The sequence below is a fragment of the Paenibacillus oryzae genome, assembly GCF_001675045.1.
Taxonomy (GTDB): Bacteria; Bacillota; Bacilli; order Paenibacillales; family Paenibacillaceae; genus Pristimantibacillus; species Pristimantibacillus oryzae.
The window spans coordinates 1-57,671 of record NZ_LYPA01000052.1; the positions used below are offsets into that span (position 1 = coordinate 1).

The 57,671-nt window shown below is 51.0% G+C and carries 51 protein-coding genes (1 of these 51 running past the window's edge); 40 read left to right on the top strand and 11 right to left on the bottom strand.

The genetic code is table 11. The features are described from left to right. Nucleotides 1-519: 519 nt before the first annotated feature. From A7K91_RS11095 to A7K91_RS11110, 4 genes are all read left to right on the top strand, one after another. Nucleotides 520-2,085 (top strand): extracellular solute-binding protein, encoded by a 1,566-nt coding sequence (locus A7K91_RS11095; RefSeq protein ID WP_068682621.1) that lies wholly within the window; start codon nt 520-522, stop codon nt 2,083-2,085. Nucleotides 2,086-2,187: 102 nt separating this feature from the next. Continuing rightward, nucleotides 2,188-3,138, top strand: coding sequence for an ABC transporter permease (locus A7K91_RS11100; RefSeq protein ID WP_068682623.1), 951 nt, complete (start codon nt 2,188-2,190; stop codon nt 3,136-3,138). 25 nt (nt 3,139-3,163) lie between these two features. Beyond that, nucleotides 3,164-4,039, top strand: coding sequence for a carbohydrate ABC transporter permease (locus tag A7K91_RS11105; protein ID WP_068682625.1), 876 nt, complete (start codon nt 3,164-3,166; stop codon nt 4,037-4,039). Between the two features lie 38 nt (nt 4,040-4,077). Then, nucleotides 4,078-5,172: a glycoside hydrolase family 88/105 protein gene (locus A7K91_RS11110; protein ID WP_068682627.1), complete on the top strand. Its 1,095-nt coding sequence runs from the start codon at nt 4,078-4,080 to the stop codon at nt 5,170-5,172. Between the two features lie 119 nt (nt 5,173-5,291). Here A7K91_RS11110 and A7K91_RS11115 read toward each other — a convergent pair whose 3' ends face one another. From A7K91_RS11115 to A7K91_RS11125, 3 genes are all read right to left on the bottom strand, one after another. Next, the gene (locus A7K91_RS11115; RefSeq protein WP_068682629.1) at nt 5,292-5,654 is read right to left on the bottom strand and encodes a VOC family protein; all 363 of its coding nucleotides are present in this window, start codon (nt 5,652-5,654) and stop codon (nt 5,292-5,294) included. A gap of 170 nt (nt 5,655-5,824) precedes the next feature. Continuing rightward, nucleotides 5,825-6,163, bottom strand: a complete 339-nt coding sequence (locus A7K91_RS11120) for a tRNA-binding protein (RefSeq protein WP_068682631.1) — start codon at nt 6,161-6,163, stop codon at nt 5,825-5,827. 40 nt (nt 6,164-6,203) lie between these two features. After that, nucleotides 6,204-6,803: an ankyrin repeat domain-containing protein gene (locus A7K91_RS11125; protein WP_425415657.1), complete on the bottom strand. Its 600-nt coding sequence runs from the start codon at nt 6,801-6,803 to the stop codon at nt 6,204-6,206. 186 nt (nt 6,804-6,989) lie between these two features. Here A7K91_RS11125 and A7K91_RS11130 point away from each other — a divergent pair, with 186 nt between their 5' ends. The 8 genes from A7K91_RS11130 to nikE all read left to right on the top strand — a co-directional run bounded on the left by A7K91_RS11130 (nt 6,990) and on the right by nikE (nt 17,082). Further along, nucleotides 6,990-8,036 carry an ABC transporter substrate-binding protein gene (locus A7K91_RS11130; protein WP_068682633.1) on the top strand — a complete coding sequence of 349 codons (1,047 nt, stop codon included), beginning with the start codon at nt 6,990-6,992 and terminating at the stop codon, nt 8,034-8,036. Nucleotides 8,037-8,257: 221 nt separating this feature from the next. Continuing rightward, a complete protein-coding gene (locus A7K91_RS11135; RefSeq protein WP_245697440.1) occupies nt 8,258-9,877 on the top strand; it encodes an AraC family transcriptional regulator in 1,620 nt (539 codons plus the stop codon). Further along, nucleotides 9,864-11,819 (top strand): AraC family transcriptional regulator, encoded by a 1,956-nt coding sequence (locus A7K91_RS11140; protein WP_068682637.1) that lies wholly within the window; start codon nt 9,864-9,866, stop codon nt 11,817-11,819. The genes A7K91_RS11135 and A7K91_RS11140 overlap by 14 nt, the downstream gene beginning before the upstream one ends. A gap of 148 nt (nt 11,820-11,967) precedes the next feature. Further along, nucleotides 11,968-13,614 (top strand): nickel ABC transporter substrate-binding protein, encoded by a 1,647-nt coding sequence (gene nikA / locus A7K91_RS11145; RefSeq protein ID WP_068682639.1) that lies wholly within the window; start codon nt 11,968-11,970, stop codon nt 13,612-13,614. A gap of 22 nt (nt 13,615-13,636) precedes the next feature. After that, the gene (gene nikB / locus A7K91_RS11150) at nt 13,637-14,581 is read left to right on the top strand and encodes a nickel ABC transporter permease subunit NikB (RefSeq protein WP_068682641.1); all 945 of its coding nucleotides are present in this window, start codon (nt 13,637-13,639) and stop codon (nt 14,579-14,581) included. Then, nucleotides 14,578-15,411 carry a nickel ABC transporter permease subunit NikC gene (gene nikC / locus A7K91_RS11155; RefSeq protein WP_068682643.1) on the top strand — a complete coding sequence of 278 codons (834 nt, stop codon included), beginning with the start codon at nt 14,578-14,580 and terminating at the stop codon, nt 15,409-15,411. Before nikB ends, nikC begins: the two co-directional genes overlap by 4 nt. 16 nt (nt 15,412-15,427) lie before the next feature. Next, nucleotides 15,428-16,249 (top strand): nickel import ATP-binding protein NikD, encoded by an 822-nt coding sequence (gene nikD / locus A7K91_RS11160; protein ID WP_068682645.1) that lies wholly within the window; start codon nt 15,428-15,430, stop codon nt 16,247-16,249. A gap of 11 nt (nt 16,250-16,260) precedes the next feature. Then, nucleotides 16,261-17,082: a nickel import ATP-binding protein NikE gene (nikE, locus tag A7K91_RS11165; protein ID WP_068682647.1), complete on the top strand. Its 822-nt coding sequence runs from the start codon at nt 16,261-16,263 to the stop codon at nt 17,080-17,082. 487 nt (nt 17,083-17,569) lie between these two features. On the opposite strand, the gene A7K91_RS11170 is transcribed toward nikE, so the two are convergent. Both A7K91_RS11170 and A7K91_RS11175 read right to left on the bottom strand, forming a co-directional pair. Then, nucleotides 17,570-18,820 carry an MFS transporter gene (locus A7K91_RS11170; RefSeq protein WP_156739482.1) on the bottom strand — a complete coding sequence of 417 codons (1,251 nt, stop codon included), beginning with the start codon at nt 18,818-18,820 and terminating at the stop codon, nt 17,570-17,572. A 384-nt stretch (nt 18,821-19,204) separates the two neighbouring features. Further along, nucleotides 19,205-21,352 (bottom strand): glycoside hydrolase family 52 protein, encoded by a 2,148-nt coding sequence (locus A7K91_RS11175; protein ID WP_068682648.1) that lies wholly within the window; start codon nt 21,350-21,352, stop codon nt 19,205-19,207. Between the two features lie 153 nt (nt 21,353-21,505). Here A7K91_RS11175 and A7K91_RS11180 point away from each other — a divergent pair, with 153 nt between their 5' ends. Continuing rightward, nucleotides 21,506-22,477, top strand: a complete 972-nt coding sequence (locus A7K91_RS11180; protein WP_068682650.1) for an AraC family transcriptional regulator — start codon at nt 21,506-21,508, stop codon at nt 22,475-22,477. Between the two features lie 138 nt (nt 22,478-22,615). On the opposite strand, the gene A7K91_RS11185 is transcribed toward A7K91_RS11180, so the two are convergent. Further along, nucleotides 22,616-23,020, bottom strand: a complete 405-nt coding sequence (locus tag A7K91_RS11185) for a helix-turn-helix domain-containing protein (protein ID WP_068682652.1) — start codon at nt 23,018-23,020, stop codon at nt 22,616-22,618. 153 nt (nt 23,021-23,173) lie between these two features. On the opposite strand from A7K91_RS11185, the gene A7K91_RS11190 reads away from it, so the two are divergent. Continuing rightward, nucleotides 23,174-23,410, top strand: coding sequence for a Rha family transcriptional regulator (locus tag A7K91_RS11190; RefSeq protein WP_068682654.1), 237 nt, complete (start codon nt 23,174-23,176; stop codon nt 23,408-23,410). Continuing rightward, on the top strand, nt 23,407-23,589 hold the full coding sequence (gene sda / locus A7K91_RS11195; RefSeq protein WP_068682656.1) for a sporulation histidine kinase inhibitor Sda: 183 nt from the start codon (nt 23,407-23,409) through the stop codon (nt 23,587-23,589). Before A7K91_RS11190 ends, sda begins: the two co-directional genes overlap by 4 nt. 259 nt (nt 23,590-23,848) lie before the next feature. Here sda and A7K91_RS26415 read toward each other — a convergent pair whose 3' ends face one another. After that, nucleotides 23,849-23,986: a hypothetical protein gene (locus A7K91_RS26415; protein ID WP_156739484.1), complete on the bottom strand. Its 138-nt coding sequence runs from the start codon at nt 23,984-23,986 to the stop codon at nt 23,849-23,851. Nucleotides 23,987-24,131: 145 nt separating this feature from the next. Between A7K91_RS26415 and A7K91_RS11200 the strand changes: the two genes are divergently transcribed. Continuing rightward, on the top strand, nt 24,132-24,992 hold the full coding sequence (locus tag A7K91_RS11200; protein ID WP_068682658.1) for an SDR family NAD(P)-dependent oxidoreductase: 861 nt from the start codon (nt 24,132-24,134) through the stop codon (nt 24,990-24,992). After that, the gene (locus A7K91_RS11205) at nt 24,979-26,553 is read left to right on the top strand and encodes an AMP-binding protein (protein WP_082967386.1); all 1,575 of its coding nucleotides are present in this window, start codon (nt 24,979-24,981) and stop codon (nt 26,551-26,553) included. Before A7K91_RS11200 ends, A7K91_RS11205 begins: the two co-directional genes overlap by 14 nt. Nucleotides 26,554-26,938: 385 nt before the next feature. Here the strand turns inward: A7K91_RS11205 and A7K91_RS11210 are convergent, their stop codons facing one another. Together A7K91_RS11210 and A7K91_RS11215 are read right to left on the bottom strand one after the other, a co-directional pair. Further along, nucleotides 26,939-28,231, bottom strand: a complete 1,293-nt coding sequence (locus A7K91_RS11210; protein WP_068682660.1) for an MFS transporter — start codon at nt 28,229-28,231, stop codon at nt 26,939-26,941. 68 nt (nt 28,232-28,299) lie between these two features. Further along, complete coding sequence (locus A7K91_RS11215; protein WP_068682662.1) at nt 28,300-29,454, bottom strand: winged helix-turn-helix domain-containing protein; 1,155 nt, start codon at nt 29,452-29,454, stop codon at nt 28,300-28,302. Between the two features lie 174 nt (nt 29,455-29,628). Here A7K91_RS11215 and A7K91_RS11220 point away from each other — a divergent pair, with 174 nt between their 5' ends. The 9 genes from A7K91_RS11220 to yajC all read left to right on the top strand — a co-directional run bounded on the left by A7K91_RS11220 (nt 29,629) and on the right by yajC (nt 38,858). Then, the gene (locus A7K91_RS11220; protein ID WP_068682664.1) at nt 29,629-30,315 is read left to right on the top strand and encodes a DsbA family protein; all 687 of its coding nucleotides are present in this window, start codon (nt 29,629-29,631) and stop codon (nt 30,313-30,315) included. A gap of 70 nt (nt 30,316-30,385) precedes the next feature. Then, the gene (locus A7K91_RS11225) at nt 30,386-31,225 is read left to right on the top strand and encodes a BofC C-terminal domain-containing protein (RefSeq protein WP_082967387.1); all 840 of its coding nucleotides are present in this window, start codon (nt 30,386-30,388) and stop codon (nt 31,223-31,225) included. Nucleotides 31,226-31,709: 484 nt separating this feature from the next. Then, a complete protein-coding gene (gene ruvC, locus A7K91_RS11230) occupies nt 31,710-32,213 on the top strand; it encodes a crossover junction endodeoxyribonuclease RuvC (RefSeq protein WP_068682666.1) in 504 nt (167 codons plus the stop codon). Then, nucleotides 32,210-32,842 carry a Holliday junction branch migration protein RuvA gene (ruvA, locus tag A7K91_RS11235; protein WP_068682668.1) on the top strand — a complete coding sequence of 211 codons (633 nt, stop codon included), beginning with the start codon at nt 32,210-32,212 and terminating at the stop codon, nt 32,840-32,842. Before ruvC ends, ruvA begins: the two co-directional genes overlap by 4 nt. Before the next feature lie 24 nt (nt 32,843-32,866). Further along, a complete protein-coding gene (gene ruvB, locus A7K91_RS11240) occupies nt 32,867-33,871 on the top strand; it encodes a Holliday junction branch migration DNA helicase RuvB (RefSeq protein WP_068682669.1) in 1,005 nt (334 codons plus the stop codon). A gap of 33 nt (nt 33,872-33,904) precedes the next feature. Continuing rightward, a complete protein-coding gene (locus tag A7K91_RS11245; RefSeq protein WP_245697424.1) occupies nt 33,905-36,022 on the top strand; it encodes a SpoIID/LytB domain-containing protein in 2,118 nt (705 codons plus the stop codon). A gap of 16 nt (nt 36,023-36,038) precedes the next feature. Next, complete coding sequence (gene queA / locus A7K91_RS11250; RefSeq protein ID WP_068682673.1) at nt 36,039-37,085, top strand: tRNA preQ1(34) S-adenosylmethionine ribosyltransferase-isomerase QueA; 1,047 nt, start codon at nt 36,039-36,041, stop codon at nt 37,083-37,085. A 304-nt stretch (nt 37,086-37,389) separates the two neighbouring features. Beyond that, nucleotides 37,390-38,523, top strand: a complete 1,134-nt coding sequence (tgt, locus tag A7K91_RS11255) for a tRNA guanosine(34) transglycosylase Tgt (protein WP_068682675.1) — start codon at nt 37,390-37,392, stop codon at nt 38,521-38,523. A 14-nt stretch (nt 38,524-38,537) separates the two neighbouring features. Then, a complete protein-coding gene (gene yajC, locus A7K91_RS11260) occupies nt 38,538-38,858 on the top strand; it encodes a preprotein translocase subunit YajC (protein WP_068682677.1) in 321 nt (106 codons plus the stop codon). 142 nt (nt 38,859-39,000) lie between these two features. Here yajC and A7K91_RS11265 read toward each other — a convergent pair whose 3' ends face one another. Then, nucleotides 39,001-39,393, bottom strand: coding sequence for a TIGR04086 family membrane protein (locus A7K91_RS11265; RefSeq protein WP_068682679.1), 393 nt, complete (start codon nt 39,391-39,393; stop codon nt 39,001-39,003). Between the two features lie 321 nt (nt 39,394-39,714). Here A7K91_RS11265 and A7K91_RS11270 point away from each other — a divergent pair, with 321 nt between their 5' ends. Further along, nucleotides 39,715-40,413, top strand: coding sequence for a DUF421 domain-containing protein (locus A7K91_RS11270; protein ID WP_082967394.1), 699 nt, complete (start codon nt 39,715-39,717; stop codon nt 40,411-40,413). Between the two features lie 78 nt (nt 40,414-40,491). Here A7K91_RS11270 and spoVB read toward each other — a convergent pair whose 3' ends face one another. After that, entirely contained in the window at nt 40,492-42,075 is a 1,584-nt protein-coding gene (gene spoVB / locus A7K91_RS11275) for a stage V sporulation protein B (RefSeq protein WP_068682684.1), read from the bottom strand. 169 nt (nt 42,076-42,244) lie between these two features. Here spoVB and A7K91_RS11280 point away from each other — a divergent pair, with 169 nt between their 5' ends. The 13 genes from A7K91_RS11280 to A7K91_RS11330 all read left to right on the top strand — a co-directional run. After that, on the top strand, nt 42,245-42,487 hold the full coding sequence (locus A7K91_RS11280) for a post-transcriptional regulator (RefSeq protein ID WP_068682686.1): 243 nt from the start codon (nt 42,245-42,247) through the stop codon (nt 42,485-42,487). A gap of 81 nt (nt 42,488-42,568) precedes the next feature. Continuing rightward, a complete protein-coding gene (secD, locus tag A7K91_RS26010) occupies nt 42,569-43,810 on the top strand; it encodes a protein translocase subunit SecD (RefSeq protein WP_082967388.1) in 1,242 nt (413 codons plus the stop codon). Beyond that, nucleotides 43,800-44,714 (top strand): protein translocase subunit SecF, encoded by a 915-nt coding sequence (gene secF / locus A7K91_RS26015; RefSeq protein WP_082967389.1) that lies wholly within the window; start codon nt 43,800-43,802, stop codon nt 44,712-44,714. The genes secD and secF overlap by 11 nt, the downstream gene beginning before the upstream one ends. 21 nt (nt 44,715-44,735) lie before the next feature. Next, nucleotides 44,736-45,155, top strand: coding sequence for a cation transporter dimerization domain-containing protein (locus A7K91_RS11290; protein ID WP_068682688.1), 420 nt, complete (start codon nt 44,736-44,738; stop codon nt 45,153-45,155). Between the two features lie 35 nt (nt 45,156-45,190). Further along, nucleotides 45,191-47,206 (top strand): single-stranded-DNA-specific exonuclease RecJ, encoded by a 2,016-nt coding sequence (gene recJ, locus A7K91_RS11295; RefSeq protein WP_082967395.1) that lies wholly within the window; start codon nt 45,191-45,193, stop codon nt 47,204-47,206. A gap of 845 nt (nt 47,207-48,051) precedes the next feature. Further along, nucleotides 48,052-48,582: an adenine phosphoribosyltransferase gene (locus A7K91_RS11300; protein ID WP_068682692.1), complete on the top strand. Its 531-nt coding sequence runs from the start codon at nt 48,052-48,054 to the stop codon at nt 48,580-48,582. 177 nt (nt 48,583-48,759) lie between these two features. Next, nucleotides 48,760-50,943 (top strand): RelA/SpoT family protein, encoded by a 2,184-nt coding sequence (locus tag A7K91_RS11305; protein WP_068682694.1) that lies wholly within the window; start codon nt 48,760-48,762, stop codon nt 50,941-50,943. Between the two features lie 13 nt (nt 50,944-50,956). After that, on the top strand, nt 50,957-51,400 hold the full coding sequence (gene dtd, locus A7K91_RS11310; protein WP_068682696.1) for a D-aminoacyl-tRNA deacylase: 444 nt from the start codon (nt 50,957-50,959) through the stop codon (nt 51,398-51,400). A 178-nt stretch (nt 51,401-51,578) separates the two neighbouring features. After that, the gene (locus A7K91_RS26420; protein WP_156739488.1) at nt 51,579-51,740 is read left to right on the top strand and encodes a hypothetical protein; all 162 of its coding nucleotides are present in this window, start codon (nt 51,579-51,581) and stop codon (nt 51,738-51,740) included. Between the two features lie 1,296 nt (nt 51,741-53,036). Further along, nucleotides 53,037-54,293 (top strand): histidine--tRNA ligase, encoded by a 1,257-nt coding sequence (hisS, locus tag A7K91_RS11315; protein WP_068682698.1) that lies wholly within the window; start codon nt 53,037-53,039, stop codon nt 54,291-54,293. Between the two features lie 28 nt (nt 54,294-54,321). Then, nucleotides 54,322-56,130: an aspartate--tRNA ligase gene (aspS, locus tag A7K91_RS11320; RefSeq protein ID WP_068682700.1), complete on the top strand. Its 1,809-nt coding sequence runs from the start codon at nt 54,322-54,324 to the stop codon at nt 56,128-56,130. A 21-nt stretch (nt 56,131-56,151) separates the two neighbouring features. Beyond that, nucleotides 56,152-56,913: a tRNA threonylcarbamoyladenosine dehydratase gene (locus A7K91_RS11325; RefSeq protein WP_068682702.1), complete on the top strand. Its 762-nt coding sequence runs from the start codon at nt 56,152-56,154 to the stop codon at nt 56,911-56,913. 163 nt (nt 56,914-57,076) lie between these two features. Next, nucleotides 57,077-57,671, top strand: the beginning of a protein-coding gene (locus A7K91_RS11330) for a replication-associated recombination protein A (RefSeq protein WP_068682704.1). 719 nt of this gene lie beyond the right edge of the window; only the first 595 of its 1,314 coding nucleotides appear in the window; it begins with the start codon at nt 57,077-57,079; its stop codon lies beyond the right edge, outside the window.

A 57,671-nucleotide genomic window follows, 5' to 3' on the forward strand; every position in this document is an offset into this window, starting at 1 on the left:
ATAACGGAGAGAACCTTCGTTGGGTAGCTATGTTTTCAACATCCAGTTTTTTGGAAGCATTGTGGGTCAAGCATAGACACTAAGGTCCGTTACATACAGTAACCCCCCCTCGAACCCTCTCATTGCTACCGCTACCCATCTATTTACTCTGTCGTGTCGTATGAGCAAATCCCGCCTACTTGATCCGTCCTATCATATAAAGCTATTCATTCTGGAGCTATTATTTCTATCCGCTTAATCCGCCGTATCGTATGAGCTGCTCCCATCTGCTTAATCGGCGTCTGCGTAATCGTCGGATGCCAAGAGATGCTATTCACGCCAATATAATCCGACCTGCCCATCGGGCCTTTTTCTGTCCCGATGGTGTCCCCATTCAACACAATAATCATTAGCTCAGATGCTGCGTCAAAAGGGGATTTAAACGCGGCAATGTCCAAAATGATTGTTTCGGTACCCCGATAAACGGTGTTAGCCTGATGGAGCAGCAACCACAACGTTTAAATGGAGGGGTCACGGTTAATGAAGACAAAATCCTTTTACATGATGGTCAGCATTGTGCTTGCATTTACTCTTGTGCTGACGGCTTGCTCAAGCGGTAATTCAGGCAAAGGCAGCAATGGCGGGAACAATGGAGGCGAAAGCTCGGCAAACCCGTCAGCGGCGGCCGAACAGGGAGAAAATCAACCGGAGAAACCGACAGAAATTACGATCATGCTTCCGCTCAATATCGCGGAGACGCCGCCCGACACAATTAAAAACGAAGTGGAAAAGCTTACGAACACCAAGCTGACGTATCAGTTTTTTCCTGCTGACACCTATGAGGAGAAGCTGAATACGTCTTTTGCAACAGGGTCTCTGCCACAGGTTACGTATTTGAAAAACCAGGCGACCTTCGTTCAGATGAAGGAAGCGATCCGGGAAGGGCAGTTCTGGGAAATCGGACCTTACCTCAGTGAATTCCCCAACCTGAGCAAGCTGAAGGAAGAGATTTTGAACAATACCAAGGTGGACGGCAAGCTTTATTCGCTATATATCGGCAGGCCGCTGGCCCGTCAGGGGATGATTTACCGCAAGGACTGGGCCGACAAGCTTGAGCTGCAGGCTCCGGCTAATGTCGACGAGCTTTACAACATGCTGGAAAAGTTTACAACCGGCGATCCTGACGGCAACAGTCAGCAGGACACGATTGGGCTTGCGGATCGCAATGATCTGGTGTATGGAGCGTTCAAGACAGTAGCAGCCTGGTTTGGCACGCCAAACAGCTGGGGTGAACTGGACGGCCAGCTGCAGCCGGAGTTTGTATTTCCTCAATATATGGACACGATGGATTTTATGAAAAAAGTACGGGAAAACAAATGGATGAACGTCGATTTTGCGGCAACCAGTAAAACGGATCAGGTTAGTCTGTTTACAAGCGGCAAAGCGGGCGTCTATATCGGCTCCATGCAGGACGTCAACTCGCTGGTGAAGGATCTGGTCAAAAACGTGCCGGATGCCGTTGTAGATGTGCATAGCATGGTAGCGGGGCCGGACGGCAAATTCGCTGCATGGGCGATTCCGGGTTATAACAACGTGGCGCTTTTCCCGAAATCCGCAATAAAGGACGAAGCCGAGCTTAAAAGCATTTTGGCCTTTTTCGATAAAATGATGACGCCCGAGGTGGCCAATATGATGTATTGGGGACAGGATGGCGTGCATTACACGGTGCAGGATAACAAAGCCAAAGCAACGGAAAATCAGGAGCTTACGGAGCGCGAGGTCAAAGGCTTCAAGGACAGCGTCATCGGAGAGCCCGAAACAAACGGAATGTATGAAGGCTACCATGATTTGCCGGCGCGCATTCACGCCGAGCAGCTCATTGTGGAAAATGAAAAAATCGCTGTTCACGACCCGACCTCGGCGCTTGATTCCGCAACGTTCACCCAGAAGGGGACGGAGCTTCAGGAGCTGATCAAGGATGCTACTTACAAATATATATACGGCTCCATTGACAAAGCCGGCTTTGAGAAAGCGGTAAGCGATTGGAAAAAACGCGGCGGCGACGCCATCATCGAGGAATTTAACGCGGCTTATAGCAAGCAGTAATAGCAACCTCATGTATAAACAGTTGCTGTCATTAGGCTCCGTCCATTCCGGCCGGACGGACGGGGCCAGGCAGCCAGCCTTCCGCAGAAAGGAAGATTCAGCATGGATGATATCGTCATTCGGAGCCCAAAAGCTCCCCGGCCTCGAAGCAGCGAGCTTAAGAAAAGACTGTGGCGCAACAAATATTTGTATCTCATGATAGTGCCCGGCATTTTTTATTTTATTATTTTCAAATATATTCCGATGGGGGGCCTGGTCATTGCCCTTCAGGATTACCGGCCGTTCAAGGGCATTACCGGCAGCGATTGGGTTGGGCTGAAGCATTTCGAGCGATTGTTCACTGAGCCGGATTTTTTAAACATCCTCGTCAATACACTGCTGCTGTTCGGGATGAATCTGGTGTTTTATTTTCCGATTCCCATTATATTGGCTTTGATGCTGAACGAGGTTCGGATTTCTTTTTTCAAACGGACGTTTCAGACCTTGGTTTATTTGCCGCATTTTATGTCATGGGTCATTATCGTATCCATCAGCTTTGTTATGCTGACCTCGGACGGTGGAATTATTAACGAGCTTCTTGTTTATTTCGGCTTTGAAAAAATCAACTTTTTGCTTAGCACGGAATGGTTCAGGCCCACTTATATCCTTCAAGTCATCTGGAGGGAAGCGGGATGGGGAACGATTATTTATCTGGCGGCTATCGCTTCCGTTGATCCGCAGCTGTATGAGGCGGCGCGCATGGACGGCGCCGGACGATTGCGCCAGGTTTGGCATATTACGCTTCCGGCGATTCGCAGCGTCATTGTTATTCTGCTGATTCTGAAAATCGGCGACGTGCTGGAGCTTGGTTTCGAGCATGTATATTTGCTGCTTAACTCGATGAACCGCGAGGTCGCGGAAATTATTGATACGTACGTCTATACCGCCGGTCTCCGGCAAGGGCAGTTCAGCTATAGCACGGCGATTGGTTTCTTCAAATCGTTTGTAGGTCTGGTCCTGGTTATGCTGGCGAACAAGCTGGCGAAAAAAATGGGAGAAGAGGGCGTTTATTAAGCCCCGGCCGTTCGGGAGGTCAATCATGGTAGAGGATAAGTCATTTGGCGGTCGCATGTTTTCCATCGTTAACTTTTCGCTGTTAACCATTATTGCGTTGATTACGATCCTGCCTTTTCTGCATGTTGTTGCAGGCTCCTTTACAACAAGCGCGGAGATGGCGGTCAAAAAATTTATACTCATTCCCACGATATGGAGCTTTGACGCATACAAGTTTATTTTTTCCACCGATACGATATTCCGGGCAATGGGCGTGTCGGCCGGGACAACCCTTATAGGAACGTTGTTCAGCATGCTGATGTCGTGCCTGATGGGCTATGGCTTGTCGCGCCGCGATCTGGACGGGCGCAGGGTCATTATGTTTATGGTTGTATTTACCATGCTGTTCAGCGGCGGAATGATTCCGACGTTTCTGGTTGTGAAGGAGCTTGGCTTAATTGACTCCTATGCAGCCTTGATTATTCCATCGGCCATCAGCGCCTTCAACCTAATCATCCTCAAAAATTTCTTTCAAAATATACCCGAAGGGCTGGAGGAATCTGCTAAAATTGACGGGTGCAACGACTTCGGCATTTTGTTCCGCATCGTGCTGCCATTATCCATGCCCGCCATTGCAACTATATCGCTGTTTTATGCGGTGACGTATTGGAATACCTATTTAAGCGCGATTATTTATTTGAACGATAACGCCAAATGGCCTATTCAAGTGCTGCTGCGGCAAATTGTTGTATTGGCGAGCGGACTGGATTACAGCTCCGATCTGGATACGGCGGTGCCTCCTCCGGACCAGACGATCAAAATGGCGGTTATTGTTGTGGCGACGATGCCGATTTTGGTGGTTTACCCGTTTTTGCAAAAGCATTTTGCCAAAGGGGCTTTAATTGGCTCCATCAAGGGCTGACGAGTCGGAAAAAAGATACTGGACGAGGAGTGTAGGGGATGACGGAGAAGGCTAATTATTCACCGATGGATTGGGCTGCCGCGGCTTGTGATTCGCTTATGGCGAGTTACTTGCCCGAGGAGCTGCCGCCCGCTGGCCGTTGGCATTATCATCAGGGCGTCTTCCTGTGCGGAATGGAGGAGCTATGGCTTGTTAATCGCGACGAGCGGTACGAGGCTTACATTAAAAGGTATGTGGACAAGCTGATTGACGAAAATGGCAATTTTGCGTTTGCCCGCGATGAGCTGGACGCCATTCAGCCGGGGCTGCTGCTGTTCCGGCTTGACGAACGTTACGGAGAGCGGAAATACCGGGTTGCGCTGGAAAAGCTGCGGTCCCTGTTCCAAACGCTGAACCGGACGAGCGAAGGCGGCTTTTGGCACAAGGATAAATATGCTTACAATATGTGGCTTGACGGTTTGTATATGGGCGGGGTTTTTGCTCTGAAATATGCTAATGCGTATGGCGATGACGGCTTGCGCGCAACAGCGCTGCATCAGGAAAGGCTTATGCGTCATGCGATGAAGGATAACGAAACGGGCTTGCTTTATCATGCCTGGGACGAAAGCCGGCGAATGCCTTGGGCAGACGCGGCGACAGGCCGTTCGCCGGAATTTTGGGGGCGCTCAATCGGGTGGTACGGGCTGGCTGTTGCCCAGTTTCTTGATGAGCTGGAGGATGGCGCAGAAGGAAAGCAAGAGCTGCAGGCAGAGCTGGCTTCTCTGGCTAAAGCGCTTGTTCAATATCAGGACGAGGCTACCGGGCTGTGGTACCAGGTCGTTGACAAGGGACATCTGGAGGATAACTGGCTGGAAACCTCATGCACGGCGCTGTTTGTTTATACATTGGCGAAGGCCTGCCGTCTGGGACTGGCGGGCGAGGAAGAGCTTGCAGCCGCGCGGCGCGGCTACGAAGGCTTGATCAACGTCCTGCTGGTGGACGAAAGCGGACGTGTCGAGCTGCCTGATATTTGCATCGGCACCCCTGCGGGCGACTATGAAAACTATGTCACCCGCCCAACCAGCAGCAACGACCTTCATGGCGTCGGCGCTTTTGTGCTGGCTTGTATGGAGCTGGAGAAGGCGGGGGAATAAAGAACTGATCGGATGGACACTCCAAAAAGGCTTCTGTCACTTTAGAAGCCTTTTTGGTAGTTACTATTGGTTAGAAATAATAGCATTATGCAGGTGCTGCAAGGCTGTTAGAGCAGTTATTAACTGGCTTGATCAATGATTAAAATTAAATTTCCCTCGGAATCAGTGACATGAAAACCCCAATAATCCGCTCCGTACCGGGCGACCTCATCCACCGTGGCGCCACGCGCCTTCAGTGATTCATGGGCTTGTTTGATGTCAGGAGAGTATAGACTAAATACCGCCCCATCATTGATTGGTTTATGATTCTCGCCCCAATTCATTAGTAAAAGCTTCAAGCCATTTTCCATTTCCAAATCAGCTAAGCCTAAAATGTTGGAGTACCAATGCCGGGCGCGAAAGAGTTTCAGCGGTGTAGGCCGGCGTGTGAAAAGTTCTTCCGATCGCAGTTGTTCCCAGATTTCCCTGAATGATAGTTTCAAATGGTGAAATCCGGGAACACATGCGACCGCTTAAAACGTTCTGGAAGAACGTTACTTCGTAAGCATATGCTTTTCTCCAGAACCCCTCACACTCTGGCCTGTCGCTACTTTTCTTTTGTTCAACTTATATAGCATGTCATACATCAACGTTCACGCAAATTAAAGTGCCATCAAAGCAAGCGAGTGCCAAGCGGCACCGATTGGTCTGGCACGCACAAGGCAACATCTCCTTGCTCATTGTGAAACCCCGTAACCAGGCATTCAGACATGAATGATCCAATTTGCTTTGGCGGAAAATTGACCACGGCTACTACCAGCTTGCCTAACAAGGAATCGGGTGTATAAAGCCCGGTGATCTGGGCGCTTGATTTCCTCTGCCCAACCTCCGGCCCAAAATCCAGCAGCAGCTTATACGCTGGCTTTCGTGCTTCGGGAAAAGGCTCGGCCTGGATAATGCGGCCAACACGCAATTCGACCTTCATGAAGTCATCCCACGCAATTGTTGTCATAGACTTCACTCCTTTTTTATACTCATTTTACTTCAACCGTTTATGAGTGGCTGGCAGCTTCCAGCAGTTTAATTATTTCCTTATAGCCCCGTGCCTTGGCATGCACCAATGGAGTTATGCCGTCACCATCGCCGATAGCAGGATCGGCTCCATAGTCCAGCAGCAGCTTGACGATCGTCTGATGCCGCTCTCCGCCGTCGCCGAGAATGACGGCCTCCAGCAATGCCGTCCAGTTTAAATTGTTTATATGATCTATTTTGACATCCGAATGCTCCAGCAGTTCTTTTACAACCTCAACATGACCGCGATCAGCAGCGGGAATAAGTGCAGTTCCGCCAAAACGGTTGGTCAGAGTTGTATCAGCTTCCGCGCCAATCGCCAGCCTCACAATATCCAGGTATCCTGATGCTCCGGCATACAGCAGCACATTGTTTAGCATGTTGTCGCGAATATTTATATCGGCGCCTTGTGCAATTAACGCCTCCACTGTATCGACATGATTGCCGTACGTTGCGGCTACAACCGCTGTTCTGCCTTTTTCGTCCTGTGCCCCAATGTCAGCCCCGGCCTCCAGCATTTTCAATACCTCAGTTGTATCCCCTCGTTCTGCCGCCGCAATCAATTGTTTATTCACTATCATGATCTCCCCCTGTCGCCTGCTAATTACGCTGCGAATCATACTCAACAGCTTAACAAACCTGCACAAAAAAACAAATACCCATCAGAAATCGCAACAATTAATCCAGAATATCCATTGCTAGCTCCTCCTTTTTTTTCGTATACTAGGCTACAAATGAGAACTATTATCAAAATGGAGGGTTACAGAATGCAGGCTGGGTCGATGAGAAAAAGGGTGTCCGCCATCCTGATGGCGAGTTTAATGTTGTTTATAGCCGCGTGTGGAGGCGGCGCGATTGGTGGAGGAAATGGGGAGAATGCCAGAGCAGGGGCTTCTCCCGCGACTGAGACTGCGGCTTCAACGGAAGCTGCTGCATCGCCGTCGCCGGAAAGTCAGTCCTCGAATGGAACACGCGTTGTCAGCACGGTTAAAGGGGACGTAGAAATTCCGGCAGAGCCAAAAAGAATTGTGTCATTGTATTACCATCATATTTTACTTGCCTTTGGCGTTAAGCCGGTTGGCGCAAACCTGACCTGGTGGGGCGGCAGTCCATATCTGGCCGAGCTGGAGGGCGACGGCATTGTTGATGTCGGCGGCCCGCCGTCTATGGAGGCCGTTATTGCACTTGAACCTGATTTGATTATCGTCAACAACAATAACGAAGCGGATTATGACCAACTGTCCGAAATAGCGCCAACCGTTTTGATTCCCTATGACGCCAAAAGAAACGTCTACGAAGACGCTAAGCTGATTGCAGAGCTGCTCGGCAAGCCGGAAGTTGGCGATAAGCTGCTGGCCGAGTTTGAGGAAAAAGCGGCGGCCGCTCGCGCGAAGCTGGCTGGCAAGGTGGATGAAAACGCTAAAGCGGCTATCATCCGAATTGAAGGGCAAGGCGGCCAGTTTGCTGTGTTTGGCGAAAACTATGGCCGTGGCGGCTGGTCGATTTATGAAGGGTTAAAGCTTCAGCAGCCGGATAAAATTAAAGAGGAGCTGGAGAAGGACGGTCTGGGATTAGTGCAGCAGCTATCCATGGAGCTGCTTCCCGAATTCGTAGCCGACGCGGACTACATTTTTGTTTCCAAAGAAAGCGAAGGCATTGATGAAATTCAGGAAAAAGCGTTGTGGCAATCGATTCCTGCGGTCAAGGAAGGACGCGTTATTGAGCTGGACGGCAAAAGCTACTACTACTTCGATCCCATATCAATCAATGGACAAATCGACTCCATTACCGAGCTTCTATTACAGCTGCCATAAGACTAAAAATAAGGCAAAACAGGAATGCGAATGCGATCCGATGCTCTCTACCAAAAGAGGGCATCGTTTTTTTTGTACCCACAAGGCCATTTTTCTGATTATCCGCTTAATAGATTAGCTTAAGATAATAATTGAAACGCTGCTTTACTTTCGTTACAATAAAATCATTGATTCTTATTCTCAACTAGAAATGCTGGAAGGAGGGTATCCCATTGGCCGAGATGTTGAAGCTGTCGCTTGATAAATGGCTGTACAGTCTAAAAGACATTCAATTAGTCACTTGCGAGCCGGGCAGCGGAGAGGTTCAGCAATTTCCAACCCAGCATACGCTGATTGCTATCATGAGCGGAAACGGCGCCGGTCAATTGGAAGGAAAATATTACCGGCTTCGTAAGGGAGGCTGTTTTCTTCTTCCGCCTTCCGGTGTCATAAAAATGAACCCTGACGACAAGGCAGGGTTATCCTATTGCCTTTTGGAGCTGGATGCTGCCATTGTTGGGAGCAACAACGCTGCGGACACATCATTGCCGTTTCCTTTTTACGGAAAGCTGGATATCGAACCCTTCAGTCGCTGGAAAAGAATGCTGGAGGAGCTGCTTGCCTGCGACAGCGCAAGCCATGAGCTTGCAGCCTTTGAGAGACATATTTTGCTGCAGCAGCTTCTGTTTTATTTGTACCAGCGGAACTGGCTAAGCAAGGAAGCCCCGTATGCGGAGCTTAACCGCATATTGGACATGCTGCATAGCGACCCGACACAGGATTACTCCGTCACACAGCTAGCGCTGAAGGCCAATAGCGGACTTAGGCAGTTCACCTCCATGTTTAAGGAGATGACGGGGTTGAATCCGCTGGACTATATCGCCAGATTGCGCATAAACCGGGCCAAGCGGCAGCTTGTTTCCTGGAATGGAACCTTAAACGGCATTGCAAGCAGCGTGGGGTATCAGGATGTGTATTATTTTAGCCGCCGCTTTAAGCAAATTGTTGGTGAATCGCCAAAGCAATATGCCAGCCGGAAACGTGATGGAATGCGTATCGTTGCGCTTTATTACAGCGGGACGGTTATAGCAATGGGCGTCACTCCTGTCGGGGCGAACCTGACCTGGTGGGGAGGCAGCGCTTTTCTGAGGGAGCGCGAAGCACAAACGGTTGATCTTGGCGTTTCGCCAACGCTGGAGCAGATTGCCGGCCTTAAGCCTGATTTGATACTGCTGAACGACCATAACCGCCATCATTATGAGCAATTGCAGAGCATTGCGCCAGCGGTGTTTATTCCATACGACGGGCATCGTCATCTCTATGAAGAAACACGCATGCTGGGCAGAATTGTCGGCAACCCGCAAGCGGCGGAACGGTTTATTGTCCGTTATGAACGGAAAGCGTCAGCCATCCGTCGGAAGCTGAAGGAGGCTGGCGTCCCTACGGAACAGCTAACTGCAGTTATTCTTAGAATCCAGAGCAACGGAAGCCAGTTTGCCGTGTTTGGCGATAATTACGGCAGAGGAGGATGGAGCATTTATCGCGGTCTTCGCTTTAACCCGCCGTTAATGGTGCAAAGGCTCATCGATAACGGCGATCAAATCAGGCAAAATCTGCCCATTAGTGCATTGAATGACTATGCGTGGGAAGCAGATTACATTTTTGTGGTGAATGAAGGCGAAGGCATACGTCAGATTGAGGGAAGGGAAGGATGGAGAAGTCTTCCCGCCGTTGCGGGCAACCGGGTATTCGAGCTGAGTCATGAGCAAATTTCTTATTTTGATCCCATTTCAATTGAAGGACAGCTTGACTTGCTTGGCGAGCTGCTTCAGGAAGCAGGGGTTTGGAATGAGATTAAATAATCAAATTAAAGTATGGAATCATGCCTATATTAAAATAATGGATGTCAGACTGATGACTCTGCAGCGTGGGGAGAAGCTGGCGGATTACCGTTTTCCGTGCAGCGTTTTTCTGTATATGACTAAAGGACAAGCACTGCTGAATTTGGACGAAAAAAGTTATTCGGCAGGCGTTTACCGGCTGTTTCATGGAGGCAAAGGGGCAAGGCTGCGGGTACATGCTATAGAGTCGCTTCAAATGTACATGGTGCTGTACAAAGCTGTATTGACTTCCTCATGTCCTTCGGCAATTGTCGAGCTGGCGGAGGCCGACAATCCGTTTCTGTTCCATTACGAATTTGGGCCCCGTTATCCCGTTAAGCTATATGAACGGCTTGTAAGCATGTATGCCCAATGGAACAGCGCGTCAGAGCTTGGCTCGCTACAGGCTAAAGCCACCTTTCAGCAGTTTATCCACGAGCTGCTCTGGCAGCTTCGACTGCAGGAGGTGGAGCCGGAATCGCCGGACAGAGTAAGTCAAGCCATACGCTACATACATGAGCATTATCGTGAGCCGGTTTCGCTAACCGCGATTTCCTTCTTTCTGGATTGCAGCGAAGGGCATTTGTCCCGTCTGTTCAAAAACAAGCTGGGTCTTAGTCCCATCCAGTATTTGAATAAGCTCAGAATACAAACGGCTCAACAATTGCTGCTTGGCAGCGAGATGACGCTTCAGGAGGTTGCCGAGCAAGTTGGTTTTCCCGACGCCCATTCTTTTAGCCGCAGCTTCAAAAAGCATGCTGCCTGCACGCCTCTCGCTTTTCGCATTAATGGCGCGGGGGCTGACAACGATCAGAAATTGCCCTTGCTCATATCAGAAAATGCCCTTTTAAAGAAACAACCTCTCTTTTATAATGATATTGAAAATCATTTTCATTATATAAAGGGGAGAGAAACGTATATGCAACAGAGAAATAAGCAAGTTGCCATAGTTATGATGTTAGCCTGGAGTCTGATTCTGTCTGCTTGTTCCGCTACTGGAGGGAGCAGCGGAACAAGTGAAGCTCCGTCCTCCGGTCCGTCGTCTACAGCAACGGCGGCAGAGGCTGAAACAAGAACAATATCTACGCCGCGCGGCGATGTCGTGGTTCCGGCCAATCCTAAACGCATAGTAGCCGATCAATATATGGGCCATCTGCTAAAGCTCGGCATTAAGCCGGTCGGGGTTAAACATATTATGTTGGATGAAGGCTGGTTCGATAAAGCGGGGGTCACCGAGGAGACGTTGGCAGGCATTGAGGATTTAGGCGACCTTCCTCTGGACCTTGAGAGGATGACGGAGCTCGAGCCTGACCTGATTCTGGTATCGGTGGACAAGGAGCTGGAGCAATACGAAAAAATCGGCACGACCGTATATGTACCTTATTGGGAAGGAGAGTCTACGGTTGAACCGCTGGAAAAATTCAAACGGATCAGTGATGTGTTTGGTAAGAGGGATATAGCGGAACAATGGATCGCGGAATACGAGAAAAAAGCTGAAGCCGCCAGGGAGAAGATTAAAGGTGCCGTTAAGGAAGGCGAAACCGTATCCGTCATTCAGTTTAGCCAAAATGTCGTTTACGTGCTTGCCGCTAAAGGCGGCAATTACGGTGCGCCAACAATCTATGAAACGTTGCAGCTGCAGCCAACGCAAAGCGCTCTGGATATGAAGGATGGTTTTGAAGCCATTTCGCTGGAGGTGCTGCCTACTTATCTGGGGGACCATATTTTTGTCTATAATGGCGATAAGGAATTGCTCGAAGAATCGATGCAGAGCAATATTTGGAAGCTGGTGCCCGCCGTTCAGAAAAACCAGGTTTATCTGTATGGCAATGCTTACGATGACGAGTTCCTGATGGAGGACCCCTATTCGCTGGAGCAGCAGCTAGACACCTTTACTTCACTGCTGCTGGAAAATCGCAATTAACCAATAACCTTCATTTATTTCAAAACGGCTTTTATCCTGCATGGGGTACAAAGCCGTTTGTTGTTTCGCGCATATTGACAGCATGAATGCTTTTCACTATTATTAATGAGAATCATTATTACTTAACCGAAACGGAGCAAAAGACAAGATGAGGATGACAACCAAGAAGACGCTGCTATCTATCGCTGCCTTGATGATACTTCTATCAACGCTGCTAATGGCTTGCAGCAAGCAGGAAGGCAGCCCGGGCTCAACAAATGAAACGGGTAATCAGTCGGCAGTCGCAGGAGAAAAGGCCATTACGCTATCCTGGCCGCGCGACGTTGGTCCAATGAATCCCCATGCCTATAATCCCTCACAGCTATTTGCCCAATCTATGATCTATGAGCCGCTCGTCGGCTACAAAGCCGGAGGCAAGCTTGAGCCAATGCTGGCTGAATCTTGGAGCATATCGGACGATGGCAAGGAATATACATTCAAGCTGCGTCAGAATGTGAAGTTTTCTGATGGAACGGCTTTTAACGCGGCAATCGTCAAACGCAATTTTGACGCCGTTATGAAAAATGCCAATTTGCATAGCTGGCTTGGCGTTATCAATATGCTGGACAAAACAGAGGCGGTTGACGAATACACGTTCAAAATGACGCTGAAGCAAGCGTATTATCCGGCCATTCAGGATCTTTCGCTTGTTCGTCCTGTTCGCTTCCTTGGCGAAGCGGGTTTCCCGGCGGGCGATGATACCTCCAAAGGCATAGAGAAGCCCGTTGGAACAGGTCCCTGGATATTGGCAGAATATAAAAAGGACGAATATGCGGTATTTACCCGCAACCCTGATTATTGGGGCGAAAGTCCAAAAATCGATAAAATCACCGTCAAAATTATTCCCGATCCGGAAACTCGCGTCCTTGCTTTTGAAAAAGGCGAGCTTGATTTGATTTTTGGCGAAGGCGTCATCAGCATGGATGCTTTTAATCAGCTCAAGGAGTCCGGCAAATATACAACGGCATTGTCCGAGCCGGTGGCAACAAGAAGCTTGCTGCTGAATACAACAAACCCTATTCTTGCTGATTTGCGGGTGCGCCAGGCGTTGCATGCCGGCTTCAACAAGGAGCAGATGGTAGAAGGTATCACGCTGGGGCTGGAGGAGAAGGCGGATACTATTTTGTCCCAAAACTTCCCTTATACGACAAAGGTTGATGTGAAGCCTGTTGAATACAATCCCGAGCATGCGGCTGCTTACCTGGAGGAAGCAGGCTGGGTATTGCCATCCGGCAAAGCTGTCCGCGAGAAGGATGGTCAAGCGCTGGAGCTGGAATTGATTTTTGACAAAACAGATCCGCTTCAAAAAGCGATGGCTGAAACGATGCAAGCGGAATGGAGCGCAATCGGCGTTAAGCTGAATATTACGGGACTTGAGCTCACCACTCAGATTCAGCGCCGCAAGGCCGGCGACTACGATCTTGATTTCTGGAGCAACTATGGAGCGCCGTATGATCCGCATTCCTTCATTAATGTTGTGGCGGAAAAAGGCTGGGGCGTTGCGGAGGCCAATGCAGGCTTGCCGATGAAGGGCGAGCTGGATGGGCAAATCCGTGAGGCGCTGGGCTCGACGGACGAGATGAAGCGCCAGGAGCTGTACAGCTCTATCCTGACCACGCTGCAGGAGCAGTCGGCGATTATGCCTATTTCGTATATTAAAAAGACCGTTGTGCTTCAAAAGAAGGTGACGGAGTTTGCCTTCCCTGGAAATAGGGATGAACATCCGTTTGAAGGCATAGACATCAGCCAGCAATAAGCAGCCGGCAGGGAGGACATACATGATTATCTACATTGGGAAACGATTGCTCGCAATCGTTCCCATTATTCTTTTTACGATTTTGATTACATTTATTCTGATTCATGTATCGCCCGTTGACCCGGCGGAGGCTTATTTAACCGCTGCCCATATCCATCCGACCGAGGAGCTGCTGGCCCAGAAGCGCCATGAATTTGGCCTGGACCAGCCGCTGCTCGTTCAGTATGGGCGCACCGTTGTCAAGATGGCGCAGCTTGATTTTGGCGTATCCTATGTAACGAATGAGCCGGTATGGGATGAGGTCGTGTCCAAAATGCCTGCGACGGCGCAGCTAGCCGTCAGCAGCATTTTTTTTGCGATTATCGTCAGCATACCGCTTGGTTTTTTGTCCGCTGTCTACAAAAATAGTGTGATTGATTACGTTAGCAGAGGACTTTCCTATATCGGCGCGTCGATTCCCCAGTTTTGGCTTGGTTATTTGCTGGTGTTTTTTTTCTCCGTCAAGCTGGATTTGCTCCCCGTTGAAGGCAGGGGCTCATGGCTGCATCTTGTGCTGCCAACGCTTACTCTGTCGCTTGCGCTGATTGCGATTTATACCCGGCTGCTTCGCGCCAGCGTGCTGGAGCAGCTGCAGGAGCCTTACGTCATGTATGCGAGGACGCGCGGTATCAAAGGACGCATCATTATGGTCAAGCATGTGCTGAAAATAGCGATTGCTCCCGTCATAACGGGACTTGGCATGAACGTAGGCAAATTGCTGACCGGCGCCATCATTGTGGAGCAGGTTTTTTCATGGCCGGGGTTCGGGCGTTATTTTGTAGACGCGATTTTTAACCGGGATATTCCCGTTATTCAGTGTTACGTGTTTCTGGCAGCTTGTTTGTTTATTATTTGCAACCTCATTGCCGATCTGGTTCAGCTCTACATGGACCCCCGAATTTCCCTGAAAGGAAGAAGCGAATCGTGATTGCAAAACTACGCGCTATTCTGAGGGATCGGAAAGCCATTGCCGTATGCTCGGTTATTTTGCTTCTTTTTGCTATGGTGGCGCTTTTTGCTCCATGGATTTCTCCGCATGATCCTGTTAAGGTGAATTTGGCGATTAAGCTGCAGCCTCCTTCAGGGGACTATTGGCTAGGGACGGACCATTTGGGGCGCGACAATTTTTCACGTTTATTGCATGGAGCCCGCATATCGCTTGGACTGGCCTTTCTGATTTTTATCGCTTCTTTAGGCATCGGCTTGGTGGTTGGCGTTATTTCCGGCTACAGAGGCGGGTGGCTGGATGCCTGGCTGATGCGCTTTTGCGAAGCGGTGATGACCGTTCCCAATCTTGTACTTGTATTAGGCATGGTTGGCATTTTTGGCCCCGGCCTGGGGCAGGTAGTGCTGGCGCTGATGCTGGTGCAATGGGTTTATTACGCCCGCATGTTCCGCGGTATGGTTATTAGTCTGAAGGAGCGGCAGTTTATTGCGGCCGCCCGCATCAGCGGCTCCTCGGAGTGGAAGGTGATCAGGCGCCATGTGCTCCCCAACGTGCTGCCGCCTATTTTGGTCATGGGAACGCTTGAAATGGGCTGGGCGATTATGGATATTTCAGCGCTATCCTTTCTGGGACTCGGTATTCAGCCGCCAACACCGGAATGGGGAGCCATGATCCATGAAGGTAAAGCCTTTATACGCAGCCATCCGGAGCTGATGCTTTATCCGGGCTTGATGATTTTGTTAGTGGTCATATCCTTTAATCTTTTGGGCGAAGCGTTGTCTGAGCGATTCGGGGTCAAACGACGGATGTGAATGGGATGGGGTCAAGGTGGAAAAAGCGTACAAAGCATTGGAAGTTAGCGGCTTGCATGTACATGTAAAGTCTAAGCAAGGGATGACTCCGCTAGTCCGGAATATTCATTTTGAAATAGAACGCGGAAGCGTGCTAGGTCTTGTCGGGGAAAGCGGCTGCGGCAAATCGGTTACATGCAATGCCCTGCTGCGGCTACTGGACCCCAGGCAAACAAGCGTTGAAGGCAGCGTCAAGCTGAACGGACGCGAGCTGAGCGGCTTGCATGAGGAGGAAATGCGGCAAATTCGTGGGAAGGAAATAGCCATGATTATGCAAAATCCGATGAGCGCTTTTACTCCGGTGTATCCGATTGGCGATGCCTTTATCGAAACGATTCGCACACACACCCGCTTGACCAAAAAGCAGGCGCTGGAGCTCGCTGTCAGCTCCATGGAAGCGGTGAACCTGCCTGACCCCGCCAGTCTGCTGAACAAATATCCGTTTCAGCTCAGCGGAGGGATGCTGCAGCGGGTCATGATTGCCATTTGCATGAGTCTTCGCCCTGCGGTCGTTATTGCCGATGAACCCACCACGGCGCTGGATGTGGTCAATCAGCTTGGGGTGCTCAAAGAGCTGGATCGCCTTCGTGTGGAGCATGGGATGGCAATTTTGCTCATTTCCCATGATTTGGGCGTTATATCGGAGCTTGCGGACGAGGTGGCCGTGATGCAGCATGGCGAAATAGTCGAAAGGGCGGATGTGTTCCAGCTTTTCGACCATCCCAAGCATCCCTATACCCAAAAACTGCTCCATGCAAGACCAAAGCTTATCCGAAATGAACCGAAATATAATAGATAGGGGGGGACGACATGCTGCTTCAAGTCAAAGAGGTGACTCACGCCTACCGCGAAAACAGAACGTTTTGGTCGTCCTCCAGGCAGGCCCCTGTGCTTTCCAATGTCTCACTAACCTTGGAGGAAGGGCAATGTCTGGGTCTTCTGGGGACAAGCGGCGCGGGGAAAAGCACATTGGGAAAAGTGATTCTCGGCATGGAAAAGCCGCAAACCGGCCAAGTTTTGTTTCAGGAACATGATTTTTATAAGGTTCATGGGTCAGCAAAAAGAGCGCTGCGAAGGGACTTGCAGGCGGTTTTTCAAGATAGCTATTCTGCCGTTAATCCCCGTTTGACTGCGGAGCAAATTATTGGCGAGCCGCTGGAAAATTATGAACGATTATCGCAGCGGGAGCAAAAAGCTAAAGTTGGCGAGCTGCTTGAAACGGTAGGCTTGAAGGCAGAGGATATGACGAAATATCCCAATCAGTTCAGCGGAGGCCAACTGCAGCGAATTGCGATTGCCAGGGCGATTGCGTTAAGGCCAAAGCTGATTGTTTTGGATGAATCGGTAAGCAGTCTGGATATGGTTAATCAAACGTATATTCTGGATTTGCTAAATAAGCTGAAAAAGGATTTTGGACTTTCCTATCTGTTTATTACGCATGATATTAAAGCGGCTTATACTCTGTGCGACAAGCTTGCGGTGATGGAGCGGGGAGAAATCGTTGACAGCTTTCAGGACAAGGATCATATCTTCAATTCTACTCATTCCGCTGTAAAAAAGCTGCTTTCCGCCATGCTGCCGGAGCATCCTCGTTATCGCACGCGGATGCGGAGAGATGAGTCTCAAAGCTGAACAATAGAAGCAAGCAATCAAGGGAGTGAAGCGGTCGGGAATAAAGCACATTTGCTTGCGAAGCAAGGTTTTTTCAGAGCTACTTGCGAAGCAAGATTTTTAGAGCACTTCAAGATTTGCGTTCCCGCTTGTCGCCATCACCCCTTGCCATACAGGGAATCGGGGAACATCAACGCTCGGAAAAATCTTTTACAAGTTAGTCCTCATTCACATTTTACCCCCATCGCTGAAGCTTTTTTGTTCATTTTGATTAGCGGACTCGGAGTTCTATTTACTCTAGCGGACATCGCTGACCTTTAGAAGCTGTTTATTATGTTTTGTCACTTTGTAAAGGACATTGGCGACCGTTAAACCCTCAAAATAACGGTATTTACGACTCCCTGGGGTTCTAAAGGACACGGGTGACTGTTGCTCATTGCAAATCTGGAAAATTAAGCCTCTGACGGTCATTAATGACCGTTTTGTTTAGTTGCTAGTTGCAAGCAGGTTAAAGGGAGAGTTTTGAATGTTCCTTTTGGACCATTGTTCTTGAAGTCTTTACAATAAGCGCCGAAAGCACAAAGGCTAAAACCAGCATAAACAAAACTCCTCCAACGATTACGCCCCTGATCGAAAAATATTGCGCCATTGCCCCGAACAAAACGGTCATAATAATCGTAAGCACCGACTCGATAAATCCGTTGATGCCACCAATTCTGCCCATATTTTCTACCGGAATCGTATTTTGATAAAACGTTGCAAAGCCCGTGTTGGCAAACGAGACGAAAAAAGCCAGTACAAAAAAACCAATTCCCGCAACGGTTATAGAATGCGAAAAAGCATAAATGATATAGCCGATAACATTTCCGATCGAACCTATGCTGATCAGCGCCGCTAGTGAAACTCGCTTTACGATGGAGGCGTTGCATAAAGCGCCTATTAAAATGCCTGCGCCTGCAATACTGACGAGAAAGCCGTATTCCCCTTCGTTCAAACCTAATACCATTGTAGAAAACGCCGCTTCCAGCGAATCAACGGCTGACGCCATAACGACCATTAATCCGGCAAAAGTCAAGCAAACGGCCATAACCAGGAGATGCTTCCGGTAATATCGCGACACCAGTTGAAAATCGCTTTTGATCGCATGGATGGAAAATTTCGCAGCTTCACTTTCCTTTTGGAGCTTCCCGTCCTCAAGATTTGGCATCAAAAAGGTGATCATTCCTGAAAAAAACAGAGCAGCGCCATTGATATAAATAGCAGCTAGCGGAGTGCCGAACATAAACAATAAACCCGCGATAGCAGGGCCAAGCAAAAAAGCGCCTGAACCAAGCAAGGAGTTAAGCGAATTGAAGCGTGGCCTTAACGTTTTCGGTATTAGCTTGGTTATATAAACAAACGAGCCTAACCCAAACAGCCGGCTAGCCATTTGAATAATCAGCACCGCGCCAAAAATCATCCATACCGACTGCATCAGCGGCAAAACACATATGACGCCGGCTCTGACAAAATCAAGCACAATCATCAAGCTTCTTTTATTGACCCGGTCAACAAGACTGCCTGCCCAAATGTTGGTGATCAGCCCGGCCAGCGGGCTCATAATGTACAGAATGGAGAGAGCTAGCGGAGAATTTGTCATATCCAAAATAATTAGATTCAGCGCTATAAAATAAACCCACGAGCCCAGGTTCGATACTCCGATACCCAAAAGAAGGATAGCGGGGTATTTCCATCGTTCCTTCCAAGCATCCATTTTCATAGGTTAGCCCTCCGTCCTTTTTTACTAAACACCTAAAATAAAAAAATCACCCCCGGGATTTAAGTCCCGGGGGCGATTATCGCGGTGCCTCCCCGTATTTATCAATATGTCGCCATATTGACCTTCGCGAGTAATGATATATTCCTTACTCATGCCCGATAACAGGGGCGTCTGTCACATCATTTTCTAATGAATCCGATGTGCGGCTCGGAGTCTTGGTTCAACGGGCCGTCCACGCTCCTTTTCAGCTGCCGGAGCTCTCTGCGGAGAACTAACCTGTTTACTCTTCTCGTCAAAGCGTTTGAAACAGATTAGCATATTGTGCCTAACGTGTAAATATTTATTTTACGGTTACTCCCAAAGGGGTGCGAAAAAACGGACAGCTTACTGCGCCTGCTTCTCGTCCAGCCAAAGGATAGAGGTTACGCCGCGCGGGTAATATTTGCTGCCAACCGCCGTGCCGGACAGGATCTGGTCGCTCCAGCTCCAGAAGGCATTTTGTGGAGCAAGCAGCCAGGAAACATGCGCTTCGTCGGCCTTGCGGCCTTTTTCGTCCCATGCCAGATCCAGAATATGGCGTGCCACGAATTGGCAAAGATAAATTTTGCTGAGCCACGAATTGTTGCTGGTGGAGGAAAGCTTCCAAGCGCCGTTCGGGAACAAGCAGATGCCTTCTGTCAGCACCGTGCCCAAATGCTTGGACAAAGCCTGGATGTAGTCGCCATAACGGCCGTTACGCTCCAATGCCTCCGGACAGCCAAATGCATAAGGGAACACAAGACCTTCGATGGAAGGGATGATGCGGGAATCGTTGTTTTCGCCAACAACGCCCGGAATGTAGCCGCCTTCCGTCATGTAAGAGGCGATGGAGGCTGCGCACAGCTCGCTTTGGCGGCCTGCCGCAGCGGCAAGCTCTGCACGTCCGTTGTCGCCCAGAATTTTCTCCAGCGCGATGTAGGCAGCCCAGCATTTGCTGGCGAGATAGCTGTTGTTGCGCGCTTGCCCAAGCGACTGGTCAAGACTGTCGTAGGTGGTGATTTCCGCGCCGCCCTTGCAGCGGGAGCTGTCAAGGCCCATAATGCCGTTTCGCTTCGCCGGGTCAGGATTATCGCGGTTCATCATGCTGACCAGACATTCCTCCAGCAGAGGCAGTCTTTTGGCCAGCCAATCGTTGTCGCCCGTATGATTTACATAAACAGCGGCGCAAAGCACCCAGTTGACAAGCTGCTCATGTGTCATATAGGAGAAGCAGCCGTCAAGGCCTGCTTGCTCGTAGCAGGAATAGCCGGGACGGGAGAAGTCGTTGCCGACGCCCATATCATGCGTAAAGCTTATGCCGCCGGGATGGAGCGTTTCGTCGCCAGGAAAACGAACCTCGTCGCGGTAGCTGTAGCGCTCGGCGTATAGCTCCAGCTCGTTTTTGACCGTCCAGGGATTGGTGCGGATTTCGTAAAAGAGCTGATCCACGGTCAGATCAAAGGTATTGATCATCCGGTATTCGCCTTCATTAACGTTCCAGAGCGGCTGGCCTTTCCAGTCCAGGAACTGGGTACAGCCATAATAGCTGCGAATCGCGTGAGCCATCATAAAGCGCTGATCATGTGACAAATCTGCTTTGTCCAGCATTTCGTCAGCCTTTTGGCTAGTTGCTTTTATCTCGTCAAAATGGTTCAAGGCGTAAGCCCCAACCTCTTCAATGCTGCCAAAATAACGCGTATACCAGTAAGAAGCGTCGATGCCTGTTGTAACAATGCCGTCGCGGAAGAAGCAAAGCGCAAAACGATAGGTGCGTTTTTCACCCGCAGGCGTTTCCATCAAGAGCGCGCCAACCTTGCCAAGCCCAAACTGATAGTTCTCCTCATGCTCGTTTTCGATCAGCTTGTCGATGGAAAAATGCTGTGCTGCGATGATGCCTGCATCCTGTGTCACAATGGCCGAAAAACGGCCTTGGCCTACGCCAACCATCTTATCGTCAACGGAGTTAATACGTCTCATCACGCTGTAGGGATCGGAGCCGCCGTAGCCGAACCAGGCTTTGCGGGCTTTTTTTCCTGCTGTATTGTCAACGGTCAGCTCGGCCAGAATAGCTGGCACAACCGCTAATTTGAGCGCTTTCTCATCCCCGGAAGCGGGGTCCGGAACCGGGCAAACCTGCGAATACAGGGTGAAGGTCAAATCGCCTGCTTTCCACGTGTCACTGCCTGGCCCGAAATAACGGGAAATTTCGGATTCCCGGTGCGAACGAAGCTGGCCTGTGGAGTGGGCGGAGCCGTCGTCATGCTCCTGCTCCGACTCGTAACGCTTGCTTTCATCCTCGGATTCCTCAAAAAACGGGAATGCTGCATAACGGCCGTTTTCCTCTTCTAGCGCTATATAAATATTTTCCTTGGGCGGCTGCGCCCGTTCGATGTCGAATCCTCCGCTTGCGCCGGGGAACCCGACTGTAAAGCTGGAAAAAGCTCCGATAGGGGAATGATGGGCATTAAAAAACGGCGTTTTGTGATGTTTTCTTGCGTTTTGCCATTTGTCCATGGTTAGTCTCCTTTGCAATCTTTGCTACCATCTTACAAAGGAGTTCAGGAGACAGGGATGGGCAAAGCGATCCACTTTTTGGACAAAGCGTACCCATAGAGGCCGCAACCTATTATAATGAAGATAGCAATCCGAATAGAGGTGGAAACTTTTATGCCGAAAACAAAGCCGGATGCCAAATCTCCGGTATTATCGGAATATAGACAGCCGGATCTTCGCTTGTCGCTCCAGCTTTTTGCCCCGCATGCGCGCAAGGTGCTGCCGGGGTGGTCATATGAGCGCCATCAGCATCCCTTGTTCGAGCTGAATATGGTGATGGAGGGACAGCAGCTGTGCGAAACCGACAAGGATTCGTTTGTTATGGGGCCGGGCGAGCTGATTCTGCTGAAGCCCGATGAATATCATGCATGCAGCGCTGTTGGTTCATCCGCCATGCGTTATTGCTGTATTCACTTCGAGGTGGACGAGCCTTCGCTGCGGCAGGCGTTATGCAGTATCGCTTCCACGCGCCACAAGGCAGGCAGTCCGCTTGCCGACGCCTTGTCGCCAGTGATGTGCAAAGCAGCCGGAAAAATAGCAGCTCATGTGGAGCCTGCTTCACAACATGGCAAGCCGGGGGAAGCCGCACATGCCGCCGTCGGGAATGAGCTTGCCGCCGCGCGGAATGAAGGGGCGTCCAGATGGAGCGTGCTTGCGCTTGCTTTTGAGCTGATGACGTCGCTTGGAGCTATTATGGAGAATCCTCCGCCCGGCCTGCTTTCCGATTCCGCCGGAGGAAACGGCCTGGCCTCCCGGATTGCGGACCAGCTTGCCAAGCTGGTGGAGGAGCGCCAAAGCGCGGATCAAGCCGATGCGGCGCATGGAGGCATCGCGGATATTTCCAGAGAGCTTGGCTACAGCGTGGCGTATTGCAACCGTGTATTTAAAGGGGTGTTCGGCATGTCGCCCCGACAGTATTTATCCACTCTCCTGCTGAGGGAAGCCAAGCTGATGCTGCTCAATCGGCAATTGACCATTGACGTTATATCGGAGCGGCTTGGTTACCGGGACGTTTCCCAATTCAGCAAGCAATTCAAGCGCTGGACGAACGTTTCACCCAGCCAGTTCAGACAAATGCTTGGTTAGCTTGTTCCAGGCTCCAGGCGCGACCGCGAAGATACGCCAAAAAAAGAAGGACGTCGCCTGCATTCCACGGAATGGTCGATGTCCTTTTCTTTAACTGGAAGATTGAGGTAAAGCAGCGCATGGCGATCCGTAACGGTTTTAGGATTCGTCAGCCTGAGGCTTATCACTATCGCGTTGCCTGGAATCGTCATTCTGCTGTCTGCGGTAGGTGCTGAACGCCAAATATTCCGTTATGAAAGTCCGCTCGCGATCCGGCAGCTCCTCCAGACGGCAATTCAATTGCCCTTTTTTGTCAAAAAAATAATCGGCTTCCTGCTCGCGGACATTGCCGAAGTCCCTGCGTTCCTTGCCAGTCATCAGCCAGTCGAGGCTTACATTAAAATAACCTGCAATTTCGATGAGCTTTCTGGCGGAAGGCGCTGAAATATTGCGTTTCCAGTCGCCGAAATTTCCTGTAGAAATTTTCAGCTCCTCGCAAAACGCTTTTTTGGTCATTTTTTTCTGTTTAATGAGTGCCTCGATTCGTTCATAAATCGTCTGCATCCTCAAAGCTCCCTCCAAAAGTGTTTAAAATATACTAATTTAAGTATTTTATGGTTGTAAAATTACTTATTTAAGTTATAATAAGTACATGGCAACACAGTTGCCTAACAAATTATAACACATTTTGGAGGCAGTGATTAAGGAGGAGGCGCAATGAACCGCAAAAAGGGGATAACCTCCTTGGGCTGGGCGATCAAAAAAAGGCTGACGGAGCTGGAGATGGATCAGAAGGAATTTTGCCGTCTGTACGGTATTCCGGAATATCGGTTATCCAATTTGATTAACGGAACGCGGAAAGCCGTGAAATATCGCAAAGCTGTTGTAGCTATTTTGGAGATTCAGGACACGGAGGAAAGCGCGAACGGGGCAAAGGGCGGAAGCCGGGAATGAAAAGACTTTCCGACGAAGAGTTGACAGGCGCCTATAAAAAGGCAATCGAGCTGGAGCTGGAGAGTCATTTTGTAGCTATGCTGCGGGCAGAGCTTGAGCTTAGAGGTCTTGCGCCGCCAGTCAGACAAGCTGCCGCATCCCATGTAGCGTGCAGCGCAACGGGGAACGAAGATACATAAGAATAGGTACCCAAATTCATAAGCCAGCCAGACATTTGCTTAGGGCGTATCTGAAAACCCGCTTGAGGTCATCTTGCACCGCCTTTTCGCCCCCTGCTGCGTCAGTTTTGTTTGACTTACCCCCGGTAAGCCTGCACAAAACTTCCTTGCTTGGGACAAAAAATCGGCACAATCTGTTCCACTCGGAGTATTCAGACACGCCCTAGTTTGTCGGGGGCGCAGCCTTTCCGCCAGGAAAGAAAGCCCCCGTCCTGGCAGACTAGGTATGTTCGCCTTTAATTTGCTTCATGGTTTGGTCTTGAATCTGATCGTCATCATGCAGCAAGCTTTTTCCTGCTACAGGTACAAATACAAAGCTGATAATGAGCAGTATGGTCATAATGATGATATACGTCACAAAAGAGACCTCCTTTCAAAATGCTTCTTTCATTAGTTTAACTTTTATTAACTTATTGGGAACGTTTTAATTGGTACAAATTTGTGCCAATCGTGATTTTGAGCATTGACTTAAAGACGGCAGAACTCCAAAAGGGGGCGGGCGAATGGAGCGACATCATTTGTTGAACCGGCTTTTGTTCGGGGGAATAGCCTTGAATGCTGCAAAGCTGGAGCATGCGGTGTCGGGTAAATGTATACTCATAACCGGAGCCAGCTCAGGCATAGGGGAGAAAACTGCGCTGCTGCTAGGGAATTACGAGGTTAGACTGGTTCTGATCGCAAGAAGAGGGGATAAGCTGCAGGCTATAAAGGAAACAATCGAAGCCCGCGGGAAAGCAGCGGTAACGATTATGACGGCAGATTTGCGCAATGAGGATGATATGGAAAAGGTACTTGGCGGCCTTAGGGGGCTCCCGTATGGGATGGACATCGTTGTCAGCAATGCAGGCTTGTCCATCCGCAGGGGAATAGAGGAGTCGCTGGAACGATACCATGATTTTACAAGGACAATGGCGATTAATTATTTTGCCCCGGTCCGGCTTTTGCTGCACTTAATTCCTGAGCTGGAGGCAAAGGGCGGCCAGATTATTAATGTGTCAACCATTAATGCGAGGCTGGCTCCTTTCCCTATGTGGGCTGCTTATCAAGCGTCCAAGTCGGCATTCGATGTTTGGCTTCGGTCGGCTTCGCCGGAGTTGAGACTGTTGGGGATTGCCGTAACAACCCTTTATTTGCCCCTTGTTCGAACCCCGATGATCGAGCCTACGAACGCATATGCTGACATGCCTGCCATGAAGCCGGATCAAGTGGCGGCGCTTATTGCGAAAGCCATGTACAGCCGAAGACGGCTCTGGAAACCGTGGTGGCTGGGCCCAGGAGAGCTTGCATCTCTTTTTTTTGAAGGACTGGCGGAAAAATGGTTTATTTTCAAACGTAAAGGAGCCAAGAGGGATGGGGATTTTTAAATTGCTACTTGTACTGAGGCAAACCGGCCTTTTGTCTCCGCCAGGCTTGACCCGGCTTATAATGAGCATTACAAGGCACGGCAGCAATCTGATGGCGCTGTTGGCCATATCCGCCAGAACCTATGGCGGAAAACCCGCCTTGAGGGATGAAAACGAAAGCTTGAGTTACCGGGAATTGCTTCTGCAATCCGAAATCCTTGCGCACGAGCTAAAAAGCCGCTACAGAATAAAACGCGGGAGCAGAGTCGGTTTTTTGTGTAAAAATCACGCTGCGCTGGTTAAGTCGCTGTTTGCGGCATCGCAGGCGGGAGCGGATCTTTTTTTGCTTAATGCGGAGATGGGGCGGGAGCAGCTGGAGCATACGATACGAGAACGTTCCTTTGACCTGGTGATTCATGATCCGGCATGGACCTCGCTGCTTGAGCAAATGGATGGCCCAACGGCGATGCTTCCTGCCTATGCCGGGCTTGTTGAGGGAGAAGATCAGCTTTCTGTCGATCAGCTATGCCGTGAAGAGTTGTCAGGTCATTCCGCTGATGAAACCCGTCGCTCCTTAACGAGGGAATCAGGGGGGCGCTTGATGCTGCTGACAGGCGGAACAACGGGTAAGGCAAAAACAGCGCCGCATAAGCCCTTCTTGTTTTCCTACCTGAACCCCATGTCCACATTGCTGGATAAGCTGCAGCTTATGAAATGCGGTACAGCTTATATCGCAACGCCTATTTACCATGGCTATGGAATCGCGATGCTGCTGTTATTTATTGCGCTTGGCAAAAAGATCGTTGTAACTTCCGGCTTCCAGGCTTGCCATGCCTCCGAGCTTGTCAAGCTTCATCGCGTTGAATTTATATCGGTGGTGCCCATCATGCTCAAAAAAATGCTGGCGCATGACCCCGAAGCTTTGCGTTCCCTGCGCTGCATAGCCTCTGGCGGCGCCGAGCTTCCGGTTGCGCTTGCGGAGGAGGCAAAGCGCGAATTAGGGGATGTGCTGTTTAACCTTTACGGAACCTCTGAGGCGGGACTAGCCGCTGTTGCAACGCCGCTGGAGCTGATGGATTACCCTGGGACGATTGGCAAAAGGATTAACGGAGTCCCGCTTGTTGTCCAGAATTCCTCCGGTCAAATAGCGGAGCCGGACGAAATAGGGATGGTTGCACTACGGAGGAAAGGTGTTTTTATAAGGAAAAGCAGCTTTATTGCAACGGGAGATGTGGGATGGCGCAACAGGAAGGGGTATTTTTTTCTGTGCGGACGGGTGGATGACATGATTGTATCCGGCGGCGAAAATGTGTATCCGGTGGAGCTGGAGCGGGTGCTGCTTGGCCATCCGCTCATTGCGGATGCCGCTGCCCGCGGGGTTCCCGACGACGACTTTGGCCAGAGACTGGTTGCTTATATTCAGCTTAAGCCTGAAGCGGCGGTTTCGGCGGAGGAAATTGCCGATTGGCTGCGGGGCAAGGCAGCGCGTTACCAGATGCCAAGGGACATCCTTCTGGTCGACGAGCTGCCTTATACCCCGCTTGGCAAGGTGGACAGAAAACGGGTTGGGGCCAAAGAGTGAGACTATAAAGAAAGATAATAAAGAAGGATAATAAAGAAAGATAATAATGAAAGACAATAAAAGAAAGACAATAGAGTGAAACATTAAACATATTGGCTATTTTGTATGATTTTCCACTCAAAATGCGGGTGCTCAATGCCATAGTAATCGTTTTTGTGTGACGTATCGTATAAAACAACAACTATGGCGCAGCGCATCCTTCATTTTGTATGAATATTCATACAACGTATAGCCATCGAAGGGGTTAATACGATATTTTGAGTGATTAATCATACAAACCCAAACCCAAACCCAAACCCACGTCCAACCCCCCACTATATTGCACATATGCTTTAAACGGTTTATGCATCAGAAGCAAGCATATCAACCCTGTTTTTTAGCGGCTTCAAGCGTCGGCAGCAGCAGAAGCCGCCGGTTTTGCAGGCCATAGCCGCGTTCCCAATACCAGTGCCGATAATCCGGTAGCAGAAACGACAACGCCGATCCAGAAGAAAACGTCGCTTGATCCCGCCAGCTCTGCCCACAGGCCGCCAATTGGCGGAGCGCCTATCATGACGGCATTTAGAATGCTGTTTTGTATGCCGAATACCCGGCCAGTCATTTCCGGACTGCTTTCGGCTTGCAGACAATAATTAAACGTAATCATCAATGCGCCGTTTCCAACCCCTAGCAGCACGCCAAGCGGAAGGGTATGGAGGAGGGTAATTCCCGCCTGCAATAAACCTAACCCAACAAGCGAACCGCCTACCAGCAGGTAGCCGCCCCCCAGCTTCCACGCGTATCCGCCTACTTTATTGTATTTGACCATTACCAGCATTAGCAAAACTGCGCCAGCCCCGGCGGCCGATACAAACCAGCCCAGCATGCTTTCCTGCTCGGGAGCCAGATAACGGAACAAGCTTGTGAATTGAAAGTCGATGGTTTGAATGGCGAGAGCGGCAATAAACCCCAGCATCATCGTATTTCGCAATGTCTTATTCCTGGCAATATAGGCCCAGCCTTCCCGCCACAAGGCGCCAAAAGAGGGTTTTTCCTGCCCCTTTGTATCAAGTGCTTCCGGTTTTTCCGAGGCTGAGCCGTTGGCTTCTACCGAACGATTAGCGGGCAGCTTTATTCCCGTCAGCAGCAAAAAGGAGCAAAGCCGGAAAAAAGCATTGATGAGGATACACCATTGCGGCGCCACTACGGAAAGCGCCATTGCTCCCAGCAACGGCCCCGCAATTTTGGAGCCTTGATTGGCCATGCTGTTAAGCGAGGTCGCTTGCAGCAGCTGGTCCTCTCTGACGACCGACCGCGTCAGAGATTGCTGGGCCGGGGCCTTGATTGTACCGACTGACGCCCTAAGCATTAGAAGCGGAAGCAGCCAGACCATGTTTGGAGCAAAAAAGACAGCGATTGTTAAAGCGACGGTGCATAAATCGCAAAGCCTCATCATTCCGAGCTTGCTAAAGCGGTCCACTGCCGCGCCGGCGACAGAGCCCAATATTATGCCTGGCAAAGCCATCGCAATGGGAATAAGCGCGAGCATGATGGGACTCGCGTGCCAGCGGTAGCCCACCAGCACCTGAATAGCCAGCATATCAAACCAATCACCCAGCGAGGATGAAGCAAACGAGCCATACAGCTTCATAAATAGCCGGTTTTTCAGCAATCCGGCCTTGCCTGTTCCTTCTGACATATGAATACCCTCCGTTTGTGTTGAATCTAGCGATAAACACAATGTAACGTAGGTTTGTCAGAGGAATATCAGACGGAGCGCAGCGCAGAGTGGATAACGGATTCGAGACGGGGGGCAAGACGCGGCAATCCGCAGGCCGACAGCTCCTCTGAAAACAGCTCGCTATATTTGCTCAGCAGCCGCGGCGAAATAACGCTTTTCCTCGGGAAGGTAACAATAAGATTAAGGGCGCTTAGCTTAATCGGTACAAATCCCGAAGACTCCAGCACGTGCAAGCCTTCATCCAGAAGCGCTTCGCCTTCCGCCATTTTTCCCAAACAGAGATGCCGCAACCCATTAACGACCAGATAGGACCCTTTTTCCCGAAAAAAAGGCTTTTCTTCAAGGAGCTGTTCGATCTCGCTTGACAGCCGGTCCAGCGTTTGCCCGCCCGCCTCGACGACCAGTTGGGCCAGAAGCTCTGATGTATAAACATGCACCTTGAAGCTATCCAATTCGGGATCCTCCAGTGCTTTGCGGGTTTCCTCGAGGCGGGCAAAGGTTTTATCGGTTTGCCCTGCGTACGTATAAACATTCAACAGGTTCAGCAGCTTCAGTTCCCGGTGCTGCAGGGGATTCAGCAGCTTTTTATGCAGCACTGCTTCAAATATATCTACCTTGTCGGCTGCGGAGCCCGACAGGGCGTAAAGGAGCAGCAGCCAATACAGGCGGTCTGCAAGAGGCGCCGTGGATTCATCCAGCAAACGCTCCAGATCGCCTTGCAAAAAATAAACATAAAGATGATAAAAGCCGTTTAGCTCGTATCCCAGCACGTCCTGCTGCCTGGCCAGCGCAAGCATTGACTTTCCTTGGCCGTAGCGGTGGTAGCGGGCAAATACTCCTTGCAGCGTATCCTGCAGCTGCTTGTCGCTGGCGCTGGGAGGAGAAGAGGAGCCGGCGCCGGCCTCATCCACGCTGAGTCTGTAACCTATGCCGCGCACCGTTTCGAGCGTAAGCTCCCGCAAAGGGGTCAACTTTTTGCGAAGCCTGTATATATGGTCGTCTACGGTACGCTCCGTTGGATATTCCAGCGGCCATACCTTATCCAGCAATTGCTCCCTGCTGAAGGCCTGCCCCCGGTTCCGGTACAAAAATGACAAAAGCGCATATTCCTTCGCCAGCAGCGTAATGACGATCCCCTGCGCGGAAATTTCATATTGATTTGCATTCCACTCCAGAAACATGAATCAGGGCCTTCCTTCTTGTAGGTTTAATTAAAATTGTAATGGATTGATGGATGAAATCAAGTCCAAAGATGATTTGAAATAGTGATCCTTATCATATCCTTTTGTCCCGTTATGCTTGTAAGCTTATGGTATAAGCACCAAAAATGGTTGAAAAAGGAGAAACTGTAACCAATGAAAAAGTGGCTCCCGCTTGCAGCTGTTGTCGGAACCATTATCATCTGTTTTATTCTCATTGCGATTCTGGACAGGAAAAGCCCGTCCTCCGAGCTTGAGAAGCTGCCTGCTTTAATGGATGCCAAAGGCAGGGTAGAAGTCGAGGTTGGCGATTTTATGCTGGAGAAGCAGCCTTATATGGGAAGTCCCGACGCGCCTGTCAAAATGATTGAATTTATCGATTACAAATGTCCCTCGTGCGCAGAATGGGAAAAAACGATATTTCCCGACATTAAAGAAAAATATATCGATACGGGGATCGTTCAGTTTTATACCATCAACTTTCCGTTTCTGGGGCCGGACTCCATTCTTGCGGCGTCAGCGAGCGAAGCGGTCTACCGCCAATCTCCCGAAGCCTTCTGGCAGTTTAAGAAGCAATTGCTGCTCAATCAGGGGAAGGAAGCCCGGATTTGGGCGACGGAATCCTTTTTGCTCAAAATGGTCAAAAGCAACCTGACGGATCTGGACCAAAAGTTATTCAAAAAAGATATTCAGGAGCACACTTATCTGTTTGATGTCAAAGAAGATTTCAAAATTTCAGCCGCAAACGGCATTTATGGTACGCCGTCTTTTGTCGTAAACGGGGAAAAAGCAGGTTCCTCGCTGCAGGAGCTGGAGGCTGCGATCCAGCAGTACACGCAATGATTGCTTGCTCTGCATAATTTTTAATTCCGGGCGCAAACTATGTTAAAAAGCAATAGAGGGGGCTTTCCCCATGATGACCTTCCATCCATGGAGGCAATTGAAAAAAAGGTTGAGGCGAGGCCGAAGACCGTTATGGAGTCTCGGCGGATTGGCTGCCAGAATGTCTCCGGCGGCTCTATGGGTAATTGCTGCGGCGTCTGCCGCATGGCTGACGGCGCTGCCGCTTGCGGGCGGCGTCGTTTTTGCTGCGTCCGGGGAAGGCGCTGCCACAGTGACCGTCATCGGCAGTGCGCCAACTACATCATTAGATAACGCAGAAGCAGCAGCGCCGGGAAGCAGCGCTCTATTCGCGAAAGGGAACAACGCCGATATCGCAAAAGGAAACGACATAGTCGCAGAGTCGCCAGAATTCCAAACGCCTCATTCCATTAGCAGAAAGCTGCAGGAGCTGAAGCAAAACGGAGAGCGGGCCGAGGTTGTGATGCATATCCTGTATGTTTGCGGCGAGGAAACGGAATCGCTTGGTTCACTGAATCCCGATGAGATCGCCTCGCTGCTTTCTCTTCACCCGGGATGGACGGCCAGCATGGAGCCCGACGGCCTCTCCGTCAGGCTGGAGCGGCGCGTCAATGATCTTTCGCCCCATTGCAAAAGCCACGCATATTTCGGCATCGATCGGAGCGGGAATTTTTCGCTTTACGACGGAGAGCCGAAGGACGATAAGGTTATGCGAACCTTTTTTCAGTTGGATATCGGGTATCTGGAAAGCAGCTTGCCCGCCGGACAATTTGAACAGCTGTCCCGCGGCATTCGGGTTTGCGACATAGAGGAATACAACAGCGTCTTGTCAACGTTCAGCGATTACGCGATTGATGATGGAACTCGTGATGAGAGACCTCAGGCATATTAAGCCCTCTCTCAAATACCGGATTCACTAAGCCTACGCATCTTGCACCACTCATGATTTGTTTCGACCTATGCAGCTTCAAAACTATCGTGTCATTAAGCGCCAACAGCCGCCCGTGCCAGGCTGCTTCCGAATGATTGGCTGAATGCCAATAAGGGAAGCGGCTTAGGCGGGCGGTTTTTTGCCGTCCAATAATTAAGGACAAACGTTCGTTCTCATTTGGAGCAAGTTTTGCTATAATGGAGGATAGGCATAAAGTGAAGTTCAAAAAGTCCGCTTTTCAGTACCGAGAAGATGGGATGAAGCTAGAAATCGAGGAGCGGAGCTTAGTGTTAGCTAAGTGAGTACCGGAGATTTCGGCTGAATTCCATATTTGATGTCGATCATGCCGCCAGGTATGCTTCGTAATGGAAAGTGGACTTTTTGAACAACCTCTTAAAGCTGAAGGCTTTCGGACAAGCACGAAGTCAAGACAGGAGTTGGAATTGTGCGCGTTTTGGGAATTGACCCCGGCATTGCCATTGCGGGTTTTGGATTTATCGACAAGGAAGGACACAAATTGACGCCGGTTCAATACGGAGCCATTCAGACCGAGGCCAAGACGCCGCCGGAGCAGCGGCTTCAGCAAATATATGAATCCGCCTGTGCGCTCATGGACCGCTACAAGCCGGATTCCGTTGCGGTTGAAAAGCTGTTTTTTAATCGGAATGTAACCACCGCGTTTGCCGTGGGACAGGCTAGAGGCGTTATTATTTTGGCGGCGGCCCAAAGAGGGCTTCCCGTGGCGGAATATACGCCGCTGCAGGTCAAGCAGGCCGTTGTGGGATATGGTAAGGCGGAGAAGCGCCAGGTTCAGGAAATGGTCAAAATGTTTCTCAAGCTCTCTGCGATCCCGAAGCCGGATGATGTTGCGGATGCGCTTGCGGTAGCGATTTGTCATGCCCATTCTGTCGGATTAAGCAATAAAATCAATGAGGTGACCCGCATATGATCGATTTTCTTACCGGGCCGGTTGTACATATCGAAAGCGAATATCTGGTTTTGAACGTCCGCGATGTCGGATATCGGGTATTTATGCCCAGCCCTTATGTTTTTGCGGGCAAGGAAGGGCCGGTTACCGTCTATATTCACCATCATGTTAGGGAAGACGCCATCCTGCTTTTTGGGTTTGAATCCAGGGAGCAGCAGACGCTGTTCCGCAAGCTGCTGGATGTTTCGGGCATCGGACCCCGCGTGGCGCTTGGCGTATTGTCGGCGGGCAAGCCGGACGCCATCGCAGCGGCTATACAGACCGAAAACCTGACCTTTTTGACCAAGCTGCCCGGCATCGGCAAAAAAACGGCGCAGCGCATGGTGCTTGACCTGAAGGACAAACTGGGGCTTGCCGCAGATGCGTTTGGCTTGACGGCGGCATCGTTGTCCGATCCGGCCGGAGCAGCTGCCGCAGGCGGGCAAGGCGCGGGCACGGCATGGGAGGAAGCGCGCGAGGCGCTTGCTTCGCTTGGCTATACATCGGCAGAGCTGGATAAAGCATGGAGCGGTCTCAAGAATAGCGTGACGCCTGAGGAGACCGTGGACAGCCTGATGAAGCGTGCGCTCCAGGAGCTGTTTAAAGGGTAATGACGGAGGGGAGAGTGGCCTTGAATGGATGAGCGAATCATTTCCGCCAACCTGATGATGGATGAGCAGGCGGTGGAGCTGAGTCTCCGTCCGCGTTATCTGGCTGAATATATCGGTCAGGGCAAAGCGAAGGAAAATCTGAAAATATATATCGAAGCGGCCAAGCTGCGCAAGGAAGCGCTAGATCATGTGCTGCTGTACGGGCCGCCGGGTCTGGGCAAAACAACGCTGTCCAATATTATCGCCAACGAGCTTGGCGTCAGTCTGCGCACGACTTCGGGACCCGCTATTGAAAGGCCAGGCGATTTAGCGGCGCTGCTGACCAACTTGCAGCAAGGCGATGTTTTGTTTATTGACGAAATCCACCGTCTGCACCGCTCCGTGGAGGAGGTGCTGTATCCCGCGATGGAGGATTTTGCGCTGGATATTATGATCGGGAAGGGGCCAAGCGCCCGATCCGTCCGTCTGGATCTGCCGCCTTTCACGCTGATCGGAGCAACGACGAGAGCGGGTTTGCTGTCGGCACCGCTTCGGGACCGCTTCGGGGTTGTTAGCCGTCTTGAGTTTTACAATATAGACGAGCTTGCCTTTATCGTTAGCAGGGCGGCGGAAATTTTCAATGTGGAAATCGCGGGCGAAGCCTCCGTGGAAATCGCGATGCGTTCCCGGGGCACGCCGCGGATCGCCAACAGGCTGCTTAAACGGGTGCGAGATTTTGCACAGGTACGAGGGGATGGCATCATTACCCACTCCATAGCGCGCTCCGCCCTGGAGCTGCTTCAGGTCGACCCTATGGGGCTGGACCATATTGATGTGAAAATGCTGCAAGCCATGATGACAACCTTTGCGGGCCGTCCAGTCGGACTGGACACGATTGCGGCGTCCATCGGCGAGGAGAGCCAAACCATCGAGGATGTTTACGAGCCTTATTTGATGCAAATAGGCTTTCTTCAACGGACCCCAAGAGGACGGATTCCGACGGACAACGCTTACCGCCACCTGGGTTATCCCATACCTGGACGGGATTGATTACACAGTCCTGCACACGAAAGGAGTACAATCGTGACCCGAACTTATACTGTCAGAAGAATGCTGCTGGCAACAGCTATTTTGCTGCTTTTTACAACCGTGATGGCTGCCGCTCCGGCGAGGGCCGCCGTGCCGACGCTTGACAATATTCGCGTAGCCCTATTTCTTCAGCTCCCGGGAAAATACACCTCCACAACGCCGGAGGCAACCTTTTCGTCTCCCGGCGGCATGACGATTGGAATAACAGTCGGGGGCGGAGCTGCTGCTCCATGGATGACAGCGCCTGCATCGGCAAATGTCAGCCTGGCGCTGGATGATTTTAAGGTCAAGGTGCTGGAAACTGCTAATTTTGCGAACGCCTTGTCCCTTTACAAGTATTTGCAGACGGCAAGCCGCACGGCTTATCTGACCTCTCTGTCAAAGGGGGGCGCGATTCAGTATCAAGTGCTGGAGGGCGCTTATACAACGGTTGCGGAAGCTCAGGCGGGCCTTGCCCGCTGGAGCGCTGACGCCAAGCTTGCCCCGCTTACCGGAGGCTACAAGAGCGAGCTGCAAGGCCCCTTTCATCTTGAGACGCCAGCTTACGCCAATAAAGCCGCTGCGCAAGCTGCGGCTGCCGGCTTTGGCAACGCCGGGGTCGACGCCTGGGTAGCGGTGCGCGAAGGAAAAGGCGGAGCCTTGTATTCCGTTATGGTGGGAGCCGCGGCATCCGCGGATGCTTTGAAAACTATTCAGGCGGCTGCGCTTAAAGCGCCGGGCGGCGCGGGACTCAAAGCGGTTGAAGCCAATTCAGCCTATCTTTTGCTCCGCAGCGACCACTCCGCCAGCCAGACGGCAGCCGCTCCCCATGAGCTGTACCAGTTTCCGGCTGGCGATATGAAGCTGTGGATCGCGCCGGCGGGCCAGCAGCCCATCAAGCTAGCGGAGCGAAGCGGCCGCACCTATCGCGGCTCCTTTGAGCTAAGCGCTGTAAATGGCAAGCTAGCAGTCGTTAACGAGCTGCCGTTTGAGCACTATCTGTATTCCGTTGTCGCCATAGAAATGTATCCATCCTGGCCTGCCGAGGCATTGAAGGCTCAGGCGGTGGCGGCACGCTCTTTTGTGCTGAATAAAGGCTTGGGCTTCCAGATTGCGCATGTCGTAGACACCACATTAAGCCAGGCTTATTATGGAACGACGGCGGAACAGCCGTCCGCGACGGCAGCGGTTGACGCAACAAAGGGCGAGGTAGCTTTGTATGACGGCAAAGTAATTGAGGCTATTTATTCCTCCAGCGGCGGCGGCATGACGGCGGACGCATCGGAAGCTTGGGGCAATACAGTCCCATATTTGCAGCCCGCAGCCAGTCCCGACCAGATTTCTGAAGCAGCCCTCCTTAACTGGCATCGCGTTGTGCTGGACAGCGGCGAAACGGGTTATATTCGCGGCGATCTCGTTAAAGATACGGGAAGAAAAAACGAAGCGGGAGCCCGCATTCTTGAAACAACGACGGACGGCATCAATGTGCGGAGACATCCCATCATTCAGGATACTGTACCCGTTGTTGCCGGAATCGGCAAAGGACAAACGGTGATTGAAATTGATTCCGTTATTGAATCCAATCCTATGAACTGGGAGCGCGGTCCTTTTACCGGAGAAGAAATGGCGACGGCTATCAATGCCCGCGTCAGCGATAAGATTAATGGGCTGGTTACATCCATTGCCGTGAGCAAGCGCGGCCCTTCCGGCAGGGTCACGGAAATAACCGTTAACGGCAAAGCCGTTGCTGTTAGCTCGCCGGACGGATTACGCTCCGTGCTTGGAGTTGGCGGCTCGCTGCCAAGCACCAAGTTCGAGATTGAGGAAACCGGCAAAATGACGGTTTTGGGAGCGGGAGGCCAAACCGATACGCGCACCGGAAGCGCGCCGTTGTATGTTATGGGCAGCGACGGCAGGGCAACAGCCTTTAATGGCGAATATGTGTATGCCGGAGACGGCAAAGGAAATGTTCGCGCCGCAACATCGGCTCCCGGCTTTGCTTTTTCCGGACAAGGCTTCGGCCACGGCGTAGGCATGTCCCAATTCGGAGCTTACAGCCTGGCTCAGCAAGGGTATGACTATCAATATATTTTGCAATACTACTATAAAGGCATAACGATTGCTAAGGAATAAGGAATGGTAACCTGCGATGAATGTAGATTGGTTTGACTTTGAACTGCCGGAGGAATTGATCGCCCAAACGCCTCTCGCCGACCGTACCTCCTCCCGCCTGCTTTCTCTAAATCGGGCAAGCGGAAAAATCAGCCATGGCGGCTTTACGGATTTGGCGGAGCTGCTGCAAGAGGGCGATGTGCTCGTTCTTAACAATACAAGAGTTATTCCCGCTCGTTTGATGGGCGTCAAAAGCGATACGGGCGCAAAGGTGGAGCTATTGCTGCTTAAACGGCTCGAAGGCGATACCTGGGAAGCGCTGGCGAAACCCGCAAAACGGCTGAAAACGGGAACGGTTATTCATTTTGGCGATGATGGAAGCGGCAAACCGCTGATGAAAGCCGAAATTATAGCGGAAGGCGATATGGGAAGCCGGCATATTTTATTCAGGTATGAGGGCATTTTTCAGGAATTGCTTGATCGATTGGGCGAAATGCCGCTGCCACCTTATATTAAGGAAACACTGGCAGAGCGCGAGCGTTATCAAACGGTTTATTCCCGCCACGAGGGCTCGGCTGCCGCGCCGACGGCCGGACTTCATTTTACGGAAGCATTTCTGGACAATTTGCAAAAACGCGGCATTCAACTGGCCTATGTGACGCTTCATGTGGGATTGGGAACCTTTCGCCCCATGTCCGCCGAAACGGTGGAGGAGCATGAAATGCATGCGGAATATTACGAGCTGGATGAAGAAAATGCCGCTATTCTGGAGGTCGCAAGAAGGGAAGGACGGAGAATCGTTGCCGTAGGCACAACTTCCGCTCGCACGCTGGAAACCGTAGCTTCACGGTTCCCGGATACGCCGCTTGAAGCATGCAGCGGCTGGACCTCTATTTTTATTTATCCCGGGTACACCTTCAAGCTGGTTAACGCGCTAGTTACCAATTTTCATCTGCCGAAGTCAACGCTGGTGATGCTAGTTAGCGCCTTGGCCGGCCGCGATGCCGTCATGAAGGCCTATAGCGAAGCGATTCAAAGGCAATACCGCTTCTTCAGCTTTGGCGACGCCATGTTTATTTATTAATAGTTTTTTCCCGTATAACGGACATTGCTGACCGCCAGAGCTCTAAATGACAGCTTTGGCTTCAGCTAACGGTCATTCTTGTCCTTAAGACGCTTAAAAGCTGTGTTTTGAGGCTGATTTTTAGGTTATACGGTCATGCATGACCATTATAAATGGCTAATCCATCAAATTAGGTCTGTAAGGGTCATGGTTGTCCGTAAGCTTGCGGCTAGCGTTCCGCCTGTAAATCCCTTAGCATTTGCGACTTGCACCTGCACTTAGTCCGGGTCAAGTATAAACATTAACAAGACAGGAAGCGTGAACAGTGGCAGTTAAATATGAATTGATCAAGCAATGTAAACAATCGGGAGCGCGTGTGGGACGCGTGCATACGCCGCATGGCGTTATCGAAACTCCCGCTTTTATGCCGGTAGGCACCCAGGCAACCGTCAAAACGATGAGCCCGGAAGAATTAAAGGCGATGGACGCCCATATTATTTTGAGCAATACGTATCATCTCTTTTTGCGTCCTGGTCACGATATTGTCAAAAGAGCGGGCGGCCTTCATTCCTTTATGAACTGGGACCGGCCAATTCTGACAGATAGCGGCGGCTTTCAGGTATTCAGCCTTAGCGAAATGCGCAAAATTACAGAGGAAGGCGTTAATTTCCGCTCCCATCTGAACGGCGACAAGCTGTTTTTATCTCCCGAGGTGGCGATGGAAATTCAGAACGCGCTTGGCTCTGATATTATGATGGCGTTTGACGAATGTCCGCCTTATCCTGCCGAGTATCAATACGTCAAACAATCGACGGAGCGCACCAGCCGTTGGGCGGAGCGGTGCCTGAAATCGCATGCCAGACCGCATGATCAAGCCCTGTTTGCAATCGTGCAAGGCGGCATGCATAAAGACCTGCGCATTCAGAGCGCAAAGGATTTGACTTCCATGGATTTCCCGGGGTATGCTATTGGTGGACTGAGCGTAGGAGAGCCTAAACATCTTATGTACGAGGTGTTGGATTATACAGTGCCTGAGCTTCCAGCAACCAAGCCGCGTTATCTGATGGGCGTTGGTTCGCCGGATGCGCTGGTAGAAGGCGCAATCCGCGGCGTTGACATGTTTGACTGCGTATTGCCGACCCGGATTGCCCGGAATGGGACAACCATGACAAGCCAAGGCAGGCTGGTTATTCGCAACGCTAAATATGCCGAGGATTTTGGCCCACTGGACCCTAATTGCACATGCTACACGTGCAGCAATTATTCCAGAGCCTACATTCGCCATCTCCTGAAGGCGGACGAGACGTTTGGCATCAGACTGACTACGTATCATAATTTGCACTTTTTGCTTCAGCTTATGCGAGATGTGCGCCAAGCGATTATGGATGACCGGCTGCTTGACTTCCGGGATTCCTTTTTCGAGTCGTACGGACTGCATAATAATGATAAAGGATTTTGAAAGGGGTGAAAGATATGACAAATTTTATAGCTACACAAACTGCGGGAGAGCCGATGGGCATCTTTAATATGGTATGGCCGTTCCTTCTAATGTTCGCCGTATTCTATTTCTTCTTAATTCGTCCCCAGCAGAAAAAGCAAAAGCAGCGTACTTCCATGCTTAATCAAATCAAAAAAGGCGATAAAATTACGACGATCGGCGGTCTGCACGGTACTGTCGTGGAGCTGACAGACGATACTGTCGTCATCCGCGTAAACGACACAACCAAAATGACGTTTGAGCGCAGCGCAGTCAACACGATCGTAAGCTCCGCTCCAACTGCGGCGTCCGAGTAACACAGAAGCCATTTGCAAAATACATACGGAAGCCTTCCCCTGCAACGGCCATGCGCATTCACACGCATACAAGCCGTATAGCCGGGGAAGGCTTCTGTTTTTTGTTAATTGGACATTGAAGCTTATGCAGCTGTGTCACCCTTCACTTGCGCATATTAACGCCAACCATTCCTCCCAGGGAGCCGGTCAGCAGCGCTGTGCCCAGCATAATGAGGCTATCCCACGAAAATCCGCCGTTGGCGGCAAGAAAGCTGACGATGATGACAACGATGCCATACAGCAGCCCCAGCATGCCTCCGTTATACCAGCCTTTTTTCTCCGATCGTTTGCCCGCGGCCAGTCCGCCGGCAAGCGAGCAGACGCCATGTACAATAAGCGCATACGAGCCTAGCTCGCTTTCCTTCATGGACGTAAAATGCAGCAGCAGCGAAAGCGCCAAAGCTCCGACAGCAAGCCAGATCAAGGCAAATGCAATTCCCGCAAGCAGCGGATAGCCGATGACAGGGGATTTTGGATTTGATTTGACGGAACTCATGCTCATCCTCCTATTCTTGGAACACCATTTTTGAATGATCTCATCCATTGTGTTTCAAAAAGACCGGTTTTCAGTTCTGCCTCTTAGTAGTACAACTTATGGCATTGCTGGTCCAAATAGTACACGTCCTGCCAGAAATTCGCGTTAGTTCATCTGCATGAGCCAAGTGGTGGGGGGTGAGAATAGCCTTACATGGCTGAGTCTGCACAGCAGAGTAACGGAATCAGCCTGTGATGATGGAGGAGGCGCTGTATTTTGGAAACATGGAATCTGCTGATTCGGACGATCGCCATCTATTTTATTGTATTTCTGATCCTGCGGATGATGGGCAAACGAGAAATTGGCAAGCTGTCCGTGCTTGACCTTGTCATTTCAGTTATGGTTGCCGAAATCGCAGTTTTAGTCATTGAAGATACGGATCGTTCCATGTGGGATGGCATCGTTCCTATGCTTGTTTTGCTTGCCATTCAGGTTGGCACAGCCTTGTTGTCCTTGAACAACCGGAAAATAAGACTGCTGTTTGACGGAACGCCCAGCGTAATTGTGGATAAAGGGAAAATTAATCGCGATGTTATGCGTAAGCAACGATACAATCTCGACGATTTGCTGTTGCAGTTGAGGGAGAATAAAATCACATCCATTGCTGACGTCGAATTTGCCATTCTGGAAACAAGCGGCAAGCTTTCCGTCATTCCGAAGGTGCAGGATGAGGATTCCGATTCCGGCGAGAGCGGCGAAAACAATAGCTTGGGCTTGTCAGGCAATAATGAAAGGGTCAAGGAAGAGTCTGCAAGCAGCAAGCTGATTCCGCCGGGCTTTCGTTATGAGATTTTGCCTATTCCCCTTATTATGGACGGCAAGGTGCAGGATGAAAATTTGAGCAAAATAGAAAAAACGCGCTTTTGGCTAAAAAATGCAATTCAGGAGCAAGGCGCCCATGACTTCAAGGAGGTTTTCCTGTGTACAATTGATCACAGAGGAAAGCTTTTTGTCGATATCCATCGCAAAAAAAGGGGCTAAGACATCTGAGCCAGCAACCTTGGGCGAGATGGCGATTTGGCGGCGACGGATGAGCTTATGCGTGCTGGCATTTGTCTTTCAGGATTTAAACAACGTTCCCAGCCAGGGAATCCGGGTTAAATCATGCCTGTCTATGAGCCCCAGAAGCACCATTAACAGCAGGTATAAGACGACTCCGGCAAAGGATGCGGCCAGCAGGGCCAGCCATTCTGCAGAAAGCGGCATAGCGCCCATCAGCCACCGGGAAGCTGCTGCCATAATGAGCATGGACGCCCCGACTTTAATAAAATCGGGAAAAGCCATGCGAAAGCCGATATAGCGCATTACGCTGTAGGCATGCAGCAGGGTAACCAGCACAATGTTGACGCTGATTGCAATAAGCGCCCCGTTAATGCCAAGCTCCGGCTTAGAGGCAAGCTGAATAATGAGCACCAGCTTGACGACGGCTCCGATAAAGGTATTGAGCAAGGCTGCGCCCGGCTTGTCCAAAGCCTGGAGCGCGGCCTGAAGCGGCGCCTGTAGATAAATGAATATCGCAACAGGGGCAAGCAGGCGAAGCATGGAGGCATATTCTCCATGATCATAAATGATTTCGCACAGAGGCGCTGCAAAAATGGCCATCACAACAACAAAGGGCGCTCCGGAAACGAGAGCAATCCGCATGGACTGATGCAGTCGCTTGTGAATAAGCGCGTGATCGCCGCGGGCTGCGGCCTCCGAAAGAGAAGGAACAAGCGAAACGGCCAATGAATACGTCAAAGCGGTAGGCAGCAGCACCAGCGGAATAATCATACCCTGCAGCGCGCCGTATTGTGCGGTGGCCAGTCCCGTTGCAATGCCGGCGATGGCCAGGCTTTTGGCTGTAAAAATGGATTCCAGCAAATAAGAAACCGAACCCACCAGCTTGCTGCCTGTTACGGGAATGGAAAGCCTCAGCAGGCGACGGAGCACAAAGGACGGCGAATAAGCGCGGCTTGCCGATTTTTCTCCATTTGCGCCCGCCGTATTTTCCGTTTGCCGCTCGCCGCTTTTTTTGGCGGATACATATTTCCAGTACAACACAAGCAGCGCCGCTACTTCTCCCGCAACAACGCCAAGCATGGCCCCGGCCGAAGCCCATTCAAGCCCCCTGGGAAGCAGGAGCCAGGCAAAGGCCATGGAACCGATAATCCGCACAACCGTTTCCACGGTTTGCGATACCGCGCTTGGGATCATATTTTGTTTTCCCTGGAAGTAGCCCCGGTAAACAGAGGAAACTCCGACAATAAGGAGCATGGGCGACATCATCAGGAAGGTATAATAAACCCGGGTGTCCGGCATCAGATGGCGGATAATAAACGGAGCAAACAGCAGCATGCCCATTGTCAGCACAACAGCAAGGACGATAGCCAGTCCCATCGCCGTGCGAAAAATGGACTGAACGCGCCGTTTATCTCCCTGCGACTCCGCTTCGGCAATCCATTTGGCCACTGCCAGCGGTATGCCCCCGGTTATAAACGTCAGAAGCACAATCAGAAACGGATAGGAGAGCTGATAGATTCCGACTCCTTCCGCGCCGATGATTCTGGGCAGCGCGATTCGCGGTGCAAAGCCTAGCAGCCGGTTGATGATTCCGGCGGCAAGCAAGATCATAGCGCCTTTAATAAACGATTGCTTTGTCATGGGGGATAACTCATCTCCTTGTCCCGATTCCGTCGCAGACTTGTACTATCACTTTATGCGCGGCGGATGACTTTCCATGTCATCCATTTTTCTCCTTGCCGCTATTGGCAGGAGAATGACGGGTTCGAAGCGAATAGAAGAAAGAGGATGAAACGTAGGGAGGCGAGTCATGACTGAGGAACTGAAATGGGATGCGGAAATAGAGGAGCTTTGTTGCAGCAAGGCAGAGGAATTCCGGATGCTGGGATACGAGCATGTGGCAGGCAAGGACGTTTGGGAGTGCGTCAGCGCCCGCTATGCCAAAACCGGACAGCCTGCTCTGCACAGAATCGTCAATGATATTTTGTCGCTGAAAGCAACGCAGTTTATGAACGCCTTGACGCTAAATGCGATGAAGGGAACCGGATTCTGAGGAAGACGGTTCTTTCTTTTTGACTCGTTTTTGGTGCATCTGTATAATGGGAATATTGAGAACTTAGGAGGGAACAGACATATGTTCGGGAAGAGACTATTTGCCTTCCTCGGTGTAGTGGTAATTTTGTTCGGCGTAATCGCCTGGACAAGCCCTGCGCTTGTGAAAAATGTGAAGTTAGGGCTGGATTTGAAAGGCGGCTTCGAGGTGCTGTATGAAGCTTCGCCATTCGAAGGCGATGCCACGGCCCTGACGCAGGAATCGCTGAAGCAAACGGCTAACAGCCTGCTTAAGCGGATCGACGCAAGCGGCATCGAGGAGCCGGAAATTACTACAGAGGGGACCAACCGCATTCGCGTGCGACTGGCAGGCGTTACCAATGAAGAAGAAGTGCGCGAGCTTTTGGCCAAACCGATCAATTTGACCTTCCGCGCCCCAGACGGTACGGTAAAGCTTGACGGACGGGATTTTGTGGAAAACGGCGCAGGCATCGGACATGATAGTCTGAATAAGCCGATGGTTACCATCGAGCTGAAGGATGCAAGCAAGTTTGAAAAGGTAACAACGGAATTGTTGGGCCAATACCTGGCTATTTATCTCGACGAGGAGGAAATTTCCGCGCCGCAGATTCAGCAGGTTATCGCCAGCAAAAGCGCAACTATTACGCTGGGCCAAAACGGCACCATGCAGGAAGCACGTGAATTGCGCGATCTGATCAACATGGGCGCGCTGCCGCTTAAGCTGACCGAGAAATACGCACAAAGCGTTGGCGCCAAGCTTGGTATGGAATCGCTGAAGGATACCGTTACGGCGGGCATCATCGGCTCCCTGCTTGTTCTTGTATTTATGGTGGTTATTTACCGTTTGCCCGGCGTTGTGGCTGCGGTAACGATTATTTCCTACGCGTGGCTGCTGCTGCTGGTCATGGAGCTGCTGAACACGACGCTTACGCTTCCGGGCATCGCGGCCTTTGTACTCGGCGTCGGTATGGCGGTTGACGCCAATATTATTACGGCGGAGAGAATCAAAGAGGAAATCCGCAGTGGCAAAAGTATGTTTTCATCGCTTAAAACTGGCTCCAAAAACTCGTTCCGTACGATTATGGACGCCAACCTTACCAGCATCATCGCTAGCGTTGTGCTTTATTTTATCGGCGACGGCGCGATCAAGGGCTTTGCGTTAACCCTGATTTTTAGTACGCTCGTCAGCATCTTGACCAATATCTATCTGGCGCGTATTTTGCTGACCCTCCTTGTACGCAACAACAAGCTGCTCAAGCCGGGATATTTTGGCGTAAAGGAGAGTGACGTTCGTGCGCTTTGAGACGAATATCCGTTATGACTTTATTAAAAACAGAGGGAAGTTCTTTTACACCTCCCTTGCATTGACGATAATCGGCATATTGTCGCTAATCTTTTTTCAGCTTAATTTGGGAGTAGACTTTAAAGCAGGCACCAATATGGATGTTTCCACCGAGACGGCCGTTACAAAAGCTGAAGTGGACGGCATATTAAACGACACAGGCTTTTCACATGCGCAAGCGACGATAGGCGGAGACAATAACCGGATAACAATCCGCTTCGACAACGTTTTGGAGCAAAGCGACACCAAAAAGGTCGAGGATGCTTTGACTGCCAAATTCGGGGAAGTGTCCACCGAGGTTCACGTTGTATCGCCTGAAATGGCCCAGGAGCTGGGCATCAAAACCATTTGGGCCATTCTGATCGCAAGCCTTGGCATCATGCTGTATGTTATGATTCGCTTTGAATGGCGTTTTGCATTGGCTGCCAATATATCCATTCTGTATGACAGCTTTTTTGTTATTGCGATGTTTTCCATCTTCAGGCTGGAGGTTGACCTGCCGTTTATCGCTGCGGTATTGACGACGCTGGGCTACTCCATCAATGACAAAATTGTTATTTTTGACCGTGTACGCGAAAATATGAGATTTTCCTCAATCAAAAACGAAAGCCAGCTTGCGGAGCTTGTTAACGCAAGTATTTGGCAAACGATGGCGCGCAACCTGTATACGGTGCTGACCGTTGTCCTGATTACGCTATGTATTTTCTTCTTGGGCAGCCCGTCGATCAAGCTGTTTTCGCTGGCGCTTCTGATTGGTCTCGTGAGCGGCGCTTATTCCACGGTAGCGATTGCCGGTCCGCTCTGGTTTGTATTTAAGCGCAAGCAAAAGGTAAAGCCGAAGGCTGCCAAAACAACGGCGCCTTGATTTCAAGCACAGGAGGTAGCAATGTCAATCGGAAAGCGAGATGAAAGCAGTCGTCCCGCGAGTAGGAAAGGTATATGGGAAGGCGTGCTTGATAGTTTGTTTCGGAGAGTGGGAAAAGGCCGGAAGGAAGCGGAAGCGCAGGAGGAGCCGGCGGAAGAGCTGATGCAGCTTGTCCAGCGCGTCGAAGGCGTTGTAACGGTGCAGTCGCTTAAGGCGAGGGAACAGGGACATTATGTTGTTGCCGAAATTGTCATAAGCGTCAATCCCCGCATTACGGTGCTGGAGGGACAGGAAATCGCAAAAAGGGTCAAGCTGCTGCTCATGCATCGCTTTCTTCATTTGTCCGAGGTTTCGATTTACGTAGAGCCTTATGACCCTGGTTACCCTTACAAATCCAATCATGATCCCAATCAGGAGCAGATGCCGACTCTGCTTCAATAACGACAGGCCATTTGCGCCGCGAAGGGGGAGTCATGGTGATTAACAGAAAAACCCGCTGGGCTATCGCTCCCTGGAATGATAGCGACGAGCGTCTGGCGGTTGAATTGTCGCGGGAGCTTTCGCTCCCGCCTTTGGTGGCCCGTCTGCTGCTGCAAAGGGGCTACCGGGATATCCAGGCAGCGGAAGCGTTTCTGAACGGAGACGCTTCTCTGCTGCATGACCCTTATTTGCTTGACGGTATGAAGGAAGCGGTGGACCGTATTTCCGCCGCAGGAGCAGCGGGTGAGAAAATACGCATCTACGGAGACTATGACGCAGATGGCGTATCCAGCACCTCGCTGCTTTGCCGTGTGTTTCAGCAGTTAAACTATACCTATGATTATTACATTCCCCACCGTTCGCTTGAGGGGTATGGCTTGAACAACAAAGCGATCCAGCAAGCGGCGGAGGAAGGCGTTAAGCTGCTGGTAACGGTGGATACCGGAATCAGCGCTTACGAAGAAGTTGAATTTGCCAAGGCCTGCGGACTGGACGTTGTGGTGACGGATCATCATGAGCCGCCTGAACGTCTGCCTAATGCCTGCGCTGTTGTTAATCCCAAGCAAAAGCATTGCAGCTATCCCTTTAAGGGTCTGGCGGGGGTTGGCGTGGCCTTTAAGCTGGCAACTGCGCTTATGGGCAGGCCTCCGCTGGAGCTATGCGATATTGTGAGCCTGGGAACGATAGCGGACTTAATGCCGCTGCTGGATGAAAACCGTATTTTTGTGCGTTGCGGCCTGCAAAGGATGAAGGAGGAGCCTTCCATCGGCTTTAAGGCGTTGGCAGAAGCTGCCGGCATTGAGCTTCCTGCGCTAACCTCGACAGGAATTGCCTTCGGCATGGCGCCCCGGATTAATGCGGCAGGACGGCTGGATCATGCCAAAAGAGCGGTAGAGCTGCTCATCGCTGACGATTACGATTCCGCTATTCTGGCTGCAATCGGCCTTGACGCCTTGAACAAGGAGCGTCAGCGCATTGTGGAGGAAACCGTCAAGGAAGCGGAGGCCAAATGGGCGGATCGGCAGGAAGTCTGCAGAGCCTCAGGCGAAGAAGAGCCGTCCGTCATTATGCTTGCCGGAGAAGGCTGGAATGTCGGCGTAATCGGGATCGTAGCCTCCAAGCTGCTGGAGCGGCATTACAAGCCGGTTGTTGTGCTGGGCATTGATGCCGAAAGCGGCATGTGCAAGGGCTCGGCACGTTCCATAGAAGGATATGACCTGCATGCGGCGCTGACAGAATGCAGCGAGCTGCTGGACCATTATGGCGGACATCAGGCGGCTGCGGGCATGAGCCTGCATCGCGAGCAGCTGGCAGCCTTCGAGGCAAAGATGTCAGCTTTAGCAAAGTCGTGGGTAACCGAGGAGCAATGGATACCCAAATCGCAAGTGGATCTGGAATGTGAGCTGGAAGAAGCGACGTTATCGACGATTTCCCAATTGGCGCTGCTAGAGCCTTTTGGCATCGCTAATCCTTCGCCCCGGCTGCTGTTCCGCAATGCGGAGGTTGCAGAGAAAAAGGCGATTGGCAAGGAAAGCAAGCATTTAAAGCTTGCGGTGGGCAAAGGGAACCGGCTGCTTGATGTTATTGCATTCGGCAGAGGCGAAGTCGCCCGGCAGCTGCAATATGGCTGTCGAATCGATATGCTTGGCGAGCTCTCCATTAACGAATGGAATGGCTTCCGCAAGCCGCAGCTTCAGCTTCATGACATGCAACTGCAAGAAGAGCTGCCGGAAAGCTTCCCGTCCAGAGAGGCTTTTGGAGCCGTCTACAAGCGGCTTCACGCTATCGGCCGGTCGAAATTACGCGGGCTCCCGGAGCGTCTTGCGGCAGATGCGGGATTAAGCCTCGCTTCGGTGCGTTTTATGCTGGAGGTTTTTCAGGAGCTTGAATTTTTGACGGTGACGGATGGCGTGTTTGCGATGTCAGATTCGCCCCGCAAAAGGGAGCTTTCCACCTCCGCCCGGTATCAGAGCGTCTGGGAAAGCTTTAACGAAAAAGCCGCACCGGTATAATAAGATTGATAATAAAAACACATGTGTTCAAAAAGGCCAAGCCGCTAGGCGTGCTCCGTAATGGGAAGCAGACTTTTTGAACAACCTCATACAATGAAGATTCAAAAAGGCTGGTTTCCAGTACCAAGAAGATGGTATGAAGCTAGAAACTGAGTAGCGGAGCTTAGTGGGAGCTAAGTGAGCAACGGAAGTTTCGGCTGAAAGCCATATTCGCTGCCCGCCATGACGCTAGTCATGTCCCGTAATGGGAAGCGGACTTTTTGAACAACCTCATAAAATAGAAGTTCAAAAAGGCCGGTTTCCAGTACCAAGAAGATGGCTTGAAGCTAGAAATTGAGGACCGGAGCGTAGTAGAAGCTACGTGAGGACCGGAAATTTCGGCTGAAAGCCATATTCGCTGCCCGCCATGACGCTAGTCATGTCCCGTAATGGGAAGCGGACTTTTTGAACAACCTCATAAAATAGAAGTTCAAAAAGGCCGGTTTCCAGTACCAAGAAGATGGCTTGAAGCTAGAAATTGAGGACCGGAGCGTAGTAGAAGCTACGTGAGGACCGGAAATTTCGGCTGAAAGCCATATTCGCTGCCCGCCATGACGCTAGTCATGTCCCGTAATGGGAAGCGGACTTTTTGAACAACCTCATAAAATAGAAGTTCAAAAAGGCCGGTTTCCAGTACCAAGAAGATGGCTTGAAGCTAGAAATTGAGGACCGGAGCGTAGTAGAAGCTACGTGAGGACCGGAAATTTCGGCTGAAAGCCATATTCGCTGCCCGCCATGACGCTAGTCATGTCCCGTAATGGGAAGCGGACTTTTTGAACAACCTCTACCAGGAAGGGTTGACTGTAGTGTCAAATCAAACATACAACTTCAAAGATTATATTCGCGTTATTCCCGATTTCCCGCAGCCCGGCATTCGTTTTAAGGACATCACCACTCTGCTAAAGGATGGGGCTGCATACCGTGCTGTCATTGCGGAAATGCGCGATGCGGTCAAACATTTGAAAATTGACATCGTGGCAGGCCCTGAAGCGCGCGGTTTTGTTGTTGGCGCTCCGCTGGCGCTGGAGCTGGGTGTTGGCTTTGTGCCGATCCGCAAAAGCGGCAAGCTGCCTGGGGAAACAATCACGGCAAGCTATGACCTGGAATATGGCAAAGACGTGCTGGCCATGCATAAGGATGCCATCCAGCCGGGACAGCGCGTGTTGATCGGCGATGATTTGCTTGCGACAGGAGGGACAATCGCCAGCTCCATCAATCTGGTCAAACAGCTGGGCGGAGAAGTGGTAGGCGCAGCCTTCCTGATTGAGCTGCTGTATCTGAACGGCCGCGAGAAGCTTGGCGATATCGACGTATTTTCCATTATGACTTATGAATAAAGAGGCATAAGCCTCATTGCTCCACAACGCGCCTCTAGACGCAGCCGCTATATTGCAGTGGCTCCGGTAGAGGTTTTCTCATATTCTATAAGGATTAAAGTTGACGCGACGGCGTTATTAAAGGCATAATATTAGAAAACTCGGTATCAGACAGAAATGATTGGAAAGGGACGTACCATGGGCATTGAGCAATTACTTGAGAAGGCATCTCTTTATATGAAAGAGCAGGATCTCGAACGGATAAGGGAAGCCTACGATTTCGCTGAGCAAGCCCATCACGGACAAGTGCGCAAATCGGGAGAGCCGTATATCCTGCATCCCGTTACGGTTGCGGATATTTTGCTGGACATGGGCATGGATGTGTTGTCCATTATTGCAGCTCTGCTTCATGATGTCGTTGAGGATACTACGGTTGACCTGGAGACGGTCCGCGCAAAGTTCGGAGAAACCTGTGCGATGCTGGTCGACGGGCTGACAAAGCTGGAAAAAATCCGCTTTTTGTCCAAGGAAGAGCAGCAGAACGAAAATTATCGCAAAATGTTCGTTGCCATGGCGCAGGACATTCGCGTCATTCTGATCAAGCTAGCAGACCGTCTTCATAATATGCGGACGCTAAAATACCAGTCGGAGGAATCGCAGCGCAGAATCGCATATGAAACGCTTGAGATTTTTTGCCCTATCGCGCATCGCCTCGGCATCTCGGCCATCAAGTGGGAGATGGAGGATATCGCGCTTCGTTATTTGAATCCGCAGCAGTATTACCGGATCGCCAATCTGATGAAGAAGAAGCGGGCGGAGCGGGAGCAGTTTATTGATGACGTTATCGGAGCCATCCGCGAAAAGCTCGACGAGATGGGAATTGAAGGCGATATTTCCGGCCGTCCCAAACACCTCTACAGCATTTATAAAAAAATGACGGAGCGCAACAAGCAGTTCAACGAAATTTACGATTTGCTGGCAATCCGGATTCTGGTTGAAAATATTAAGGATTGTTATGCCACTTTAGGCATTATTCATACGCTCTGGAAGCCCATGCCGGGCCGCTTTAAGGATTATATCGCGATGCCGAAGGCTAATATGTACCAGTCGCTTCATACCACGGTAATCGGTCCAAAGGGCGAGCCAACGGAGGTGCAAATCCGCACCTGGGAAATGCATCGCACGGCGGAATACGGCATTGCGGCGCATTGGGCGTACAAGGAAGGCATGATTGTGCCGGATGGCAACTTCGAGGATAAAATGTCATGGTTCCGGGAAATTCTGGAGCTGCAAAATGAAACGCGGGACGCCTCGGAGTTTATGGAATCGCTCAAGATGGACTTTTTTGCCGATCTTGTTTTTGTTTTTACGCCTAGCGGCGAAGTGATCGAGCTGCCTGCGGGTTCGGTTCCGCTTGATTTTGCATACCGCATTCATACGGAGGTGGGCAACCGGACGATTGGAGCCAAGGTAAACGGCAGAATTGTACCGCTGGACCACAAGCTGAAAACCGGCGATATTGTAGAGATTTTAACGTCGAAGCATTCCTACGGTCCAAGCCAGGATTGGATTAAAATCGCCAAGTCCTCCCATGCACGAAGCAAAATCCGCCAATGGTTCAAAAAGGAAAAACGCGAGGAAAATGTAGCGAAAGGCCGGGATTTGCTGGAGCGCGAGCTCAAACGGCTTGGACTGGAGCCGCCGGCTTTTATGTCCGACGACAAGCTGCAGGAGGCCGCAGGCAAGTTTGCTTTCCATGATATTGAGGATATGATGTCGGCTATAGGCTTTGGCGGTATTACGGCTGCGCAGATTTGCACCAAGCTGACCGAAAAGCTGCGGAAGGAGCAGGAGGAAGCCAACCAAATCGAGTTGACGAACGAGAAGAAGGAGCTAAAGGCTGCTTCCTCCAGCAGAAAAAACCGGCCTAATCACGGCGTGACCGTAAAAGGCGTCGATAATTTGCTGGTTCGTTTCTCCCGCTGCTGCAATCCCGTTCCCGGCGATGCTATTGTCGGATATATCACGCGCGGCCGCGGCGTTTCCGTACACCGGATGGATTGCCTCAACATTCCGTTTGGAGCGGAAGGGGAGGATGCGGAGCGCGTCATCGAGGTGGAATGGGAAGATTCCGTGGAAGCCAACTACAGCGTGGACATTGAAATAACGGGGCATGACCGCAGAGGTTTGCTGAATGAGGTGCTGCAGGCCGTGTCCGAGAGTAAAACTAATATTAGCGCTGTAACCGGACGATCCGTCAAAAACAAAATGGCGCTTATTCATATGACGGTGCTGATTCGAAACATCGAGCATCTGTCATCGGTCGTTGAAAAAATAAAACGGGTGCAGGATATCTATTCCGTGCAGCGGATTATGCAATAAGGCAGGGTGAACAGTGAAGGTAGTCGTACAGAGAAGCAAGGCAGCCCGAGTTACGGTAGAAGGGGAAGTCAAAGGCGCTATTTCCTCAGGCCTGGTGCTGCTTGTAGGTATTACGCATGAGGACAGCATGTCCGATGTCAGCTGGATGGCCGATAAAATTGCGGGCTTGCGCATTTTTGAAGACGAAGCCGGCAAAATGAACCATTCCATTATGGATGCCGGAGGCTCCGTATTATCCATTTCGCAATTTACGCTATACGGCGATTGCCGTAAGGGACGCCGCCCCAACTTTATGGCAGCGGCCCGACCGGAAGCGGCCAAGGAGCTGTATGACGCGTTTAACGATGCGCTGAGACGTCTTGGCCTGCATGTGGAATGCGGCGTTTTTGGGGCGATGATGGAGGTTGAGCTGGTCAATGACGGCCCGGTTACTTTAATTGTGGAAAGCGGTGCTTAGGCACAATGTCTGTCAATCAAAAACGACCAAATGAGCAGCCACATAACAACCAATTGGACAGCTATATGAACAACCAATAGGCGTTTTTGACAAGTTCTCATTTTGTGTGCTAAAAAATCCGTTCCTGGCAACAATAAGATCAGCGAGTTCAGCATGCGACTTATTGGGGGAACGGACAATGCGTCAATCCGGCAAGGAACAGGAATGGCAACGATATAGCGGCATGCTTCTGGAGCCTGGAGCGCGCGAGGCGCGTGCTTTGATGCGGGCAGATGCGGAAGCGTCGGAGGAATGGGATGGGTTTAAACCCGGCTCAAACCGCAAAAACGGGCGGGAGTAAACATAAGACACGAGAGATGCCTGAAGGTAAAAGTGATTAAAACGCTTTCTAAACTGTAATATGACTGTAATGATTCCCTAATGTCCCGTTAACAATTTAGGCCTATAATAAATCTCGACCCCCTTTTTTAAAATATAGTTTACTTTTGGGCCCGCATCGTTATGCGGGCTTTTTTCTGTCTTCATCCGGAATTGGCAAACCATCAGTTTCTCACTTTATCGGTAGGGAGGCTTTTCGTCGGGGAAGGAATTTCAGGCAATAGGCGGGTCATGTCTTGGTCATGGTCATGCGGACATAAATGACCGTTAGACCTTCAAATAGGGAGTTTTTCGGGAAATAACGGACATAATTGTCCGCCAGCCCAAATAAAAAGATGGAAATGTGTGAAAAATGCCCTCTTAGGGACAGAAATGTCCTTTAGACTATAAAAGTTCAAGAAAAAATGCTTCTGACGGTCATTTATGTCCGCAAGAGATGTCGGCAAGTACATAAACAAGCCATCAAACGAGTCGTCATCCCAGCAGCCGCCAAACAAGCCATCAAACGAGCCGTCATCCTAGCAGCCGCTAAAACAAGCCCATCAAACAAGTCATGGAGTTGGCTCAGTTACATAGTGTTTGCTGCTATTGCTGACTGATGCTGACAAGCTATTGCTGTTGAGCTAACACTGTCACACTGATACCAACAACTTATTGCCGCTGAGCTAACTACCGTCACACTGATGCTGACAGGCTAATTGCCACAATGCTAATTGCCGTAACGTTAATATGCCACAATAGTGATATGTCGTAACGCCGGTATTCCATCAACTTGGTAATATGTCGTAACGCCGGTATTCCATCAGCTTGGTGATACGTCATCACGCCGGTATTCCGTCAGCTCGGTGAGATATGCCGTCACGTCGGCATGTCGTCACCTTGACAAATTACCATGATGTCGGTAAAATATGAAATCATTATCCATATATCCGATTTGTTGACGGGACAAAGTAATTTTCCGCGGAATACCCAGAGAGGAATGCCTTTGGCTGCAAGCATTCTTATGCCGGTTAAATGAAAGAACCTCCCCGAGAACGGTTTGTGAACAGGGAAGCCATTAGAGTAGGATTCCCACAGTAGCTCTCCGCGGCATGGACGGACGTTAACCGTCTTTAAGCGATACGCCGATACTGTGGCGTTATCGGAATGTGGGTGGTACCACGGGAGATTTTTTCTCTCGTCCCTTCGGCTAAGACCGACGGGGGCGGGAGTTTTTTGTTTTTAGCAAAAAAATGAAGGTTTGACAGGGGGGTAAGCCATGAAGTTTCAAAAGTCGCCAGGCACGCAGGATATTTTGCCGGGAGCGGTTGAGAAATGGCAGTTCGTTGAAGATACGGCGCGTCAGCTATGCCGCCGATATAATTTTCGGGAAATCAGAACGCCGATTTTTGAAGCAACCGAGCTGTTTCAACGCGGCGTAGGCGAAACAACGGATATTGTTGAAAAAGAAATGTACACGTTCACCGATCGCGGCGAGCGCAGCATAACGCTTCGTCCCGAAGGAACAGCCGGCGTTGTCCGTTCTTATGTTGAAAACAAGCTTTATGGAGAACCCGATATTTCCAAGCTTTATTACATCGGTCCCATGTTTCGCTATGAGCGCGCTCAAGCGGGCCGCTACCGCCAATTTCACCAATTTGGCATTGAAGCCATCGGCTCGACCGAGCCATCCCTGGATGTTGAAGTGATTGCGCTGGGATACTCTTTCTACACCGAGGTGGGCTTGAAGGACGTTACCGTCGAAATCAACTCCGTTGGCACGCCGTCGGTGCGCGCCGCTTTTCGTGAAGCTTTGCTGGGATTTCTGGAGCCCAAGCGCAGTCTGCTATGCAAGGATTGCCAATCGCGCATGGACCGCAATCCGCTGCGCGTTCTGGACTGCAAGGTGGATCAGAAGCATTTTGAAGGCGCTCCGTCCATTCTGGACAGCCTTGATGAGGAATGCCGAAGCCACTTTGACAAGGTGAAGCAAGGCTTGTCGGATATGGGTATCCCCTTTACGGTGAATCCTCGTCTGGTTCGCGGACTGGATTATTACACGCATACCGCCTTTGAATACAAGGCCCAAGGAATTGGAGCAATCGACACCATTGGCGGCGGCGGCCGTTATAACGGGCTTGTGTCCGACATTGGCGGTCCAGAGCAGCCGGGCGTCGGCCTGGGGCTTGGACTGGAGCGGACAATCCTGCTGCTGGAGCATCAGCAAGTCGAGGTGCCAGGCAAGCACGGGCTGGATGTTTACGTTGTGGCGCTTGGCGATGCCGCTGACCGCGAGGCTACCCGGCTGGTGTATGAGCTGAGAAGCCGCGGCATCCGCGTTGAACGCGATTACGGCGGCCGCAAGATGAAGGCGCAGCTCAAATCGGCGGATCGGCTTGAGGCCCGCTACACTGCTATTTTGGGCGATGACGAGTTGAATGCTGGCGTTATTGCGCTGAAGGAAATGGCAACCGGCGAGCAAAAATCGGTGCCGATAACGTCTCTTGCAGAGGAACTGCTGCAAGGGCTGAAGTAATCATTTAAACTATGGGAGATGACAGAACATGATGTTGAAAACACATAGCTGCGGAACGTTAACCAAAGCCGATGTTGGACAAACGGTAACACTGAACGGCTGGGTACAGCGCCGGCGCGACCTTGGCGGCGTATTGTTTATTGACCTTCGCGATCGCACGGGCATCGTGCAAATCGTATTTAACCCTGACTTTTCCGGCGACGCTTTGGCTGTTGCCGACCGTGCCCGCAACGAGTTTGTGCTGGCCGTTAAAGGCAGCGTAGTTGAGCGTGATCCCGAAACGTACAATGCAAACCTTGCAACAGGCGAAATTGAAATCCGCGTAACTGAAATCGAAGTGATGAATGCGGCTAAAACGCCTCCGTTCCCGATCGAAGACGGCGTTGAGGTGGATGAGTCGCTTCGCCTGAAATACCGCTATCTGGACCTGCGCCGCCCTGAAATGCAAAAAACATTGCTGCTTCGCTCCAAAGCGGCAAAAATTTTCCGCGATTTTCTGGATGGCGAAGGCTTCCTTGAAGTTGAAACGCCAATTTTGACCAAAAGCTCCCCGGAAGGCGCACGCGATTATTTGGTGCCAAGCCGGGTGCACGAAGGCGAATTTTTTGCCCTGCCGCAATCGCCGCAAATTTTCAAGCAGCTGCTGATGGTAGGCGGCATCGAGCGTTATTATCAAATCGCGCGCTGCTTCCGCGACGAGGATTTGCGCGCCGACCGTCAGCCTGAGTTTACGCAGGTCGACATTGAAACCTCTTTCCTGTCCCAGGATCAACTGCTGGGCATGATGGAGGAGCTGGTGGCCAAGCTGCTGCGCGAAACGTCAAATGTTGAATTGGCGCTTCCATTCCAGCGCATCACTTACGCCGATGCTATGAACAAATACGGCTCCGACAAGCCGGATCTGCGTTTTGGTCTGGAAATTGAAGACATCACTGATATTGTGTCGAGCAGCGACGTAAAAGTATTTGCAAGCGTTGCGGCAAGCGGCGGCGTGGTCAAAGCGCTGAACGCAAAGGGCTGCGCAAGCTGGAGCCGCAAGGAGCTTGACGATCTTCAACCGTTCGCCGCGCGTTACGGCGGCAAAGGCTTGGCCTGGATTACCGTGAAGGACGGCGAATGGCGCGGACCAATCGTCAAATTCCTGAAGGAAGAAGAAATTGCCGCTTTGACGGAGCGCCTTGGCGTTGAAGAAGGCGATTTGCTGACCTTCTCCGCTGACAAACCTAAAGTGGTAGCCGATGTGCTCGGCAACCTTCGTCTGAAGCTGGGCCGCGATTTGAAATTGATTGACGACTCCGTCTTCAAATTCGCCTGGGTTGTGGACTTCCCGCTGCTGGGCTGGGACGAGGAAGAAAAACGTTATGTGGCCGAGCATCATCCGTTCACTCGTCCAAACGAAGACGATCTGCATTATTTTGACACCGATCCCGGCAAAATCAGAGCTCAGGCGTATGACCTGGTGCTGAACGGCTACGAGGTTGGCGGCGGCTCCATGCGGATTTACAAGCGCGACGTGCAGGAAAAAATGTTTACGGCGCTTGGATTTACAAACGAGCTGGCCTATGAGAAGTTTGGCTATCTCATGGATGCGTTTGAATACGGCACGCCTCCGCATGGCGGCATTGCGTTTGGCTTCGACCGTCTGGTCATGCTGCTTGCCGGCCGCACAAACCTGCGTGAAACGATTGCGTTCCCGAAAACAGCCAGCGCTACGGACCTGCTCTGCGATGCGCCTTCCACAGTGGAGCTGTCGCAGCTTGAGCAGCTGCATATCCGTACCGTGCTGAAGCCTAAGCCAGCCCCTGCTGCTGCAGCGGCGGCTGAAGGCGAGAAATAAGCAAGGAGGCGAAAGAAGCGCATGCTGCATCAATTTTCACGCACAGAGCTTGCCATCGGCCCTGAAGGTCTGGAAAAGATGAAGGGCAGCACCGTTGCCGTGCTGGGCATCGGGGGCGTCGGGGGCATTGCCGCGGAGGCGCTGGCCAGAACCGGCATTGGCCGTATCATTTTGATTGATAAAGATGTTGTGGACATTACGAACATCAACCGTCAGATACATGCCCTGACCACAACGGTCGGACAGCCCAAAGCGGATTTAATGCGCGACCGGATCAAGCTGATCAACCCGGAATGCGATGTTGTGGCCTTGCGCATGTTCTATACCGAAGAAACCTACGAGCAAATTTTTCAGTACCCGCTGGATTATGTGGTTGACGCTTCGGATACGATCATCTACAAGGTGCATCTCATCAAGGAATGTCTACACAGAGGCATTCCCATCATTTCCAGCATGGGCGCCGCTAATAAAATGGACCCGTCCCGCTTTAAGGTTGCGGATATTTCCAAGACGCATACGGACCCTATTGCCCGCGTTGTGCGCACCAAGCTGCGCAAAGACGGGATTAAAAAAGGCGTAAAGGTTGTTTTTTCGGATGAAGATCCTATTAAGCCGCGCGAGGACGTAACGCAGCGTATCGTTCCGGAGAACGCTCCCGAAATTCGCAAAGCGAAGCAGCCGCCTGCCAGCAACTCGTTTGTTCCGCCCGTTGCAGGCCTCATTATGGTCAGCGTGGTTGTTAAGGACTTGCTTGAGACCATAAGCGCGGATGGAGATAAATAAATCATAAGCAAACAAACTCAAGCTTTGGAGAGCAGCCTCTATACCCGCAGAAATGCGGGCATGGAGGTTGTCTTTTTATATGCTGTCAAGGAACTGGCGAACACTTGTGCGGATATGCTATGATTCTAGTAATTGAACACAAAAACAAAGGATTGAGCAGGCTATGGATTTGTTTAGCTATCAGGAAGAGCAAGAGGAGCATGCGCCGCGAGCCAGACTGCTTGCTGACCGCATGCGTCCCCAAACGCTGGATGAATATATCGGACAAGAGCATATCGTCGGCCAGGGAAAGCTGCTGAGAAGGGCGATAGAGGGGGATCAGGTTTCCTCCATATTGCTGTACGGCCCGCCGGGCTGCGGAAAAACGACGCTTGCGCACATCATTTCCAAGCGGACGGAAGGGGATTTCGTCAAGCTGAATGCGGTGGACGCCTCCGTCAAGGATGTGCGCGAGGTGATTGAGAGGGCGCGGAGCAATAAAACGCTGTACGGGAAAAAAACGATTTTATTTCTGGACGAGGTGCATCGCTTCAATACGTCCAGACAGGATGCGCTCCTGCCCGCCGTTGAACAAGGCATTATTATTTTTATCGGCGCTACGACTGAAAATCCGTTCCATCATGTCAATGGGGCGCTTCTGTCTCGTTCAACGCTGTTCCAGCTGGAGGCGCTGGAAAAAAGACATGCTCTGGAAGCTATGAAAAGAGCGATGGAGGATGCAGGACGGGGTCTGGGCTTTATGACGCTGCACGCCGACG

Coding starts and splice junctions, on each gene's coding strand:
- A7K91_RS26420 (WP_156739488.1), top strand. CDS start 51,579: ATGCGTCAATCCGGCAAGGAACAGGAATGGCAACGATATAGCGGCATG.
- A7K91_RS11210 (WP_068682660.1), bottom strand. CDS start 28,231: ATGTCAGAAGGAACAGGCAAGGCCGGATTGCTGAAAAACCGGCTATTT.
- ruvA (WP_068682668.1), top strand. CDS start 32,210: ATGATCGATTTTCTTACCGGGCCGGTTGTACATATCGAAAGCGAATAT.
- A7K91_RS11190 (WP_068682654.1), top strand. CDS start 23,174: ATGAACCGCAAAAAGGGGATAACCTCCTTGGGCTGGGCGATCAAAAAA.
- nikE (WP_068682647.1), top strand. CDS start 16,261: ATGCTGCTTCAAGTCAAAGAGGTGACTCACGCCTACCGCGAAAACAGA.
- secD (WP_082967388.1), top strand. CDS start 42,569: ATGTTCGGGAAGAGACTATTTGCCTTCCTCGGTGTAGTGGTAATTTTG.
- A7K91_RS11135 (WP_245697440.1), top strand. CDS start 8,258: ATGTTGAAGCTGTCGCTTGATAAATGGCTGTACAGTCTAAAAGACATT.
- yajC (WP_068682677.1), top strand. CDS start 38,538: ATGACAAATTTTATAGCTACACAAACTGCGGGAGAGCCGATGGGCATC.
- A7K91_RS11095 (WP_068682621.1), top strand. CDS start 520: ATGAAGACAAAATCCTTTTACATGATGGTCAGCATTGTGCTTGCATTT.
- nikA (WP_068682639.1), top strand. CDS start 11,968: ATGAGGATGACAACCAAGAAGACGCTGCTATCTATCGCTGCCTTGATG.
- A7K91_RS11270 (WP_082967394.1), top strand. CDS start 39,715: ATGATGGGCAAACGAGAAATTGGCAAGCTGTCCGTGCTTGACCTTGTC.
- A7K91_RS11140 (WP_068682637.1), top strand. CDS start 9,864: ATGAGATTAAATAATCAAATTAAAGTATGGAATCATGCCTATATTAAA.
- A7K91_RS11175 (WP_068682648.1), bottom strand. CDS start 21,352: ATGGACAAATGGCAAAACGCAAGAAAACATCACAAAACGCCGTTTTTT.
- A7K91_RS11130 (WP_068682633.1), top strand. CDS start 6,990: ATGCAGGCTGGGTCGATGAGAAAAAGGGTGTCCGCCATCCTGATGGCG.
- ruvB (WP_068682669.1), top strand. CDS start 32,867: ATGGATGAGCGAATCATTTCCGCCAACCTGATGATGGATGAGCAGGCG.
- A7K91_RS11120 (WP_068682631.1), bottom strand. CDS start 6,163: ATGACAACAATTGCGTGGGATGACTTCATGAAGGTCGAATTGCGTGTT.
- A7K91_RS11280 (WP_068682686.1), top strand. CDS start 42,245: ATGACTGAGGAACTGAAATGGGATGCGGAAATAGAGGAGCTTTGTTGC.
- spoVB (WP_068682684.1), bottom strand. CDS start 42,075: ATGACAAAGCAATCGTTTATTAAAGGCGCTATGATCTTGCTTGCCGCC.
- A7K91_RS11200 (WP_068682658.1), top strand. CDS start 24,132: ATGGAGCGACATCATTTGTTGAACCGGCTTTTGTTCGGGGGAATAGCC.
- A7K91_RS11205 (WP_082967386.1), top strand. CDS start 24,979: ATGGGGATTTTTAAATTGCTACTTGTACTGAGGCAAACCGGCCTTTTG.
- sda (WP_068682656.1), top strand. CDS start 23,407: ATGAAAAGACTTTCCGACGAAGAGTTGACAGGCGCCTATAAAAAGGCA.
- A7K91_RS11110 (WP_068682627.1), top strand. CDS start 4,078: ATGACGGAGAAGGCTAATTATTCACCGATGGATTGGGCTGCCGCGGCT.
- A7K91_RS11105 (WP_068682625.1), top strand. CDS start 3,164: ATGGTAGAGGATAAGTCATTTGGCGGTCGCATGTTTTCCATCGTTAAC.
- A7K91_RS11290 (WP_068682688.1), top strand. CDS start 44,736: ATGTCAATCGGAAAGCGAGATGAAAGCAGTCGTCCCGCGAGTAGGAAA.
- hisS (WP_068682698.1), top strand. CDS start 53,037: ATGAAGTTTCAAAAGTCGCCAGGCACGCAGGATATTTTGCCGGGAGCG.
- nikB (WP_068682641.1), top strand. CDS start 13,637: ATGATTATCTACATTGGGAAACGATTGCTCGCAATCGTTCCCATTATT.
- A7K91_RS11265 (WP_068682679.1), bottom strand. CDS start 39,393: ATGAGTTCCGTCAAATCAAATCCAAAATCCCCTGTCATCGGCTATCCG.
- A7K91_RS11170 (WP_156739482.1), bottom strand. CDS start 18,820: ATGAAAATGGATGCTTGGAAGGAACGATGGAAATACCCCGCTATCCTT.
- A7K91_RS11215 (WP_068682662.1), bottom strand. CDS start 29,454: ATGTTTCTGGAGTGGAATGCAAATCAATATGAAATTTCCGCGCAGGGG.
- A7K91_RS11100 (WP_068682623.1), top strand. CDS start 2,188: ATGGATGATATCGTCATTCGGAGCCCAAAAGCTCCCCGGCCTCGAAGC.
- queA (WP_068682673.1), top strand. CDS start 36,039: ATGAATGTAGATTGGTTTGACTTTGAACTGCCGGAGGAATTGATCGCC.
- A7K91_RS11225 (WP_082967387.1), top strand. CDS start 30,386: ATGATGACCTTCCATCCATGGAGGCAATTGAAAAAAAGGTTGAGGCGA.
- A7K91_RS11125 (WP_425415657.1), bottom strand. CDS start 6,803: ATGATAGTGAATAAACAATTGATTGCGGCGGCAGAACGAGGGGATACA.
- A7K91_RS11220 (WP_068682664.1), top strand. CDS start 29,629: ATGAAAAAGTGGCTCCCGCTTGCAGCTGTTGTCGGAACCATTATCATC.
- A7K91_RS11325 (WP_068682702.1), top strand. CDS start 56,152: ATGCTGCATCAATTTTCACGCACAGAGCTTGCCATCGGCCCTGAAGGT.
- A7K91_RS11305 (WP_068682694.1), top strand. CDS start 48,760: ATGGGCATTGAGCAATTACTTGAGAAGGCATCTCTTTATATGAAAGAG.
- A7K91_RS11180 (WP_068682650.1), top strand. CDS start 21,506: ATGCCGAAAACAAAGCCGGATGCCAAATCTCCGGTATTATCGGAATAT.
- aspS (WP_068682700.1), top strand. CDS start 54,322: ATGATGTTGAAAACACATAGCTGCGGAACGTTAACCAAAGCCGATGTT.
- A7K91_RS11185 (WP_068682652.1), bottom strand. CDS start 23,020: ATGCAGACGATTTATGAACGAATCGAGGCACTCATTAAACAGAAAAAA.